The sequence below is a fragment of the Micromonospora sp. WMMA1998 genome (genome assembly GCF_027497375.1).
Taxonomy (GTDB): Bacteria; Actinomycetota; Actinomycetes; order Mycobacteriales; family Micromonosporaceae; genus Micromonospora; species Micromonospora sediminicola.
This window is the reverse complement of record NZ_CP114911.1, coordinates 1000083-1054844: the sequence shown is the minus strand read 5'-3', so window position 1 is coordinate 1054844 and position 54762 is coordinate 1000083. Positions and strand designations below refer to the sequence as shown.

Annotated in this window: 57 protein-coding genes, 1 tRNA gene and 1 pseudogene (2 of these 59 running past the window's edge); 38 read left to right on the top strand and 21 right to left on the bottom strand. The window is 74.0% G+C overall.

All coding sequences use genetic code 11. The annotated features are described in order from the left end of the window. The 6 genes from O7600_RS04365 to O7600_RS04340 all read left to right on the top strand — a co-directional run. On the top strand, positions 1-601 hold the 3' portion of the coding sequence (locus O7600_RS04365) for an ABC transporter permease (protein WP_281592408.1). Its footprint begins 431 nt before the window's first position; 601 of the gene's 1032 nt are visible here — the last part of the coding sequence; its start codon lies beyond the left edge, outside the window; its stop codon occupies positions 599-601. Positions 602-662: 61 nt separating this feature from the next. Continuing rightward, positions 663-2408, top strand: a complete 1746-nt coding sequence (locus O7600_RS04360; RefSeq protein ID WP_281592407.1) for an ABC transporter substrate-binding protein — start codon at positions 663-665, stop codon at positions 2406-2408. 61 nt (positions 2409-2469) lie between these two features. After that, on the top strand, positions 2470-3459 hold the full coding sequence (locus O7600_RS04355; RefSeq protein WP_281592406.1) for an ABC transporter permease: 990 nt from the start codon (positions 2470-2472) through the stop codon (positions 3457-3459). 14 nt (positions 3460-3473) lie between these two features. Then, the gene (locus O7600_RS04350; RefSeq protein WP_281592405.1) at positions 3474-4538 is read left to right on the top strand and encodes an ABC transporter ATP-binding protein; all 1065 of its coding nucleotides are present in this window, start codon (positions 3474-3476) and stop codon (positions 4536-4538) included. A gap of 74 nt (positions 4539-4612) precedes the next feature. Beyond that, positions 4613-5620 carry a dipeptide ABC transporter ATP-binding protein gene (locus tag O7600_RS04345; RefSeq protein ID WP_281594065.1) on the top strand — a complete coding sequence of 336 codons (1008 nt, stop codon included), beginning with the start codon at positions 4613-4615 and terminating at the stop codon, positions 5618-5620. Between the two features lie 154 nt (positions 5621-5774). After that, on the top strand, positions 5775-7067 hold the full coding sequence (locus tag O7600_RS04340) for a GAF domain-containing protein (RefSeq protein WP_281592404.1): 1293 nt from the start codon (positions 5775-5777) through the stop codon (positions 7065-7067). A 5-nt stretch (positions 7068-7072) separates the two neighbouring features. Here O7600_RS04340 and heR read toward each other — a convergent pair whose 3' ends face one another. After that, a complete protein-coding gene (gene heR / locus O7600_RS04335; protein WP_281592403.1) occupies positions 7073-7840 on the bottom strand; it encodes a heliorhodopsin HeR in 768 nt (255 codons plus the stop codon). Between the two features lie 118 nt (positions 7841-7958). Between heR and O7600_RS04330 the strand changes: the two genes are divergently transcribed. Further along, on the top strand, positions 7959-9377 hold the full coding sequence (locus O7600_RS04330; RefSeq protein WP_281592402.1) for an RtcB family protein: 1419 nt from the start codon (positions 7959-7961) through the stop codon (positions 9375-9377). Between the two features lie 6 nt (positions 9378-9383). On the opposite strand, the gene O7600_RS04325 is transcribed toward O7600_RS04330, so the two are convergent. Then, on the bottom strand, positions 9384-9812 hold the full coding sequence (locus tag O7600_RS04325) for an archease (protein ID WP_281592401.1): 429 nt from the start codon (positions 9810-9812) through the stop codon (positions 9384-9386). 69 nt (positions 9813-9881) lie between these two features. Here O7600_RS04325 and O7600_RS04320 point away from each other — a divergent pair, with 69 nt between their 5' ends. Beyond that, positions 9882-10241 (top strand): hypothetical protein, encoded by a 360-nt coding sequence (locus tag O7600_RS04320; RefSeq protein ID WP_281592400.1) that lies wholly within the window; start codon positions 9882-9884, stop codon positions 10239-10241. Between the two features lie 148 nt (positions 10242-10389). Here O7600_RS04320 and O7600_RS04315 read toward each other — a convergent pair whose 3' ends face one another. Beyond that, positions 10390-11364, bottom strand: a complete 975-nt coding sequence (locus O7600_RS04315) for a WYL domain-containing protein (RefSeq protein WP_281592399.1) — start codon at positions 11362-11364, stop codon at positions 10390-10392. A 44-nt stretch (positions 11365-11408) separates the two neighbouring features. Here O7600_RS04315 and O7600_RS04310 point away from each other — a divergent pair, with 44 nt between their 5' ends. Together O7600_RS04310 and O7600_RS04305 are read left to right on the top strand one after the other, a co-directional pair. Then, positions 11409-11885, top strand: coding sequence for a hypothetical protein (locus O7600_RS04310; RefSeq protein ID WP_281592398.1), 477 nt, complete (start codon positions 11409-11411; stop codon positions 11883-11885). Next, a complete protein-coding gene (locus O7600_RS04305) occupies positions 11885-12340 on the top strand; it encodes a hypothetical protein (protein ID WP_281592397.1) in 456 nt (151 codons plus the stop codon). Before O7600_RS04310 ends, O7600_RS04305 begins: the two co-directional genes overlap by 1 nt. On the opposite strand, the gene O7600_RS04300 is transcribed toward O7600_RS04305, so the two are convergent. Further along, positions 12315-12992, bottom strand: a complete 678-nt coding sequence (locus O7600_RS04300; protein WP_281592396.1) for a TetR/AcrR family transcriptional regulator — start codon at positions 12990-12992, stop codon at positions 12315-12317. The two genes, O7600_RS04305 and O7600_RS04300, sit on opposite strands and share 26 nt — an antisense overlap. 126 nt (positions 12993-13118) lie before the next feature. Between O7600_RS04300 and O7600_RS04295 the strand changes: the two genes are divergently transcribed. The 5 genes from O7600_RS04295 to O7600_RS04275 all read left to right on the top strand — a co-directional run bounded on the left by O7600_RS04295 (position 13119) and on the right by O7600_RS04275 (position 18427). Continuing rightward, complete coding sequence (locus O7600_RS04295) at positions 13119-14618, top strand: NAD(P)/FAD-dependent oxidoreductase (RefSeq protein ID WP_281592395.1); 1500 nt, start codon at positions 13119-13121, stop codon at positions 14616-14618. Beyond that, a complete protein-coding gene (locus tag O7600_RS04290) occupies positions 14611-15528 on the top strand; it encodes an SDR family oxidoreductase (protein WP_281592394.1) in 918 nt (305 codons plus the stop codon). Before O7600_RS04295 ends, O7600_RS04290 begins: the two co-directional genes overlap by 8 nt. Then, the gene (locus O7600_RS04285) at positions 15525-16379 is read left to right on the top strand and encodes an alpha/beta fold hydrolase (protein WP_281592393.1); all 855 of its coding nucleotides are present in this window, start codon (positions 15525-15527) and stop codon (positions 16377-16379) included. The genes O7600_RS04290 and O7600_RS04285 overlap by 4 nt, the downstream gene beginning before the upstream one ends. 105 nt (positions 16380-16484) lie before the next feature. Beyond that, positions 16485-17153: a GntR family transcriptional regulator gene (locus O7600_RS04280; RefSeq protein ID WP_281592392.1), complete on the top strand. Its 669-nt coding sequence runs from the start codon at positions 16485-16487 to the stop codon at positions 17151-17153. Beyond that, positions 17150-18427 (top strand): MFS transporter, encoded by a 1278-nt coding sequence (locus O7600_RS04275; protein ID WP_281592391.1) that lies wholly within the window; start codon positions 17150-17152, stop codon positions 18425-18427. The genes O7600_RS04280 and O7600_RS04275 overlap by 4 nt, the downstream gene beginning before the upstream one ends. Positions 18428-18431: 4 nt before the next feature. On the opposite strand, the gene O7600_RS04270 is transcribed toward O7600_RS04275, so the two are convergent. Further along, positions 18432-18845: a hypothetical protein gene (locus O7600_RS04270; protein ID WP_281592390.1), complete on the bottom strand. Its 414-nt coding sequence runs from the start codon at positions 18843-18845 to the stop codon at positions 18432-18434. Between the two features lie 132 nt (positions 18846-18977). On the opposite strand from O7600_RS04270, the gene O7600_RS04265 reads away from it, so the two are divergent. Together O7600_RS04265 and O7600_RS04260 are read left to right on the top strand one after the other, a co-directional pair. Next, entirely contained in the window at positions 18978-20066 is a 1089-nt protein-coding gene (locus O7600_RS04265) for an S-(hydroxymethyl)mycothiol dehydrogenase (RefSeq protein WP_281592389.1), read from the top strand. Beyond that, entirely contained in the window at positions 20063-20692 is a 630-nt protein-coding gene (locus O7600_RS04260) for an MBL fold metallo-hydrolase (RefSeq protein WP_281592388.1), read from the top strand. Before O7600_RS04265 ends, O7600_RS04260 begins: the two co-directional genes overlap by 4 nt. 10 nt (positions 20693-20702) lie before the next feature. Here the strand turns inward: O7600_RS04260 and tsaA are convergent, their stop codons facing one another. The 3 genes from tsaA to O7600_RS04245 are packed head-to-tail and all read right to left on the bottom strand — an operon-like array spanning position 20703 to position 22458. After that, positions 20703-21110 carry a tRNA (N6-threonylcarbamoyladenosine(37)-N6)-methyltransferase TrmO gene (gene tsaA / locus O7600_RS04255; RefSeq protein WP_281592387.1) on the bottom strand — a complete coding sequence of 136 codons (408 nt, stop codon included), beginning with the start codon at positions 21108-21110 and terminating at the stop codon, positions 20703-20705. Continuing rightward, on the bottom strand, positions 21107-21601 hold the full coding sequence (locus tag O7600_RS04250) for an MEDS domain-containing protein (protein ID WP_281592386.1): 495 nt from the start codon (positions 21599-21601) through the stop codon (positions 21107-21109). Before O7600_RS04250 ends, tsaA begins: the two co-directional genes overlap by 4 nt. Further along, a complete protein-coding gene (locus O7600_RS04245; RefSeq protein ID WP_281592385.1) occupies positions 21598-22458 on the bottom strand; it encodes an MEDS domain-containing protein in 861 nt (286 codons plus the stop codon). The genes O7600_RS04250 and O7600_RS04245 overlap by 4 nt, the downstream gene beginning before the upstream one ends. Before the next feature lie 288 nt (positions 22459-22746). Here O7600_RS04245 and rho point away from each other — a divergent pair. From rho to O7600_RS04225, 4 genes and pseudogenes are all read left to right on the top strand, one after another. Continuing rightward, positions 22747-23850: pseudogene (gene rho, locus O7600_RS04240) on the top strand (transcription termination factor Rho); the annotation flags it as partial. A gap of 110 nt (positions 23851-23960) precedes the next feature. Continuing rightward, a complete protein-coding gene (locus O7600_RS04235) occupies positions 23961-25046 on the top strand; it encodes a DUF3626 domain-containing protein (RefSeq protein WP_281592384.1) in 1086 nt (361 codons plus the stop codon). A gap of 213 nt (positions 25047-25259) precedes the next feature. Next, positions 25260-25985 carry a hypothetical protein gene (locus O7600_RS04230; RefSeq protein WP_281592383.1) on the top strand — a complete coding sequence of 242 codons (726 nt, stop codon included), beginning with the start codon at positions 25260-25262 and terminating at the stop codon, positions 25983-25985. A gap of 810 nt (positions 25986-26795) precedes the next feature. Further along, complete coding sequence (locus O7600_RS04225; protein ID WP_281591132.1) at positions 26796-27347, top strand: hypothetical protein; 552 nt, start codon at positions 26796-26798, stop codon at positions 27345-27347. Positions 27348-27411: 64 nt separating this feature from the next. On the opposite strand, the gene O7600_RS04220 is transcribed toward O7600_RS04225, so the two are convergent. The 3 genes from O7600_RS04220 to O7600_RS04210 all read right to left on the bottom strand — a co-directional run bounded on the left by O7600_RS04220 (position 27412) and on the right by O7600_RS04210 (position 30405). Beyond that, positions 27412-29037, bottom strand: coding sequence for an alkaline phosphatase D family protein (locus O7600_RS04220; RefSeq protein ID WP_281592382.1), 1626 nt, complete (start codon positions 29035-29037; stop codon positions 27412-27414). Between the two features lie 103 nt (positions 29038-29140). Then, positions 29141-30067, bottom strand: coding sequence for an alpha/beta fold hydrolase (locus tag O7600_RS04215; RefSeq protein ID WP_281592381.1), 927 nt, complete (start codon positions 30065-30067; stop codon positions 29141-29143). Continuing rightward, a complete protein-coding gene (locus tag O7600_RS04210; protein WP_281592380.1) occupies positions 30064-30405 on the bottom strand; it encodes a hypothetical protein in 342 nt (113 codons plus the stop codon). The genes O7600_RS04215 and O7600_RS04210 overlap by 4 nt, the downstream gene beginning before the upstream one ends. 72 nt (positions 30406-30477) lie before the next feature. On the opposite strand from O7600_RS04210, the gene O7600_RS04205 reads away from it, so the two are divergent. Beyond that, positions 30478-31119: a helix-turn-helix domain-containing protein gene (locus O7600_RS04205; protein ID WP_281592379.1), complete on the top strand. Its 642-nt coding sequence runs from the start codon at positions 30478-30480 to the stop codon at positions 31117-31119. On the opposite strand, the gene O7600_RS04200 is transcribed toward O7600_RS04205, so the two are convergent. Together O7600_RS04200 and O7600_RS04195 are read right to left on the bottom strand one after the other, a co-directional pair. Further along, complete coding sequence (locus tag O7600_RS04200; RefSeq protein WP_281592378.1) at positions 31018-32478, bottom strand: MFS transporter; 1461 nt, start codon at positions 32476-32478, stop codon at positions 31018-31020. The genes O7600_RS04205 and O7600_RS04200 overlap by 102 nt on opposite strands. A gap of 70 nt (positions 32479-32548) precedes the next feature. Beyond that, entirely contained in the window at positions 32549-32785 is a 237-nt protein-coding gene (locus tag O7600_RS04195; RefSeq protein ID WP_091574374.1) for a hypothetical protein, read from the bottom strand. Positions 32786-32911: 126 nt separating this feature from the next. On the opposite strand from O7600_RS04195, the gene O7600_RS04190 reads away from it, so the two are divergent. Beyond that, on the top strand, positions 32912-34048 hold the full coding sequence (locus O7600_RS04190; RefSeq protein ID WP_281592377.1) for a geranylgeranyl reductase family protein: 1137 nt from the start codon (positions 32912-32914) through the stop codon (positions 34046-34048). On the opposite strand, the gene O7600_RS04185 is transcribed toward O7600_RS04190, so the two are convergent. Beyond that, the gene (locus O7600_RS04185) at positions 34035-35069 is read right to left on the bottom strand and encodes an NAD(P)-dependent alcohol dehydrogenase (RefSeq protein WP_281592376.1); all 1035 of its coding nucleotides are present in this window, start codon (positions 35067-35069) and stop codon (positions 34035-34037) included. The two genes, O7600_RS04190 and O7600_RS04185, sit on opposite strands and share 14 nt — an antisense overlap. 95 nt (positions 35070-35164) lie before the next feature. On the opposite strand from O7600_RS04185, the gene O7600_RS04180 reads away from it, so the two are divergent. Next, a complete protein-coding gene (locus O7600_RS04180) occupies positions 35165-35350 on the top strand; it encodes a hypothetical protein (protein WP_091574376.1) in 186 nt (61 codons plus the stop codon). Positions 35351-35381: 31 nt separating this feature from the next. On the opposite strand, the gene O7600_RS04175 is transcribed toward O7600_RS04180, so the two are convergent. Continuing rightward, the gene (locus O7600_RS04175) at positions 35382-37172 is read right to left on the bottom strand and encodes a 5'-nucleotidase C-terminal domain-containing protein (RefSeq protein WP_281592375.1); all 1791 of its coding nucleotides are present in this window, start codon (positions 37170-37172) and stop codon (positions 35382-35384) included. Positions 37173-37321: 149 nt separating this feature from the next. Between O7600_RS04175 and O7600_RS04170 the strand changes: the two genes are divergently transcribed. After that, positions 37322-38224, top strand: coding sequence for an SDR family oxidoreductase (locus O7600_RS04170; protein ID WP_281592374.1), 903 nt, complete (start codon positions 37322-37324; stop codon positions 38222-38224). 33 nt (positions 38225-38257) lie between these two features. Here the strand turns inward: O7600_RS04170 and O7600_RS04165 are convergent, their stop codons facing one another. Together O7600_RS04165 and O7600_RS04160 are read right to left on the bottom strand one after the other, a co-directional pair. Continuing rightward, positions 38258-38908, bottom strand: a complete 651-nt coding sequence (locus O7600_RS04165) for a nucleotidyl transferase AbiEii/AbiGii toxin family protein (RefSeq protein ID WP_281592373.1) — start codon at positions 38906-38908, stop codon at positions 38258-38260. Beyond that, positions 38905-39231: a hypothetical protein gene (locus O7600_RS04160; protein ID WP_281592372.1), complete on the bottom strand. Its 327-nt coding sequence runs from the start codon at positions 39229-39231 to the stop codon at positions 38905-38907. The genes O7600_RS04165 and O7600_RS04160 overlap by 4 nt, the downstream gene beginning before the upstream one ends. Before the next feature lie 400 nt (positions 39232-39631). Here O7600_RS04160 and O7600_RS04155 point away from each other — a divergent pair, with 400 nt between their 5' ends. The 11 genes from O7600_RS04155 (at position 39632) to O7600_RS04105 (ending at position 51863) form a co-directional block, all read left to right on the top strand. Next, positions 39632-40213: a hypothetical protein gene (locus O7600_RS04155; RefSeq protein ID WP_281592371.1), complete on the top strand. Its 582-nt coding sequence runs from the start codon at positions 39632-39634 to the stop codon at positions 40211-40213. A gap of 294 nt (positions 40214-40507) precedes the next feature. Further along, positions 40508-43834, top strand: a complete 3327-nt coding sequence (gene fdh, locus O7600_RS04150) for a formate dehydrogenase (protein WP_281592370.1) — start codon at positions 40508-40510, stop codon at positions 43832-43834. Next, positions 43827-44870: a 4Fe-4S dicluster domain-containing protein gene (locus O7600_RS04145; RefSeq protein ID WP_281592369.1), complete on the top strand. Its 1044-nt coding sequence runs from the start codon at positions 43827-43829 to the stop codon at positions 44868-44870. The genes fdh and O7600_RS04145 overlap by 8 nt, the downstream gene beginning before the upstream one ends. Next, positions 44867-46081 carry an NrfD/PsrC family molybdoenzyme membrane anchor subunit gene (gene nrfD / locus O7600_RS04140; RefSeq protein ID WP_281592368.1) on the top strand — a complete coding sequence of 405 codons (1215 nt, stop codon included), beginning with the start codon at positions 44867-44869 and terminating at the stop codon, positions 46079-46081. The genes O7600_RS04145 and nrfD overlap by 4 nt, the downstream gene beginning before the upstream one ends. 45 nt (positions 46082-46126) lie before the next feature. Further along, positions 46127-46222, top strand: a tRNA-Sec gene (locus O7600_RS04135). A gap of 20 nt (positions 46223-46242) precedes the next feature. After that, positions 46243-47535 (top strand): L-seryl-tRNA(Sec) selenium transferase, encoded by a 1293-nt coding sequence (gene selA / locus O7600_RS04130; protein ID WP_281592367.1) that lies wholly within the window; start codon positions 46243-46245, stop codon positions 47533-47535. 4 nt (positions 47536-47539) lie between these two features. Next, positions 47540-49303: a selenocysteine-specific translation elongation factor gene (selB, locus tag O7600_RS04125; protein ID WP_281592366.1), complete on the top strand. Its 1764-nt coding sequence runs from the start codon at positions 47540-47542 to the stop codon at positions 49301-49303. A gap of 30 nt (positions 49304-49333) precedes the next feature. Beyond that, positions 49334-50092: a hypothetical protein gene (locus tag O7600_RS04120; RefSeq protein ID WP_281592365.1), complete on the top strand. Its 759-nt coding sequence runs from the start codon at positions 49334-49336 to the stop codon at positions 50090-50092. 45 nt (positions 50093-50137) lie between these two features. Next, positions 50138-50335, top strand: a complete 198-nt coding sequence (locus tag O7600_RS04115; protein WP_099160927.1) for a hypothetical protein — start codon at positions 50138-50140, stop codon at positions 50333-50335. Continuing rightward, entirely contained in the window at positions 50335-51612 is a 1278-nt protein-coding gene (locus O7600_RS04110; RefSeq protein WP_281592364.1) for a hemolysin family protein, read from the top strand. The genes O7600_RS04115 and O7600_RS04110 overlap by 1 nt, the downstream gene beginning before the upstream one ends. Before the next feature lie 65 nt (positions 51613-51677). Next, a complete protein-coding gene (locus O7600_RS04105; RefSeq protein WP_091574391.1) occupies positions 51678-51863 on the top strand; it encodes a hypothetical protein in 186 nt (61 codons plus the stop codon). Between the two features lie 9 nt (positions 51864-51872). On the opposite strand, the gene O7600_RS04100 is transcribed toward O7600_RS04105, so the two are convergent. Continuing rightward, positions 51873-52526, bottom strand: coding sequence for a hypothetical protein (locus tag O7600_RS04100; RefSeq protein WP_281592363.1), 654 nt, complete (start codon positions 52524-52526; stop codon positions 51873-51875). A 129-nt stretch (positions 52527-52655) separates the two neighbouring features. Here O7600_RS04100 and O7600_RS04095 point away from each other — a divergent pair, with 129 nt between their 5' ends. Then, the gene (locus tag O7600_RS04095) at positions 52656-52862 is read left to right on the top strand and encodes a hypothetical protein (RefSeq protein ID WP_174527879.1); all 207 of its coding nucleotides are present in this window, start codon (positions 52656-52658) and stop codon (positions 52860-52862) included. Here the strand turns inward: O7600_RS04095 and O7600_RS04090 are convergent. The 3 genes from O7600_RS04090 to O7600_RS04080 all read right to left on the bottom strand — a co-directional run bounded on the left by O7600_RS04090 (position 52859) and on the right by O7600_RS04080 (position 54498). Beyond that, positions 52859-53332: a hypothetical protein gene (locus tag O7600_RS04090; protein WP_281592362.1), complete on the bottom strand. Its 474-nt coding sequence runs from the start codon at positions 53330-53332 to the stop codon at positions 52859-52861. The two genes, O7600_RS04095 and O7600_RS04090, sit on opposite strands and share 4 nt — an antisense overlap. Then, entirely contained in the window at positions 53329-53538 is a 210-nt protein-coding gene (locus O7600_RS04085) for a phosphatidylethanolamine-binding protein (RefSeq protein ID WP_091574395.1), read from the bottom strand. The genes O7600_RS04090 and O7600_RS04085 overlap by 4 nt, the downstream gene beginning before the upstream one ends. Before the next feature lie 78 nt (positions 53539-53616). Beyond that, positions 53617-54498 (bottom strand): universal stress protein, encoded by an 882-nt coding sequence (locus tag O7600_RS04080; protein WP_281592361.1) that lies wholly within the window; start codon positions 54496-54498, stop codon positions 53617-53619. Between the two features lie 126 nt (positions 54499-54624). Between O7600_RS04080 and O7600_RS04075 the strand changes: the two genes are divergently transcribed. Then, on the top strand, positions 54625-54762 hold the 5' portion of the coding sequence (locus O7600_RS04075; RefSeq protein ID WP_281592360.1) for an SAM-dependent methyltransferase. It continues 609 nt past the right edge of the window; only the first 138 of its 747 coding nucleotides appear in the window; it begins with the start codon at positions 54625-54627; the stop codon falls past the right edge of the window.

Here is a 54762-nt window from a genome sequence, read left to right as displayed (position 1 = left end):
CATCGGGGTCGCGGTCGGCGTCCTGGCCGGGTGGGCCCGAGGCTGGCTGGACAGCGTCGTCAACTGGCTGATCGACCTCACCCTGGCGTTCCCGTTCCTCATCTTCGCGCTCGCCGTGATCCCGATCCTGCAGGACCGCTTCTACACCGACCGGGAGGCGCCGTCGCCGGCCTTCCGGGTGGCCCTGATCGTCGCCACCTTCGGGTTGTTCAGCTGGACGTACACCGCGCGCCTGGTCCGCGGGCAGGTGATCTCCCTGCGGGAGCGGGAGTTCGTCGACGCGGCCCGGGCCGCCGGCGCCGGCACCGGGCACATCCTGCTGCGTCAGCTGCTGCCGAACATCTGGGCGCCGATCCTGGTCACCGTCTCGCTGATGGTGCCGCAGTTCATCGCCATCGAGGCGGCGCTGGCGTTCGTCAACATCGGCGTCACCGAACCCACGCCCGACCTGGGCCGCATGATCTTCAACAGCATCGGCTACGTCGCGAGCGACCCCTGGTACACCCTGTTCCCCGGGTTGACGATCTTCTTGCTGGTCCTGGCGTTCAACCTGCTCGGTGACGCGCTGCGCGACTCGCTGGATCCCCGCTCCACCCGGTAGTCCCCACGGCCATTCACGTGCCCGGCCGGCGGGGGCCGCCGGGCGAGGAAGGGAGCACACCGTGCGCGCACGAACCCGGACACTGACCGGTGTCCTCGCCGCGGCGGCACTGGTCGCCGCCGGCTGCAGCCCCACCACCGACGACAGCGGCGGCGACGATCAGGAGACCAAGACCCAGAGCGGCTCGATCTCGTACGAGGCCGCCGACAACCAGGGCCCGGCGAAGGCGGTCGACGGGGCGAGCCGCGGCGGCACGCTGACCGTCATGCAGCCGACCGACTTCGAGCACCTCGACCCGGCCCGCAACTACGTCAACGTGCAGCAGGTGGCCGGCGGCATGCTCTACCGCTCCCTCAACGGCTACAAGGAGGACGGCAGCGGCAAGCTGCTGCTCGTCGGCGACCTGGCGACCAACCCCGGCAAGGACGTCAACGGTGACTGCAAGGTCTGGGAGTTCACCCTCCGCGACGGCGTGAAGTACGAGGACGGCTCGCCGGTGACCAGCAAGGACGTCGCCCACGGCATCGCCCGGTCGTTCGCGTCGAACCTCAACGAGGGCCCGCACTACATCCAGCAGTGGCTCTACCCGGGCGGGGTGTACAACGCCACCTACAAGGGGCCGTACGACGGGGGCAAGCCGGTGCCCGACGGCGTGGAGACGCCCGACGACCGGACGGTCCGGTTCACCTTCCCGCAGGCGCACTGCGACCTGCCGTACGCCGCCGCGCTGCCCACCAGCGCGCCGGTGCCGGCGGCCAAGGACACCCGGGCCGGCTACGACCTGCGGCCCTTCTCGTCCGGCCCGTACAAGGTGAAGTCCTACCAGCGCGACGTCGCCCTGGAGCTGGACCGCAACCCGAACTGGGATCCGGCGACCGACCCGATCCGCACCGCCTACCCGGACACGATCCGGATGACGTTCGGGCTGGAGCAGGCGCAGATCGCCGAGCGCCTGGTCGCCGACGGCGCCGCCGACCAGGCGGCGCTGAGCTGGTCCGACGTACCGCCGTCCGTGCTGCCGCGGACCACCGGGGCCGGCGTCGCCGACCGCGTGGTCAAGGGTCCGACGCAGTACAACTGGGTGCTGAACATCAACACGCAGCGGGTCACCGACCTGAGCGTACGCCGGGCGCTGAACTACGCCGTCGACAAGGACGCCCTGCTCAAGGTGCTCGGCGGTCAGGCCGCCGGCACGCCGGCCACCACGCTGATGTCGCCGACCACCGCCGGCTTCGCCAAGTACGACCTGTTCAACGCCCCGGTCACCGGGGACAAGGCCAAGGTCACCGAGCTGCTCGCCGGCAAGCGGCCCAAGCTGGTGCTGGCCCACTCCAACCTGGAGCTGCGGACCCAACAGGCCGAGGCGTTGCGCAAGAACCTCACCGACATGGGCTTCGACGTCGTGATGAAGCCGATCGACAACAGCAGCTACTACGACGAGGTCGGCCGCAAGGACAACCCGTACGACATCTACCTCAGCGGCTGGGGTTCCGACTGGCCGACCGGCTCGACGGTCATCCCGCCGGTGTACGACGGCCGCGAGATCGTGGCCGAGGGCAACCAGAACCTGTCGTACCTGAACCAGCCGTCGGTCAGCGCGGAGATCGACCGGGTCCGCAACCTGCCCGCCGCGGAGCAGGACGCCGGTTGGATGGCGCTCGACCGCAAGATCATGGAGGAGTACGCCCCGGTCGTGCCCTGCTACTACGACGCCACCTACGAGCTGCACGGCTCCAAGGTCGGCAACGCCTTCCTCAGCGACGCGTTCGGCATCATCTCGCTCAACGGCATCTACGTGAAGCAGTGACCGTCCCGGCGGGGGCGGCCACGCCGGCCGTCCCCGCCCCATCCCGGGGGAGGTGTTTCCCGTGCTCCGTTTCGTCGTCCGACGACTGCTCGTCGCCGTCCTGACCCTGGTCGTCATCAGCCTGGTCACCTTCGGTCTCTTCTTCGCGGTGCCGAGCAGCCCGGCGAAGGTGATGTGCGGCAAGAACTGCACGGCCGCGGACATCGCCCAGGTCGAGCAGCGGCTCGGCATCGACCGTCCGCTGCCGCGGCAGTACACGGACTTCGTCCGGGGCGTCTTCGTCGGTCGCACCTACGGCGAGGGCGACTTCCGCCAGGACTGCCCGGCGCCCTGCCTCGGTTTCTCGTTCCGCAACAACCAACCGGTCACCGAGATCGTCGCCCAACGCGCCCCGGTGACGTTCAGCATCGTCCTCGGCGGCGCCGTCCTCTGGCTGGCCCTGGGCGTCTCCCTGGGCATGGTGTCGGCGCTGCGCCGGGGTACGGCGTTCGACCGCGCCGCGATCGGCGTCACGCTCGCCGGGGCGTCCATGCAGGTCTACTTCTTCGGGCTGATCCTGCTCTACCTGCTGGTCTACTCCACCGGGCTGTTGCCGTTCCCCAGCTACACGCCGCTGACCGAGAGCCCGCTGCGGTGGGCGGCCGGCCTGCTGCTGCCCTGGATGACGCTGGGCTTCCTCAACTCGGCGCTCTACGCCCGCCTGTCCCGGGCGCAGATGCTGGAGACGCTGTCCGAGGACTTCGTGCGGACCGCCCGGGCCAAGGGGCTCTCCGCGAGGCAGGTGCACACCCGGCACGCGTTGCGCGCGGCGATCACCCCGATCGTCACCATCGCCGGCCTGGACATCGGCAGCAGTCTGGGCGGCACGTTCATCACCGAGACCATCTTCGGCCTCCAGGGTCTCGGCAAGGCCACCGTGGAGGCGGTGCAGTTCCTCAACCTGCCGGTGGTGATGGCGACCGTGCTGCTGGCGGCGGTGTTCATCGTGGTCGCCAACATCGTCGTCGACGTGCTGTACGCGGTCATCGACCCGCGCGTCCGGCTGAACTGACGGGAGGATTCGACATGGTGGAGCTTCCGGCGCCGCGACGCGGCGAGGGCCCCTATCTCCAGGTCCGGGATCTGCGGGTGCGGTTCGACACCGAGGACGGCGTGGTGCGGGCCGTGGACGGGGTGTCGTTCGCGGTGGAGCGGGGTCGCACGCTCGGGATCGTGGGGGAGTCCGGCTCGGGTAAGAGCGTGACGTCGTTGGCGATTCTGGGTCTGCACAACTCCAGGCGGGCCGCCATCTCCGGGGAGATCTCGGTGGGTGGGCGTCAGTTGGTGGGTCTGCCGGAGGAGGAGGTGCGGCGGCTGCGGGGTCGGGACATGGCGATGATCTTTCAGGATCCGTTGTCGGCGTTGCATCCGTACTACACGGTCGGTAAGCAGATCGCCGAGGCGTACCGGGTGCATCATCCGCGGGCCGGTAGGCGGGAGGCGCGTGCGCGGGCGGTGGACATGTTGGGCCGGGTGGGGATTCCGCAGCCGGGCCGGCGGTTCGAGCAGTATCCGCATGAGTTCTCCGGTGGGATGCGCCAGCGGGCGATGATCGCGATGGCGTTGGTCAACGATCCGGATCTGGTGATCGCGGACGAGCCGACGACGGCGTTGGACGTGACGGTGCAGGCGCAGATCCTGGACCTGCTCAATGATCTTCAGGCGGAGTTCCGGTCGGCGATCATCCTGATCACCCATGACCTGGGGGTGGTCGGTCAGGTGGCCGACGACGTGCTGGTCATGTATGGCGGTCGGGCGGTGGAGCACGGCAGTGTGGAGCAGGTGTTGCGGCGGCCGCAGCATCCGTACACGTGGGGGTTGTTGTCGAGCGTGCCGTCGTTGCACGGCGACGCCGACGCGGACCTGGTGCCGATCCCGGGTAACCCGCCGTCGTTGATCAATCTGCCGTCGGGCTGCGCGTTCCATCCCCGCTGCCGCTATGCCGACGTCAACGGCGACCGCTCCCGCACCGAGGTACCGGAGCTGGTTTCGGCCGGCGAGGCGGGGCACCTGGTGGCCTGTCATCTGCCGGTGGCCGCGCGGGAGCGGATCTACCGCGACGAGGTAGCCCAGGTGGGGGTGGCCCGATGAACGTTGTGCCGAACGGACAGGCGCCGGTGGCCGGCACGTCGGAGGCGGGCCGCGACCCGGGCGGCGCCGCCCGGATCGCGGCTGATCCGTTGCTGTCGGTGCGGGGGTTGACCAAGCATTTCCCGGTGCGGCAGGGCCTGCGGGGTAAGGCCGCGGTGCGGGCGGTCGACGGTCTGGACTTCGACGTGCGCCCCGGCGAGACCCTCGGTCTGGTGGGCGAGTCCGGGTGTGGCAAGACCACGACCGGGCGGATGCTGGTGCGGCTGCTGGAACCCACCGCCGGCACGATCACCTTCGCCGGCCGGGACATCACCCACGCCCGGCGAGGCGCGTTGCGGCCGCTGCGCCAGGATTTGCAGATCATCTTCCAGGACCCGTACGCGTCGTTGAACCCCCGCCACACCGTCGGGCGGATCGTGGCCATGCCGCTGCAGGTCAACAACATCACCCCACCCGGCGGCGTCAAGAAACGCGTGCAGGAACTGCTGGAACTGGTCGGACTCAACCCCGAGCACTACAACCGCTACCCGCACGAGTTCTCCGGCGGACAACGCCAACGCATCGGCATCGCCCGCGCCCTGGCCCTCAAACCCAAACTCATCGTCGCCGACGAACCCGTCTCCGCCCTCGACGTGTCCATCCAGGCCCAGGTCATCAACCTCCTGCGCGACCTGCAACGCGACCTCGACCTGGCGTTCGTGTTCATCGCCCACGACCTCGCCGTGGTCCGGCACTTCTGCCACCGCGTCGCCGTCATGTACCTCGGCACCATCGTCGAGATCGGCGACCGCGACACCATCTACACCCGCCCGCAACACCCCTACACCCGCGCCCTGCTCTCGGCCATCCCCGACGTCACCACCCTCGGCCCCGCCGGCCGCATCCGCCTCACCGGCGACGTCCCCACCCCCCTGGACCCACCATCGGGCTGCCGCTTCCGCACCCGCTGCTGGAAAGCCACCGACCGCTGCGCCACCGAAACACCCACCCTGACCACCCGCGACGGCGGCACCCAACTCACCGCCTGCCACCACCCGGAGAGCGGAACACCGCTCGCCGCGGTGGAGGCCGGACGCACCTGACCCGGGCCGGGAGGCGACCGCGGTCGGGCGAGGGCTCGCGGCGGGGCGCGGACCGGCGGTCGGGTGGCCTCCCCGCTCTCCCCGTACCCTGGCGACCGTCACCACAGTCGACCGTCCCCGGTTGGACCCGGCCGTACCGAGAGGGAACCACAGCATGACGGCGGTACCAGGCCAGCGACCCGCTCCAGCGACTCGGCCGAACGCGGGTCATGCCGCGCAGGACGATCTGCGGCAGCTGTTCGGGCGGTCCATCGCCGTCTTCGCCGCGCTCGCCGGACCCACGCACGTGGTGGAGGCAGCGAATCCGGCGTTCTTCGCCACCATCGGTGAGGAACGGGCGCGCACCGGGGTGGCGATCGCCGAGTTGATGCCCGAGTTGGCAGAACAGGGCTTCCTTGCCCTGTTGGACGAGGTCTACCGCACGGGGGAGCCCTACACCGGTCGGGACGCGCGGGTCGTGCTCGGCGCCGGCCCGCACGCCCGGGAGGCGTTCTTCGACTTCACCTACGAACCGCGTCACGACGCTGGCGGCGCCGTGACCGGGATCCGGGTGATCGGCGTGGAGACCACCCAGGTCAAGCACGCCCAGCGGCTGATGGCCGAGCACCGTGCCCTGCTGGAGCAGATCGCCCGCCAGGCGCCCCTGCCCGAGGTGCTCGACGGAATGGCCCGCTGCATCGAGAACCTGGCCCCGCAGGAGGTGCTCGTCTCCGTTCTGCTCGCCGACCCCGACGGCCGACACCTGCGCCACGGCGCCGCACCGAGCCTGCCCGACTTCTACAACCAGGCCATCGACGGAATCGCCACCGGCGAGGGCGTGGGCTCCTGCGGCACGGCCGCCCACCGGCGGGAACCGGTCATCGTCACCGACATCGCCGCCGATCCGTTCTGGGACGACTTCCGCGGGCTCGCCGAGCGGGCCGGCCTGGCCGCCTGCTGGTCGACGCCGATCCTGGCGCGCGACGGCAGCCTGCTGGGCACCTTCGCCATCTACCACCGCACGCCGCGGATCCCGAAGGACACGGATCTCGCCCTGATCCAGGTCTTCACCGGCACCGCGGCCCTGGCCATCGAACGCCACCACATCGAACAGGCGAAGGTGGCCGCCGAGGCCCGCGCCAGAGCCGCCCACGACCGGCTGGCCGAGGCGGTGCGCGCGGAGCGGGAGCTGCGCGGCGAGGCCGAGCGGCGCGCCGCCACCGCCGCGGAACTCGCGGCCCGGATGCGTGCCGCCGCCGCCGCGCAGGCCGCCCGGCCACGTCCCGAGCGTTGCCAGCTCGGCGGGGACGCGGGATGCACCGCCGCGGCCGAGATCAAGGTCGCCGATTCGTGGGGCGACTCGGCGTGGGGCTGCCCGATCCACGTCGAGGAGGCGATTCTGCACGTGCGGTCGGTGTTCATCGCCAGCGAGGAACTCGGCGGCCTCGCCGGCTACCTCAACCGTTGACGACCTCAGGTGCGCAGAACGTTGGCGTAGATGAGCCAGGCCAGCGCGGACTTGGCCGCCAGGCTGAGCACGATGTACGAGACCTCGCCGTAGCGGTAGTCCCGCCACCGGCCCCGCCGGGCGTACTGCAGCGCCATGTTGACCGCGAAGCTCGCGAAGAGGAGGAACTGCACGATGATGATCGCCCACACGAAGCCGGGAATCTCCGGCGGCTGGGCGACGTAGACGGCGATCGCGAGCCAGGGTGCCGCGCCGACCAGCGAGCCGAACCAGAACGCGCTCCAGTCGGCCCGGCCCGGGGTCTGCTGCCGCTCCATCAGGAGACCGAAAAGGATCATCGCGGTGTTCGCGGCGAAGATCCCGATCACCGCCGCGAGATCGCGGATCCCGACGAACAGACCGATCAGCACGATCATGATCGACGCGCTGACCGAGTACTCGATCCATCGCGCGTAGTTGGCCCGCCGATCCAGGTTGCGCTCGTACCAGCGGTGCACGCCCGGGGCGGCGGTCACGACGTGGTCGACCGCGGCGAGCAGCAGGAACACCGCCACCGCCGGTCCGACGGCGATCCGGAGGGCCACGTCCGGGACGGTGGCGTCCCGCAGGGTCACCGGGTCCGCCGTCAGGTACGACGCGGTCACCGGCAGGGACAGGTCGTTGCTGGCCGCCCACATCCAGACGCCCTCGGAGGCGAGCAGTGCGCCGACCAGCACGTTGACGGCACGCAACCCCCGGTAGCGGTTCCCGCCCACCTCGGCGTGATGCCCCATGGGCGTCACCATAGGCAGCCCGGGTGGCCACCCACCGGCATTCCGCTCGGGGTGGTCACCCGGAAGAGGTGACGCGCATCCGCGTGTAGCGGTCCGGGAGCCGGGTAGCCGGCCGACCATGGACCTGGTCGAGGAGTCGCCGTACCGGTTCCGGATCGACCGGCGCGAGGAGATGCGGGTCCCCGGCGTGGTGTACGCCTCGCCCGCGCTGCTGCCCGACGCCGGGTCGGACAAGTCCCTGGAGCAGGTCGCGAACGTGGCCACCCTGCCCGGCATCGTCGGCGCCTCGTACGCCATGCCGGACGTGCACTGGGGCTACGGTTTCCCGATCGGCGGGGTGGCGGCCACCGACGTGGCGGCCGGTGGCGTGGTCTCACCGGGCGGCGTCGGCTTCGACATCTCCTGCGGCGTGCGGCTGCTGACCGCGGACCTGGACCGGGCGGCCCTGCGACCCCGGCTGGCCGCGCTCATGGACGGACTCGGGGAGTCCACCCCGCGCGGCATGGGCCGCGGCGCGGTGTGGCACCTGAATGACCGGGCCGAGCTGGACGCGGTGCTGCGCGGCGGCTCCCGGTACGCGGTCGAGCGCGGCTTCGGCGTGCCCCGGGACCTGGCCCGCTGCGAGGATCGCGGCGCGGTCGACGACGCCGACCCCGCGCAGGTCAGCGCGCGGGCGATCGCGCGCGGCGCCGGCCAGGTGGGCAGCCTCGGCTCGGGCAACCACTTCCTGGAGGTGCAGGCCGTCGAGGAGGTCTACGACGAGCCGGTCGCCGCCGCGTTCGGGCTGCGCGCCGGACAGGTCTGCGTGATGATCCACTGTGGGTCGCGCGGGCTGGGCCACCAGATCTGCACCGACCACGTGCGCGCCATGGAAGGCGTGATGCCGGGGTACGGCATCGAGGTGCCGGACCGGCAGCTGGCCTGCGCGCCGGTCACCTCGCCCGAGGGACACGCGTACCTGGGGGCGATGGCGGCGGCGGCCAACTACGCGCGGGCCAACCGGCAGCTGCTGGCCCACGCCGCCCGCCAGGTCTTCGCCCGGGTCGCCGGCTGCGACCTCGACCTGGTGTACGACGTGTCGCACAACCTCGCCAAGATCGAGGAGCACCGGGTGGACGGGACGCCGCGCCGGCTCTGCGTGCACCGCAAGGGCGCCACCCGGGCCCTGCCGCCCGGCCATCCCGACCTGCCCGAGGATCTGCGTGCGGTGGGCCAGCCGGTGCTCATCCCGGGCTCGATGGGCACCGCCTCGTACGTCCTCACCGGCGTGCCGGACGCGCCGGCCTGGGCCTCGACCTGCCACGGTGCGGGACGCGTCCGCAGCCGCACCCAGGCCAGCCGGGCCGTACGCGGGCACGACCCACGGCGCGAGCTGGAGGCACGGGACGTCGCGGTGCGCGGGGCGTCCCGGCGCGGCCTGGCCGAGGAGATGCCGGAGGCGTACAAGGACGTGGCCGCCGTGGTGGCCGTGGCCGAGGGAGCCGGCCTGTGCGCGAAGGTGGCCCGGCTGGTCCCGCTCGGCGTGGTCAAGGGCTGAACGCGTTCACACGTCCAGCGTCACCGCGCACTCCCAGTCGCCCGACGCCGCCCCGAACCGCAGCTCGTGCAGCGACACCGCCTTCGGCACGGCGCCGACCAGCTCGGCCGCCTCCGTGTCGGTGGTACGCCACCGCACCACGAGGCCGCCGTCGCCGGCCGGGTGGACCTCCGTGCCGAGCGGCAGCACGCCCTCGGTCTCCATCCGGAAGATCACCTCGTCGAGGACGCCGACCAGCAGGTCACCGTCGCGGGCCGGCGGCATCCGGAACTCCGAGGACCCGGTCGGCGTGGCCGAGGCGGTGTCCGCGAACGTGTCGACGAGCGCCGTCACCGCCTCGGCCACGCAGTCCTCCCGACTCGGCGCCCACGCCTCGATCCGGACGTCGGCGGTGTGCGGCACGCAGCGGTGTCCCCGGGCGGGTCGGTGCGCCATGTCCCGATCATCGCGCCGCCGGGCGGAGGCGGCCGGGGTTTCGTCGTACCGGGCGGTTAGGGTGCGCCCGTGATCGCCGACGACTCCGATGCCGTGACCGTGGTCTTCCTGCGCATGATGCGCGCCGAGCTGCGGGCCGAGCGGGTGGGGGAGGATTCCCTCGGCCGCACCGTCGAACTGGCGCGGCGGTGGTGGGGCACCGCCGACGCGCGACTGGCCGACGCGCTGCGCGAGCTGCACGCCGAGCCGGTCGACGTCACCGACCCGCCCGCGTCGGCCGCCGCCGGCCCGCTCACCCCTCCCGATCCGCGTGGCGCCGCGCTGTCCCGGTTCGCCGCCAACGCCCGTCGGCTGCGCGCCGGCGAGATCAGCCCGGCCGAGTTCGACGAGATCATGGGCGCCGACCACCCGGACCGGCCGGCGACCTGACCCGCCGCTACCCACCGCCCCCTCGGAGATCGACCGCGCCCTGGCCACCCTGGCCCCCGACCCTCGCCCGTCGATCAAGGAGTTCGCGTCGAGTTCCGGCGCCCGAGCAGACGCGAACTCCTTGATCAACGAGGGCCGGGAGGGCGGGTCAGGGGGAGGGGTAGAGGGCGGTCAGGGCGGCTGCGGTCTCGGTCAGCCGGCGGCGCAGCGGCTCGGGGGAGAGGACCTCCACCTCGGCGCCGAGGCGGAGCAGGTCGCCGTGCGCGTGGGTCAGCGACTCGATGGGAATCACCGCCCGCACCCAGCCCGCCTCGTCGGGCGGGCCGGCGCTCGCCTCGGCGGCGGCGACCACCACGTCGCTGCCGACCTCACGCAGCCGCGCGAACCCGCGGGGCGAGAGCCGCACGGCGGCCTCGTCCCGGTGCAGGCCGGCCCGGAACGCGACCACGTGCGCCCGCCACCAGGCCGGCAGGTCGAACTCGGGCCGGTCGAACGGTTCGTCGAGCGGGGTGAGGTCGAGGATCTGGTTGACCCGGTAGGTCGCCGGCTCGGCACGGTCCGGCCGGGCGGCGACCACGTACCAGCGGCCGCCTTTGAGCACCAGGCCGTACGGTTCGAGCACCCGCGTCGCCTCGCCCCGCCAGCCGCGGTAGCGCACCCGGATCCGGTGCTCCCGCCACACCGCCTCGGCGGCCTCGGCCAGGTGCGGCGAGGGGTCACCGTCGGAGTACCAGCCCGGCGTGTCCAGGTGGAACCGCTGCTCCAGCCGCGCGGCCCGGTCGGCCAGCGGGGTCGGGAGCGCGGCACGCACCTTGAGCTGCACGGCGGCCACGACCGACTGGTAGCCCAACTCGGCGGCCGGACCGGGGAGCCCGGCGAAGAGCAGCCGGTCGGCCTCCTCGGCGGTCAGGCCGGTCAGCCGGGTTCGCCAGCCCTCCACCAGCCGGTAACCGCCGTCGTGCCCGGCCTCGCCGTACAACGGGATGCCGGCGGCGTGCAGCGCCTCGACGTCCCGGTAGATCGTGCGGACCGACACCTCCAGACGGGCGGCCAGGTCGGCGGCGGTGAGCCGGCCGTGCGCCTGCAGGAGCAGCAGGATGGACAGGAGTCGACTGGCCCGCATTCCGCTGACAGTAGCTGTCAGGGGAGTGGTCCTAGCGTGCGGCCATGGCTTTCCACGACAAGGAGCTGACCGTGCCGGGAACCGTCGAGGTCGCCGGCCGGCACGTCAAGCGCTACCACATCGACCAGCCGGACCGCCGGCTCGAGGCGCGGGTGGTCGACGCCGCCTACGCGTACCTGCCGACCCTGCTGCCCGCGCCGGACCCCACCACCCCGCCGGCGAGCTGGGTGGTGCTGCACCGGGGCGCGGACACCGGGGCGTACCTGCTGGCCTACACCTGGTTCTTCGACAACGTCGTCCAGTGCCGCATCGCGATCGCCGGGCAGCCCGCGCTGGACTGCCCGGACGACGACCCGGCGCACTTCGTCGACCTGGACCGGCCCGGCGTGGGCTGCGTCTGGGAGCTGGGCGTGCTGGAGCACGAGCGGACCGCCTGGATCCGGCACGTGCTCGCACCGACGACCCCGGATCTGGCCGGCTACCTGGCCGATGCTCGCGCCGAGGGGCCGGTGGGGCGCTGATGGGCGACTTCGACTTCTTCGTCGGCAGGTGGGACGTGACCAACCGGCGGTTGCGGGAGCGCCACGTCGGCGGCGACGACTGGGACGAGTTCTCCGGCATCAGCGAGGCGCGCTCGTTCTTCGACGGCGCCGGCAGCTTCGACGAGATCCGCTTCCCGACCCGGGGCTTCTCCGGCTCCACGGTGCGGCTGCTCGACCCGACGACCGGGCTGTGGTCGATCTGGTGGATGAACAGCCGGCGCGGGGTGCTGGAGCAGCCGCCGGTGGTGGGCCGGTTCACCGACGGCGTCGGCACGTTCTACGCCGACGACAGCGACGAGGGGCGGCCGGTGCGCTGCCGGTTCCTCTGGTCGGCGATCACGCCGACGTCCTGCCGCTGGGAGCAGGCGTTCTCCATCGACGGCGAGCGCACCTGGGAGACCAACTGGATCATGGAGTTTCGGCGGGCGGCCTGACCGGTGGCGTGGTGGTCCGGTAGATCGCGGTCAGCCAGACGTCGAGCAGCACGTCGACCACGTCCCGCTCGGCCACGGCCGGGCCGTCGCCGGCGAAGGTCGCGTACCAGACCCGTTCGTTCATCGAGTTGAGCGCGATGGCGAGGTCCCGGGCGGGCAGCCCGTCCGGGGCCGCGCCGCGCGCGCGTTCCACCTCGATCGCGGCCTGCACCGCGCGCACCCAGCGTTCCAGCACCTCGGCCCAGAGCCGCCGTACCTCGGCGTTGGTGCCGCGCACCTGGGCGCAGGCCAGCACCACGTCCCGGTGGCCGCCGAAGGCGGCGTGGAACCGGGCGATCAGCTCCCGCCAGCGGGCGCGCGGGTCGTCGGCGAGGCGGTCGAGCACGTCGCCGGCGGCGGCGTTCGCCTCCTCGGTCACCCGGTCGAGCAGGGTGAGTAGCACCGCGTCCTTGGACGGGAAGTAGAAGTAGAACGTGGGGCGGGAGATGCCGGCGCCTCGGGCCAGGTCGTCGATGGAGATGTCGCCGAACGGGCGCTCGCGCAGCAGCCGCTCGGCGGTGGCCAGGATCGCCGTCTCCCGGTCGTCACCGGTGGAGCGGCCGGCCCGCCGCCCGCGCGGTACGGCCCCGGTCGGCGTGCGCGCACTGGTCATGTCGGCCGATGCTACACCCGCTCGACACCCTGTCGAATCGACTCGACAGGGTGTTGACTGGCCTCGACGGCGGTGGATAGTGTCCGGTCCACCGCCGGGAGAACCGCGGGGAGAACGGGAGAAACCATGGCCTCCGACCACGTCGACGTCCTCATCGTCGGTGCCGGCCTGTCCGGCATCGGGGCCGCCGTCCACCTGGGACGCGAGTGTCCCGGCAAGACCTACGCGGTGCTGGAGGCCCGGGACGCCATCGGCGGCACGTGGGACCTGTTCCGCTACCCGGGCATCCGCTCCGACTCCGACATGTACACCCTCGGCTACGCGTTCAAGCCGTGGACCGACCCGAAGGCCATCGCCGACGGCGACTCGATCCGGGCGTACGTGCGGCAGACCGCCCGTGAGTACGACGTGGAGCGGCACATCCGCTTCCGCCACCGGGTGGTACGCGCCGAGTGGGACAGCGCCACCGCCCGCTGGACCGTGCGCGCGCACCGCGACGACACCGGCGAGGACGTGACGCTCACCTGCGCGTTCCTGTTCACCAACTCCGGCTACTACCGCTACGACGAGGGCTACACGCCCCGCTTCCCCGGCGTCGAGCGGTACGCCGGCACGCTCGTGCACCCGCAGCACTGGCCCGACGACCTGGACTACGCCGGCAGGCGGGTGGTCGTGATCGGCAGCGGCGCCACCGCCGTCACCCTGGTCCCGGCCATGGCCGAGCGGGCCGCACACGTCACCATGCTCCAGCGCTCACCCACGTATGTGATCTCGCTGCCGTCGCGCGACCCGTTCGCCGACGCCGCGCGGCGCTGGCTGCCCCCGAAGGCCGCGTACGCGGTGGCGCGGTGGAAGAACGTCACGCTCGGGGTGGCCAACTTCCAGCTCAGCCGGCGCGCCCCCGGTCTGGTGAAGCGGTTCCTGCGGCGGGCCGCCAAGGGTCGCCTCCCGGTCGGCTACGACGTCGACCGGCACTTCTCGCCCCGCTACGACCCCTGGGACCAGCGGCTCTGCGTGGTGCCCGACGGGGACCTGTTCACCGCGCTGCGCGAGGGCCGGGCCGCGGTGGTGACCGACACCATCGAGACGTTCACCGAACACGGCATCCGGCTCGCCTCCGGCGCGGAGCTGCCGGCCGACGTCGTGGTCACCGCCACCGGCCTCAACCTGCTGGCGCTGGGGGGCATGACGCTGGTGGTCGACGGCGCCGAGGTCGACCTGGCCCGGACGATCGCCTACAAGGGCATGATGCTCTCCGGGGTGCCCAACTTCGCCATGACGATCGGCTACACCAACGCCTCCTGGACGTTGAAGGCCGACCTGGTCGCCACCTACGTCTGCCGGCTGCTGCGGCACCTCGACGACACCGGGCAGCAGATCGTCACCCCGCTCGCCCCGGACACCGACGACCTGGAGCCGATCATCGACCTGAAGTCCGGGTACGTGCTGCGCGCCGTCGACCAGCTGCCCAAGCAGGGCCCGCAGGCGCCGTGGCGGCTGCACCAGAACTACCCCCGGGACGTACGGCTGATGCGGAACGGTCCGCTGACCGACGGCGTACGGTTCGCCCGGGCCGCCGCGCCGGCCGCCGCGGCGGTGGCGACCTCGGGAGGAACCGATGCGTGACCTGGAGTTCGCCGGCGGCACTGCGGTGCTGACCGGCGCCGCGAGCGGCATCGGCGCGGCGCTGGCCCACGGGCTGGCCCGGCGCGGCGCGGACCTGGTCCTGCTCGACCGGGACGCCGACGGCCTGGCCGCGGTCGTCGCGGCGATCCGGGCCGCCCACCCCGACCGGCGGGTCCAGACCCATCTGGTCGACCTCGCCGACGCCGACGCCACGGACCGGGTGGCCGCGGAGATCCACCGCGCGCATCCCCGGATCCGATTGTTGGTCAACAACGCCGGCGTCGCGCTCGGCGGCCGGTTCGACCAGGTGACGCTGGAGGAGTTCCTCTGGGTCATCGAGATCAACTTCCGGGCGGTGGTGCGGATGACCCACGCGCTGCTGCCCGCGCTCAAGGCCGAACCGGGCTCCCACCTGGTCAACGTCTCCAGCCTGTTCGGCCTGATCGCCCCGGCCGGACAGGCCGCGTACGCGGCGAGCAAGTTCGCCGTGCGCGGCTTCACCGAGGCGGTGCGGCACGAGCTGGTCGACGACGGGATCGGCGTGACCTCGGTGCATCCGGGTGGCATCCGGACCCGGATCGCCGCCAGCGCCCGGGTCGGCAGCGGCGTCTCCCTGGACGAGTACGAGGTCGGCCGCCGGCAGTTCGAGAAGCTGCTCACCATCGACCCGGCGACCGCCGCCGAGGTGATCCTGCGCGGCGCGCGGCGGCGTCGGGGCCGGGTGCTGATCGGCTGGTCGGCGAAGCTGCCCGACCTGCTCGCCCGGATCGCGCCCGCCGGGTACGGCAGGGTGCTGGCCCTGGGCATGCGCCCGCGTCCGGCCAGGGTGCCGGCGCCGCGCCCGCCCGCCACCGATCCGGTCGGGCCGGCGCCCGACCGGGCCGCCCCGGAGCCGGGACGGCCCGCGTGACCGTCGCCCTGCCGCCGGCCGACGAACGCGCCGTCGACGGGCGGCGGGTGCGCTGCCGGATCACCGGCGACGGCCCGCCGGTGCTGCTGCTGCACGGCATCGGCCGCACGCTCGACGACTTCACCGCGCTGCACACGGCGCTGGCCCGGGACCACCGGGTGCTCGCCGTCGACCTGCCCGGGCACGGCGGCTCCGCCCCGCTGGACGGGACGCACACGCTGCCGGCGCTCGCGGCGGCCGTGGCCGGGTTCCTGGACGCGGTCGGCGTCACCGGTCCGGTCCACCTGGTCGGCAACTCCCTCGGCGGGGCGGTGGCCATGCGCCTGGCCGTGGACGCGCCGCACCGGGCGGCCAGCCTGGCGCTGCTCAACAGCGCCGGCTTCGGCCAGGAGGTGACCGTCGCGCTGCGGCTGCTCGCGGTACGCCCGCTGGCCCGGCTGCTGCTGCGCCCGCACCCGGCGATCGCCCGTCGCACCGAGCGGGCCATTTTCGTCGACCCGGCGTACGTCACCGAGGAGCGGATCGCCGCCGCGCTCGCGGTGGCCCGGCAGCCGCACGCCGCCCGGGTGATGCGGGAGCTGGTCCGCGACCTGGGCACCTGGCGCGGGGTACGCCCGCAGTGGCGCGCCGAGCTGCTCGACGCGGTCGCCGCTCTGGACCTGCCCACCCTGCTCGTCTGGGGCGACCGTGACCTGATCCTGCCCGCCGCGCACCTCGGGTACGCGCGCAGCCGGCTGCCCCGGGCGCGCAGCCACCTGTTCCGCGACACCGGGCACATGCCGCAGATCGAGCGCACCGCCGAGGTGGAGGGTCTGCTGCGGCAGCTCTGGGCGGGCGAGCCCGCGGCCTGACCCCCTGGCGCGTGGCCCCGCGCCACGATCCCTGGCACGTGGCTCGCGCCACGATCCCGGGTGCCGGCGGCAACTGCCGGCCGGGTGCTGGCGCATCATAGATACATGACGCATCCCAGCCCGGTCGCCGGCGCGCGCCCCGCCGTCCCGTCCGCCGCCGAGCGGGCCTACCGGCACCTCAAGCAGGCGATCCTGGAGCAGGTCTACCCGGGTGGCCAGCTCGTCAGCGAGGGCGAGATCGCCGAGGCCACCGGGGTCTCCCGCACCCCCGTGCGGGAGGCGCTGCTGCGGCTGGAGTCCGAGGGCCTGGTCCGGCTCTACCCGAAGCGGGGCGCGTTGATCCGGCCGGTGTCCGCCCGGGAGATCGCCGACGTCATCGAGGCCCGCCGCCTCGTCGAGCTGCACGCCGCCGAACGGGTCTGGCCGCGCCGCGCCGCGCTCCGCGCCGACCTGGCGGGCCGGCTCGACGAGATGCGCCGGGCGCACGCCGCCGGCGACCTCACCGCGCTGATGGCCGCCGACCGGGCCTTCCACGCCGCCGTCGTGGAGGCCGCCGGCAACGAGATCCTGGCCGAGCTCTACCACCGGCTGCGCGACCGGCAGTTGCGGATGGGCGAGGCCAGCTTCCGGCTCTCGCCCGGCTGGGCCGAGGTCGCCCTGGCCGAGCACGCCGGTCAGCTCGCCGCGCTCGACGGCGACGACCCGCAGGCGTGGCGCGACGCCGTCGCCGGCCACATCGACAGCGCCGCGACCATGCTCGGGGCGTTGCGGTGAGCGTCGCCCGCCGTCCGGCCGCCCTGGTCTACGCGGTGGCGGTGACCGCGTACGTGGCCGCCGTGTTCCACCGCAGCTCACTCGGCGTCACCGGGGTCGACGCGGCGGACCGCTTCCACGTCAACGCCGCCGCGCTGGCCACCTTCTCCGTCGCCCAGCTCGCCGTGTACGCGGCCATGCAGGTCCCGGTCGGGGTGCTGCTGGACCGCTACGGCTCGCGTCGGCTGCTGCTGGCCGGCGCCGCGCTCATGGTGGCCGGGCAGATCGTGTTCGCGGTGGCCACCGACGTACGCCTCGCGGTCGCGGCCCGGGTGCTGGTCGGCCTCGGCGACGCGATGACGTTCATCAGCGTGCTGCGGATCGTGGCGTTCTGGTTCCCCGGCCGACGCAATCCGCTGCTGGTGCAGCTCACCGGCACGATCGGCCAGCTCGGCGCGGTGCTCGGGGCCGTTCCCCTGGTGGCGTTGCTGCACCACGCCGGCTGGACCCCGGCGTTCCTCACCGCGGCGGCGCTCGGCGCCACCGTGCTGCTGCTCGTCCTCGTCGCGGTCCGCGACACCCCGCACGCCGAGCACACCACCGCGCTCGCGCCCGACCTGGCCACCGTACGCCGGCAGCTCGCCGACGCCTGGGCGCAGCCCGGCACCCGCCTGGGCCTGTGGACGCACTTCGTCACCCAGTTCTCCGGCGCGGTGTTCGCGCTGCTGTGGGGCTACCCGTTCCTCGTGCAGGGGCAGGGCTTCTCGCCCACCGCGGCGGCCGGGCTGCTCACCCTGATGACGCTGGTGACCCTGGCGTGCGGCCCGGTGGTGGCGCACCTGTGCGCCCGGCACCCGTTCCACCGCTCGGTGGTGGTCTTCACCATCACCGCCGCCACCGCCGCCGTCTGGGCGGTGGTGCTGGCCTGGCCCGGCCGCGCGCCGCACGGGCTGCTGGTGGCGCTGGTGGTGGTCCTCGCGGTCAACGGCCCCGGCTCGGTGATCGGGTTCGACTACGCCCGGACGTTCAACCCGGTGCACCGCATCGGCAGCGCCACCGGGATCGTCAACGTCGGCGGGTTCGTCGCGTCGATCGTGCTGATCCTCGCCGTCGGCGTGGTGCTCGACCTGGCCACCCCGGCCGGCGCCGGCACCCCGCCGCTGTCGGCGTTCCGCTGGGCGTTCGCCGTGCAGTACCTGCTCTGGGCGCTCGGCGCGGTGCAGGTGCTGCGCTACCGCAACGCCGCCCGCCGCCGGCTGGCCGCCGAACGCGCCGCGGTGCCCGTGCCGGCCTGAGGGATCAGCGCCGCCGGCGGGTGAGCGAGTCCAGCACCAGCGTCAGGCCCGCGCCGACCAGCCACACGTCCTTGGCCAGCCCGATGCCCGCCTGGCTCGGCCGCAGGCTGGTGCCCTCCCGCATCCCGGGCGTCTTGAGGTAGAGCTGCACCAGCCCCGCGCCGAACGCGGTCAGCCCGGCGCCGGCCAGCAGCGACGGCACGAACGGCGCGAGCAGCGCCGCGCCCAGCGCCATCTCGGCGCGGGACAGCAGCATGGCGAACCGGTCCGGAGGAATCTGGCGCAGCTGCGGCAGCGCGCCGACCGCCATGCCGTGCATCCCCGCCGCGGCCTCGCCCTCCAGGGTGCGCTTGGAGAGTCCGGAGTTCAGGATGTACGCGCCGATGGCGATCCGCAGCGGAGCGTGCGTCAGCCTCATGATCACTCCTTGTCCGAGATGCCGGGCCCTGCGGGTACCCGATGACGAGCGGGGCATTCCGCCGGTCGGCGCCGGGCCGCCGGCGATGATCGGCGGTAGGTTCGGCACAGGACCTGAACGAAGGAGACGACCGTGAGCCAGGAAGTCCGGGGAGTCGTGTCGCGACGCAAGGGCGCGCCCGTGGAGGTCACCACGATCGTGGTGCCCGACCCGGGGCCGGGCGAGGCGGTGGTCCGCGTCCAGTCCTGCGGCGTGTGCCACACCGACCTGCACTACCGCGAGGGCGGCATCAACGACGACTACCCGTTCCTGCTCGGCCACGAGGCCGCCGGCGTCGTCGAGCAGGTGGGCGACGGCGTCACCGACGTGGCCCCCGGCGACTTCGTGGTGCTCAACTGGCGGGCGGTCTGCGGGCAGTGCCGGGCCTGCCGGCGCGGCCGCCCCTGGTACTGCTTCGCCACCCACAACGCGGCGCAGAAGATGACCCTGACCGACGGCACCGAGCTGTCGCCCGCGCTCGGCATCGGCGCGTTCGCCGAGAAGACCCTCGTGCACGCCGGCCAGTGCACCAAGGTCGACCCGTCGGCCCGGCCCGCCGCCGTCGGCCTGCTCGGCTGCGGCGTGATGGCCGGCCTCGGCGCGGCCATGAACACCGGCGGGGTGACCCGGGGCGACTCCGTCGCGGTGATCGGCTGCGGCGGCGTCGGCGACGCCGCGGTGGCCGGCGCGGCCCTGGCCGGCGCGACCACGATCGTCGCGGTGGACACCGACTCCCGCAAGCTCGACTGGGCGCGCCGGTTCGGCGCCACCCACACCGTCAACGCCTCCGAGGACGACCCGGTCGAGGCGATCCGCGCCGCCACCGGCGGTTTCGGCGCCGACGTGGTGATCGACGCGGTCGGCCGCCCGGAGACCTGGAAGCAGGCCTTCTACGCGCGCGACCTCGCCGGCACGGTCGTGCTGGTCGGCGTGCCCACCCCGGAGATGACCGTCGACCTGCCGCTGCTCGACGTGTTCGGGCGCGGCGGCGCGCTCAAGTCCAGCTGGTACGGCGACTGCCTGCCCAGCCGCGACTTCCCGATGCTCACCGAGCTGTACCGGCAGGGCCGGCTGGACCTGGACGCGTTCGTCACCGAGGAGATCGCCCTCGACCAGGTCGAGGAGGCGTTCACCCGGATGCACCACGGCGACGTGCTGCGCTCGGTGGTGATCTTCCCGTGACCGCCCGCGTCGACCACGCCGTCACGTCCGGCACGTTCTCCCTGGACGGGCAGACCTTCGACGTGGACAACAACGTCTGGGTGATCGGCGACGACACCGAGTGCGTCGTCGTCGACGCGCCGCACGACGTGGCCGCCATCCGCGCGGTGGTCGGCGACCGCCGCGTGCTGGCGATCCTGGCCACCCACGCCCACGACGACCACGTCCGGGTCGCTCCCGAGCTGGCCCGGGCCACCGGCGCGCCGGTCCTGCTGCACCCGGCCGACCGGGTGCTGTGGGACCAGGTCCACCCGGACACGCCACCGGACGGCGACCTCACCGACGGGCAGACCGTCACCGTCGGCGGGGCCACGCTGCGGGTCCTGCACACGCCCGGCCACAGCCCCGGCGCGTGCAGCCTGTACGCCCCGGAGCTGGGCGCGGTCTTCACCGGCGACACGCTGTTCGCCGGCGGTCCCGGCGCCACCGGCCGTTCCTTCAGCGACTTCGGCGCCATCGTCGAGTCGATCCGCACCCGGCTGCTCACCCTGCCGCCGGAGACGGTGGTGCACACCGGGCACGGCGACGACACCAGCGTCGGCGCCGAGGCGCCGCACCTTCAGGAGTGGATCGCCCGGGGCCACTGAGCCGGGCGGCTCACCGTTCCCCGTCGAGCACCGGCTTGAGGTCGACGACGGGCGTGCCGTCCAGCGCCTCCAACGCGTCCACCCGCACCCGGGCGCCGGTCACCTCCAGCACGCGTGCCCGGTGCACACCGACCGGGTTGGGGCGGTGCGGCGAGCGGGTGGCGAACACCCCGGCCTCCGCGCGGGTGACGTCACCGCGCGGGTGCACCGTGAGGACGTCCCGTCGGGCCCGGTCCAGCCAGGTCAGCACGAGCACCTCCACGCCCGGGCGCAGGCCCGCCAGCGCCGGGAGGTACGCATCGTCGAACACCAGCCAGGCCTGCGGCGCACCCTCGTCGCCCTGACAGGGCGCGGTGGTCGGATCGGTCAACGGCGACTCGACCCGACCGACCGGGAGCAGGTGTGCGGGCGTCGTCACGAGGTGTCCCCTCTCCGTACGTGCAGCCGGACGGTGGTGCCGGCGACCTCGGCGAGCACCCCCGGGTCGAGCCGGCCCGCGTCGTACGGGCACAGGACGGTCATCGCCCGGTCCGCCAGGGCCCCGTTGATCGCGGCCTCGTGCTGGGCGCAGGCCGGGTACTCCTCGGCCGAGCGCCCGGCCCAGATCGGCTCGCCGATGACCCGCACCCGCCGGCCGGGATGCCGGTCGGCGAACGCCTGGAGCACCCAGGGGATGATCCGTCCCGGGTTGCGCCCGGCCTCGCCCATGTCGGCCCAGCCGACCGTGTCCGCGGCCGGCCCGAGCGCGGCGCGCAGCAACGCCAGCCGGGGCGCCGGCGCGGCGACCAGCACCGGCTCGCCGGCCGCCAGTCCCTCCTGGACGAACGGCACCGCGACCGCCAGCAGGCTCGGGGCGTCGGTGTAGAACGACAGCTCGTGCCGCAGCCCCACAGCGGTCGGCGCGCTCATGCCGGGGCCCCGGAGCTCACGCCGCCCAGCACGTGCAGCAACCGGTGCAGCGCCGGCCGGCAGCCGACCAGCCGGATGCCGGTGTGGCTGGCCCGGTCGGCCCGGGCCAGCTCGGTGGCGGCGCCGGCGTCGGCGAAGCTCAGATCGGTCAGGTCCAGCACCGGCGGCCCGGCCGGCGCGCGTTCCCCGGCGGTCAGGTCGGCGAGCAGCGCGATGAACGCGTCGCGGTTGCTGCGGTCCACCTGCCCCACCAACCTCAGGCCGGGCGGATCGCCGGTCCGGTACGCGCGCAGCAGCGGGGACCAGGTGCGCGGCGGACGCGGCCCGGCCGTGCCCGGGTGGGCCGCCGCGAGGATCCGCAACTGCTCGGCGGGGAACCGGCGCCGGTCGTACAGGCACAGGCCGGCGACCCGGCCGTCCGGGAAGAGGGGATTGAGCGCCTGTTCGTAGCGGCGCAGTTCGTCGAGGCTCACCGCGGTGCCCAGCACCCACGTCATGTCGCCGCTGAGGCGTACCCCCGGATAGCCCTCCCGCCGGGCCCGGGTGACCTCGTCGCGCACGGCCTCGGCCATCGCGGCCGGGGTCGGCCGGCCGCCGGCCAGGAAGGCCTCCACGGCGGGCAGGATGCGCAGCTGACCCGCTGCCACCGCGGCCTCGGTCGGCACGCCGACGGCGTCGACGCGGGCGCGGACCGCCTGCGGCGTGGACGTCTCGGTGAAGCAGACCACCTTGTGGCCGCGGCGCAGCCCGGTGGCGGCGAAACGGCCGACGGTGTCGAGCGCGTCACCGTCGTCGTCGTGGATCCAGCAGACGTGGTCCCCCAGATCGACCTGGTCGACCACGGTCGTAGCAGTCACGGTACGAGCCTTCCCGGTGAACGCGTGCCTCACTGTAACGCCGCGCCGGGGCGCCGATCCGCTTGCCCGCCGCGCCGCCGAGGGGTTAGCCTGCCCCTGGACCCGGAAGCCGGCGCACAGCGCCGCCCGACGTCCGATCTTCCCCAGGTGGCCGGTCCTGTCCGGCTATCCGCCCGTGGTCGCACCCCCGGCTTTCCGCCCGGAGGGTTCCCGCGGGCACTCCTTCCCCTGCCGTCCCCACCGGCCGGCACGGTCCCGAAAGGCAACCCCATGACCTCCGTATCACGTCCCGTCAGCGGTGTCGTCGACATCGTCGACGGTCACGCGTGGCTCCGGGTGGACGGCTACCCGCCGTCCGCCGCCGACGTCCACCTCGCCGCCGGTCAGCTGCGCCGGCACGGCCTGCGCCGCGGTGACCTGGTCACCGGCACGGTCCTCGCCGCCCCGCGTCCGGGCCGGCCGGTGCCGTTGGAGCGGCTCGACGGCATCAACGGCGTGCCGCCGGAGCAGGCCCGCCGGCGGCGCGACTTCTACCAGCTCACGCCGGTGTACCCACGGGAGCGGCTGCGGCTGGAGACCGAGCCGCACATCCTGACCACCCGGGTGATCGACCTGGTGATGCCGATCGGCAAGGGTCAGCGGGCGCTGATCGTGTCGCCGCCGAAGGCCGGTAAGACGATGGTGCTGCAGGCGATCGCGAACGCGATCACCCGCAACAACCCGGAGTGCCACCTGATGGTGGTGCTGGTCGACGAGCGGCCGGAAGAGGTCACCGACATGTCTCGGTCGGTGAAGGGCGAGGTCGTCGCGGCCACGTTCGACCGTCCGCCGCAGGACCACACCACGGTGGCGGAGCTGGCGATCGAGCGGGCGAAGCGTCTGGTCGAGCTGGGGCACGACGTGGTCGTGCTGCTCGACTCGCTGACCCGCCTCGGCCGTGCCTACAACCTCACCGTCCGCTCGGCCGGGCGTACGCTCTCCGGCGGTGTCGACGTGGCCGCGCTGACCCCGCCCAAGCAGCTGCTCGCCGCGGCCCGCGCGGTCGAGGAGGGCGGTTCGCTGACCATCCTGGCCTCGGCTCTGGTGGAGACCGGCTCGGCCGCCGACACCCTCATCTTCGAGGAGTTCAAGAGCACCGGCAACGCCGAGCTGAAGCTGGACCGCTCGCTCGCCGACCGGCGGACCTTCCCGGCCGTCGACCTGCGGGCCTCCGGCACCCGGCGGGACGACCTGCTCTGCACCGACGTCGAGCGGCACCGCCTGCGGGCACTGCGATCGGCGCTGTCCACCCTGGACCGTCAGGCCGGCCTGGATCAACTGCTGCGCCAACTCACTGCCACCGGCGGCAACGCGCACCTGCTGGCCCGCCTCGGCGCCGCCGCCCACGGTTAGGATCGTCGGCCACGGCGGAGCAGGGGTACACCGCCCCGCCGTCTTCCCGGACCTGGGCGCCGGAGAAACCCCCTCGCCGCCCGGACGCCGGGCCCGCGATACTCGACGCCGTGCCGGCGACCGTCCTGACCGAAGCCCAGTCCGCCGCGTTGCGACACGTGCGTGACGTCGCCATGCGCGACCGCCCGGCGGCGCTCGCCGTCATCGCGGAGCATCTCGCCGGTTCGGGCACGTCCTACCGGTACGAGGAGGTCCTCGCGGCGGTGACCGCGCACGGCCGGCTGACGCTCAACTTCCACCCGGACCGGCTGCTGCGCGACGGCCGCACCGTGGCCGAGGCGCTCGACGAGGAGGGCGTCTACCGCAGCCAGTTCGAGACCGGCATCGGCAACGGCGGGCTGACCGCCTTCCCCGGCGGCGACCGGGACGTGTGGGAGGCCGCGCTGTTCGGCGGCGCGTACCAGCGTCCCGGCGTGCTCCCCGCCGAGCGTCCCAGGTACGGCGGCCTGAACCTGCTCGACCATCCGGACGGCGCCTGTCCCCGGTTCGGCTCCTGCCACCTGCGGCTGCGTCCGGAGGCGTTGGCCCGCGCCACGTTCTGTTTCGGCGACAGTCACCTCGGGCCGACCGAGGTCGGCACCGCCGTCGTCTTCGAGCCGGTCCTCGCCGCGCTGCTGAGCGCGACCGAGGGGACCGGCGTCAGCCTGGGGGTGGCCGGAATGGACACCGGCACCCTGCTGCGGGCACTCCTGCGCCGGCGGGAACGGGCATCCGAGCAGGCCGGTCGCGCGTTGGACGACTACATCGAGGCGCAGGTGCACGGCGAGCTGAGTCTCGCCCGCGACGTCGAGGCCGTGGTGTGTGACCCGTCCTTCCGCGGCACCCGCGAGGGGCGGCTGCTGGCCGCGATCGCCGCCCGGCACGGCTTCGCGCTGCGCTGGCACCCCGGCTTCGAACTGGCCGTGGACGACGTCGACGCCGAGTTCCGCGGCCCGGACATCCCGCCGTTGGCCGCCCGCGTGCACGCCGAGTTCGCCCGGCCGGGGGAGCCGCTGCACGCGGCGCTCGTCGGTCGCGCCGCCGCGTCCCTGGTACGCGAGCCGCGGCGCTGGGCCGACCGCGGGCCGGCCGAGGTGACCCACCAGCACCTCAAGCAGCTCTGGCACGTGCTGGTCCGGTTCGGCCGTCCGGCCTGATCGTCCCGTTCCGGCACCGGCCGGGCCCGGCTGTCCGATACCCCGGGTGACCTGGACCGCAGCTCTCGCCGCGCCTGGCATATCCGGAATGACCGACACGTCGAGCGGGTTGTGTTCCCCGTACCGCCGGCATCGCAAACCCCGTACCCGCCGGTAGTCCGCCAAGGGGCGCTCACCCCGGAGCGCGTCGTAACGATCGAAAGGGCAACCATCGTGAAGCAGCACTTCACCCGATGGCTCCCCGCCATCGCGAAGACCGCCGTCGCCAAGACCACCGACCTCGCCCAGAACCGCCGCGCCGTGCTGACCGTCGCGGGCGTGGCCGCCCTGGGCGGGCTGGCCTTCGGTCCCACCGCCGTCGCCGCCCCGGTGACCAGCGGACCGCACGCCGGCGCCAAGGCCGCCATCGACCTGGCCACCGGCAAGAAGACCGCCACCGAGACGGTGAAGTCCGGCCTGACCACCGGCAGCGACAAGGTGCCGAGCAAGGCCGACCGGCCGGCGCGGGACCGGCTCATGCCGCACGGCGTCGAGGGCGCGCAGTCGCGTATCCCGCTCGACGACGCCCAGCTCGACAACGCCAAGGCCATCGTCAAGGCGGCCAAGGAGTCCGGCGTGGGGGAGCGGGGCGCCGTGATCGGCGTCGCCACCTCCCTGCAGGAGTCCAAGCTCTACAACCTCGGTCACCTCGGCGCGTACAACGACCACGACTCGGAGGGTCTGTTCCAGCAGCGCCCGTCGTCCGGTTGGGGCACGTCCGAGCAGATCACCGACCCCGAGTACGCCAGCAAGGCGTTCTTCGGCGCGCTGAAGAACGTCGGCGGCTGGCAGGACCTGCCGCTGACCACCGCGGCACAGACGGTCCAGGTGTCCGCCTACCCGTACGCGTACGCGCAGTGGGAGGAGCAGGCCGCGGACATCGTCCAGCAGGTGTGGTGACCCGTAACGCGTGAACGGCCGGCCCCGGCTTCCGGGGCCGGCCGTTCCACGTCTCCGCCCGTCGCGTTCGGGGCCACGCCGTGGTTCGGCGAGACGATGTCGCGGCTGGTCACCGCCGACCCTCCGGCCGGAAACGGGCGGGGCCGCCTGTCGTCCCGCTGCCGCTGTTCGGCGGCGGGTGCCGGTCGGTGTTCCCTTCCTGAGGGACGGGGACCTGGGTGTCCATGCGCGGTTGAGGGACCCATGGCGTTCCACTCGTCGGCTGGTGGGCCGGTCGGTGGAACGTCATGGGTGTCTCCGAGGCCGGGAGACACCCATAGCGTTCCACCGACGAGATCAACGGGCGGTGGGTGGAACGTCATGGGTGTCTCCGGTCCGGCACGCACCCGTGGCGTTCCGCCGACGGGCGTCAACGGGCGACGGGTGGATCGGGGTGGGCGTCTCCTGTGCCGGGATCACCCATGGTTGCCCGGCTGCCCGGGTGGGGTGGGTGTCCGGTTCGGCGGTGGTGGGCGGCACCCCGGGTGTGGAATCGCCGCCGGCTCGGCCGCGTTGTAGACGGGTGAACGACCGAGCAGGCGACCCCCCGAGCCGCCCCGCCCCCGGCGGGGAGTGACGGCAGGCCGCCGGTCGTTACACATCATCCCGGCGCCGCGTGCGGGCCCCCGCCCCGCGAGCCTGCCGGACAACCCCGGCCCCCGTGAGCTGGCCCCCGGCCCCGCGAGCGTGCCGGATCCCCCTCAAGACATTGTTGAGCGCCTGACGGTGCCCACACCCCCCGGTGTGTTGACCCCCGAATGGAGCCCCCTGATGAACACGATCCTGCGTAAGAGCATCCTGGGTATCGCTGGTCTGGCCTTCACCGGTGGCGTGTTCGCCGGTCCGGTCGCCGCCCACGCCGACACCCCCGCCCACGCCGCCGGTAAGCCCGTCGCGGTCGCCTCCGTGCAGGGTGAGCAGTCGAGCATCACGCTGAACGACGAGCAGACCGCCAACGCGAAGGCGATCATCGCCGCGACGAAGAAGGCCGGTCTGCCGGAGCGGGCCGCGGTCATCTCGATCGCCACCGCCCTGCAGGAGTCGAAGCTGGAGAACCTCGGGCACCTCGGCGACCGCAATGACCACGACTCGCTGGGCCTGTTCCAGCAGCGCCCGTCGAGCGGTTGGGGTACGCCGGAGCAGATCACCGACCCCGAGTACTCCACCCTGGCCTTCTTGAAGGGTCTGAAGCAGGTCGACGGCTGGGACAAGATGCCCCTGACCGACGCCGCCCAGACCGTGCAGGTCTCCGCCTACCCGGACGCCTACGCGCAGTGGGAGAAGCAGGCCACCGACATCGTGGCCGAGCACTGGACCAAGTAAGACCTACGCGAAAGGCCGGCACTCCGAACAGGGGTGCCGGCGTTTCGCGCGTACCGGAAAGGGGTCAGGCCGGTGCGGCCTCGGCCCGCAGCCGGGACGACCCGGTCCCCACCGACCAGCCGGCCACCCACCGGCTGCCGCTGGTGCTGCTGGTGCGGTCGGCCAGGTGGTACCAGTCCATCCGGCAGCGCTGCGGGGTCACCTCGAAGACCCCGTACCCGTGTCCGTCGAGTTCGGTCCACCGCACGTGGGGGTTGGTGGAGCGGATCAGGCCGGCGCCGAGCTGGCTCAGCACGTTGCCCGCCGGCAGCTTCAGGAAGTCGTTGACGTTGTCGCTGGTCACCGACGGCACCACGAACTCGGCCGCGGCCGGGTTGGCCGACCCGGTGGCGCGGGTGGTGACCTCGTTGGCCCACGAGGTGTGGATGTCGCCGGTCAGGAACACCACGTCCCGCGTGCCGGTGGTCCGGATGTGGTCCACCAGCTCGTTGCGGTCGGCGTTGTACCCGTCCCACTGGTCGGCGTTGAGCACCGCGCCGTTCTCCGGGATGCCGAGCAGCTTGCCGAGCGGGCCGAGCAGCCACGCCGGCAGCGCGCCCACGTCCACCCGGGCGATCATCACCGGGTTGCCGACCAGCTTCCAGCGGGCCGTGGACCCGGACAGGCCGGTCTTTAGCCAGGCCATCTGGGCGTCGCCGGTGATCGTGCGGGCCGGGTCGTCGACGGCCGTGCCGGTGGCCTGCGCCGACCGGTACGAGCGCAGGTCCAGCATGGACAGCTCGGCCAGCTGGCCGAAGCGGAACCGCCGGTAGATCGCCCCGTCGACGCCGACGCGCACCGGCATCCACTCCAGGTACGCCTGCCGGGCGGCGGCGAGCCGGTCGGCGAACGGTCCCTCGGTGCCGGGCGTGTGGTTCTCCGCGCCACCGGACCATTCGTCGTTGGCCACCTCGTGGTCGTCCCAGGTGATGATCCACGGCACCGCCGCGTGCAGCGCCTGCAGGTGCGGGTCGGTCTTGTAGAGCGCGTGCCGGATCCGGTAGTCGGCCAGCGTGAGCACCTCGTGCGGCGGCTGGGTGGGCCGCACCACCCGGCCGGCGGCGGCGAACTCGCCGGTCCCGTACTCGTAGAGGTAGTCGCCGAGGTGGACGACCAGGTTCAGGTCGTCCCGGTCGGCCAGCCGCCGGTACGCCGCGAAGTAGCCGGCCTCCCAGTTCGCGCAGGACACCACGCCCAGCCGCAGCCGGTCCACCGGCGCGTCGACCGGCGGGGCGGTGGTGGTGCGACCCGCCGGGGACCAGGCGTCGGCGTACCCGAAGCGGTACCAGTAGGTGGTCGCTGGGGCGAGACCCGAGACGGCGACCTTCACGGTGTGGTCGCGGGCGGCCCCGGTGGGGAACGTGCCGGCGGCCACCGGCGCGGCGAAGTCCGGGTCGGCGGCGACCTGCCAGGTCACCTCCACGTCCGGGCCGGCGCCGGAGCCGGGCAGCGCGTCGGGGGTGGGGGTGACCCGGGTCCAGAGCAGGATCCCGTCCGGCAGCGGGTCGCCGGAGGCGACGCCGTGGCGGAACGCGGCGGTGGCCGCGCCGGCGGGGGAGGTGCCGGCCAGGGTGGCGCCGGCGAGCACGGCGGTGCCGGCGGAGGCTCCGGCCAGGCGAAGGAGGGTACGACGGTCGAGGGTGTGCGTCATGACCCTTGTATCTACCGTTGTCGACGTCCGCCGCGCTGCCCCCGGGCGTGGATTTCGTCGGTTCTTCCCCGTCGGTTCGTCTGGCGGTCGTCCGCGGGGTCGGTCAGGCGACGTCGGCGGCTCGCGCGGTGAGCCACGGGAGCACCGCGTCGAGCACGGACCGGTCGACCGGTTCCCGGACCTCGCGGCGGTACGCCCGCAGCGACGGCGGGCCGGGTTGGCGGCGCAGCACGTGCGTGACGTCGGGGAGCAGCCGGGTCAGCACCGGCCCGCCCGCGGCGGCGGCGATGACGGCCAGGTCCGCCGGGTCGGTCTGCAGGTCCTTGTCGCCGGTGACCGCGAGGACGGGGACGTGCACCCGAGCCAGGTCCGGCCGAGGGTCGTACCGCAGGAACTCCCGCATCCACCGGGCGTTGAGCCGCTGCCCGCCGATCCGGGCCACATCCGCGGTGGTGGCGAGGATCTTCTCGTGGTTGCGGGCGACCTTGGCCACCAGGTCGGTGCGGGTGAGCCGGAGCAGCAGGCGCACCGGCGCGGGCAGCGTGGGCAGCAGCCGGGCCGCCTGCCGGCGCAGCACCTCGGCGCCGGTGCGGCCGGTGCCGGCGAGCAGGACCACCCCGGCCAGCGGGACGCCTCGGGCGGCCAGCGCCACGGCGGTGAGGGCGCCCTCGCTGTGCCCGACCAGGAACAGTTTCCGGGGGTCGACGGCCGGGTCGGCGGCGAGCGCGGCGAGCGCGGCCGCCGCGTCCTCGACGTTGTCGTGGAACCCGGCACGCAGGAACTCGCCGGTGCTGTCGCCGACGCCCCGGCGGTCGTACCGGAGGGTGGCCGTTCCGGCGGCGGTCAGGGCCGCCGCCAGGTCGCGTTGGATCCCCAAGGGGAGACGCCGGTGGTCGCCGTCGCGGTTCAGGGGGCCGGAACCGGGCAGCAGCAACGCCCCCGGACACGGGCCGGCTCCGTCGGGCCGGGTGAGCGTGCCGACCAGCCGGTGGCCGTGTGAGGTGAACTCCATGGTCCGGCCGGTGCTCATCCGCGCACCGCCTCGGCGAGCGTCGCGGCGTCGTCGGCGCCGACGAGCAGGGCGTCGTACCGCTGGTCGGCGAGGGTGATCCGGACGGCGGGCTGGCCGGCGCGGACGCTGACGAACTCCCGACCGGCGGCGCCGCGCCAGGTGCCGACCTTGCGCAGCCCGGGTACGCCGAGTCCGGGCGCCCGGAGGCCGCGAGTTGCCTGCAGACCGTCGGGCACGACGGTGACGGCCCGGACGGCGGAACGGGGGAACGACAGGTCGCCGCGCAGGGCCCACACCTTCTCGGCGGCGGTGAGGCGGACGTGGATCCGGTCGGCGGTCAGGTGGACGGTGGCCATCGGGGCTCCTCCTCATTTGTTCTCACTGCTGATAACATTACCGCTGATGAGAAGAACAGGGAGGTGTCTGTGGTGCTCGACACCACGGAGCTGCTGCTCCACCCGATCCGGCTGCGTGTCGTCCAGGCGTTCCTCGGCGGCCGGACACTGACCACCACCGACCTGCGGGCGGAGCTGAGCGACGTGCCGCCGGCGACGCTCTACCGGCAGGTCGCCACGCTGGTCGACCACGACGTGCTGCACGTGGTGGGGGAGCGGCGGGCGCGCGGCGCTGTCGAACGGAGCTACCGGCTGAACGAGGTGGCGGCGTCGGTGGACGCGGAGACCGCGCGTGCCCTGAGCCCGCAACGGCACCGCCAGGCATTCCTCACGTTCGTCTCCGGTCTGCTCGCCGACTTCGACCGCTATCTCGACGGCGGCGGCGGTGACCTGGGCCGCGACCAGGCCGGCTACCGGCAGAACGCCTTCCACGCCAGCGACGCCGAGACGGCCGAGTTCGTCGCCCGGTTCCGCGGCCTGTTCGCCGAGTACGCGGCGCTGCCCGCCGGCCCCGGGCGCAGCCGGCGGCTGCTCACCACGGTCCTGCTGCCCGGCCCCGAGGACGCCGACCGGTCAGGATCGCGACGGGGCGCCGGAGCTCCGGTGACCGAAGACGATGTCCACCACCGCGGCGACCAGCGCCAGCACGATGATCCCGGCGGCCAGCAGCAGTGAGTGCCGGAACGCCACCGACCAGTCGCCCCGGTTGGCGGCCAGGGTCGAGAAGAACAACGCGCCGACCGCCGCGATCCCGGCGGCCGAGCCGATCCGCTGCCCGGTCTGGAGCATGCCGGCGCCGCTACCGGCCATCGGCACCGGCACCTCGGAGAGCGTGAGCGTCTGGTTCGGCGCGATCACCAGGCCGCTGCCGAGGCCGGCGACGAGCAGCGGCAGCGCGGTCCGCAGCGGCACGTCGTCGTGCGGCCCACCGGCCAGCACCAGGTCCGTCGCGACCAGCCCGAGCACCACGGCCGCCAGCCCGACGGCGACCAGCGGGCGGCCGTAGCGGGTGACCACCCGTCCGCCCAGCGCCGACGCGACCGCCGAGCCGAGCGCGAACGGGGTGATCGCCAGGCCGGCGACCAGCGCGCTGTAACCCAGGCCCATCTGCAGGTAGAGCGTGAAGATGAAGAAGATAGCGGTGAAGCCGGCGAAGTAGATCAGGCCGATCAGCGCGCCCAGCGTGTACGAGCGCAGCGTGAACAGCCGCAGGTCGAACAGCGGCTGGGTGTGCCGGGCGTAGCGGCGTTCCCAGAGCGCGAACGCGGCCAGCAGCAGCAGGCCGACGGGGATCAGCAACCACTTGGCCGAGCCCTGCCACTGCTCCCGCTGCACCAGCGGCAGCAGGATCACGGTGACGCCGACGCCGAGCAGCAGCACGCCGACCGGGTCGAGCCGGTGCCGGTCGGGCTGGCCGGTCGGCCGGGCCGGCACGAGACGCCACCCGAGCACCATGGCCACGATGCCGACCGGGATGTTCACGAAGAACACCCAACGCCAGCCGTGCTCGGCGCCGCCGAGCTGGATGAGCAGCCCGCCGAGCAGTGGCCCGACCGCGGTGGAGATGCCGATGGTGGCGCCGAGCAGCCCGAACGCGCGACCCCGGTCGGCGCCCCGGAACAGCTGCTGGATCATGCCGCTGACCTGGGGGTTGACCACGCCGGCGGCGGCGCCCTGCACCAGCCGGGCGATGATCAGCCACGTCGGTGAGGTGGCCAGGCCGGCCAGCGCGCTGGTCAGCGTGAACAGTCCCACCCCGACCACGAAGGCGGTACGCCGGCCACGCGCGTCGCCGAACCGCCCGGCGGGCACCAGCACCAGGCCGAACGTCAGCGCGTACCCGGAGAGCACCCACTGCAGGTCGCTCGGGGTGGCGCCGAGCGCCCGGTCGATGGACGGCACGGCGACGTTGACGATGCTGACGTCCAGCAGCGTCATGAACGCCGCGACCAGACCGACGCCGAGCGCGCGCCAGCGGCGCCGGTCGTCGTACCCGGTGTCCTGCACCGGCGTCGACGACCGGTCCCCGCTCATCGCGCCCCCCACCGACCGTCGATCACGCTCCCCGATCGCTACCCGGCCCCCGGTGGGGCAAACGACGCGATCAGGCCGTCTGACGTGCGCACCACCGCGGTCCGAAGTCCAGGCCGGACATCGGCGAGTCCTCCCGGTGCAGCAGCCCCCGCTCGGTGAGCGCGTGCAGCGGTTCCCGCAGCTCCTCCTCGGTCATACCGGTCTCCTCGGCGATCAGGTCCGGGTAGGGGACGTGTCCCCGCACCTCCAGCGCGGAGACCGCCTGGTACACCCGTTCCTCGACCGCGGACAACTGGACCTGAGGCATCGCGTCCCTCCTCGGCGTGGACCGTCCGATCGGCGGACGGCCGGCGACCGGCGGTTACCCGGGCCGACGACGTTGATGCCCACCCGATCGAGGGTCCTGCCGGGTGGTCCCGGCTAGGCTGCACCCGTGATCATCTGGGACCTCGTCGTGGTCGGTGGCGGGCCCGCCGGACTCTCCGCCGCCGTCGCGGCGGCCCGGGCCGGTGTGCACACGCTGGTGGTCGAGCGGGCCACCCATCCCCGGTACAAGACCTGCGGCGGCGGCCTGATCGGCACCTCGCTGGCCGAGGTCGACGGGCGGATCGAGGCGCCCGCGCACGACCGGGTCGACCGGGTCACGTTCACTCGGGACGGGCGACGGGCGTTCACCCGCCGGCACCCCGCGCCGTTGGTCACCATGATCCGCCGGGAGGAGTTCGACCATCGGTTGCGCGCCGCCGCGGTCACGGCCGGCGCCCAGGTCCGCGAGGGCGTCGCGGTTCGCGCGGTGGAGCAGGACCCCGACGGGGTACGCCTGCGGCTGGCCGACGGCGAGGTGGTGCACGCCCGTACGGTGGTCGGCGCGGACGGCTCCTCCGGGGTGACCGCCCGACACGTCGGGGCGCGGTTCCGCCAGGTCGACCTCGGGCTGGAGTTGGAGCTGCCGGCGTCCGCCGCCGATCAGCAGCGGTGGCGGGGTCGGCTGCTGATCGACTGGGGGCCGGTGCCCGGCTCGTACGCCTGGGTCTTCCCCAAGGGCGACCGGCTCACCGTCGGCGTCATCTCCGCCCGGGGTGAGGGCGAGCGGACCCGGGCCTACCTGCGCGACTTCGTCGACCGGGTGGGACTGTCCGGGGTGAGCCCGGAGCACGACTCGGGCCACCTCACCCGTTGCCGCGCCGAGGACTCACCGCTGCGTCACGGGCGGGTGCTGGTCGCCGGCGACGCGGCCGGCCTGCTGGAACCGTGGAGCCGGGAGGGGATCAGCTACGCGCTGCGCTCCGGTCGGCTGGCCGGCGAGGCGGTCGCCGCCGGCGACCTCGACGCGTACGGGCGGGAGGTCCACCGGCGGCTGGTGCCGGAGATGCGCGCCGGCCACCGGCTGCTGGAGGTCTTCGAGCGCCGCCCCGACGTGTTCCACGCGATGCTGGCCAGCCCGCCCGGCTGGCGGATGTTCGCCCGCTTCTGCCAGGGGCGGGCCAGTTTCGCCGAGGTGCTCGACCGGCGGCCGGTGCGGGCCGCGCTGGCCGTGCTCGACCGGCTGCCCCCGCTCAGGGGACGATGACCGCCCGGCCGTGGATGTCGCCCCGGCGCAACGCCTCGTACGCCTCGGGCGCCTCGGCCAGCGGGAACGTCTGCACGTCGGCGTGCAGCCGGCCGTCGCGCGCCAGCGCGACCACCTCCTGGAGTTCCGCGCGGGTGCCCCAGAACGGGACCACCACGCCGGTCTCCAGCGGCACCGTGGGCGGTTCGTCGGCGACCGGCCGGACCGGCAGCGTGCCACCGGCCAGGCCCACCAGCAGCAGCTGACCGCCGGTCGCGACGACCTGCCGGGCGGTGTCCAGCGTGGGCTGCGCGCCGACGAAGTCGAGCACCACGTCCGCGCCGTCCGGCGGCGGGCCGACCAGGTCGCGGATCTTGTCGACCGAGTCCGGGCCGGCCTGCACCACGTGATGGGCGCCGAGGCGGCTGGCCAGGTCCAGCGCCGCGACGTTGGTGTCCACCGCGACGATCCGCACCGCAGTGGTGGCGAGCAGGATCTGCACCGCCATGTGGCCCAGCCCACCGATGCCGATCACCACGCAGGTGGTGCCGGGCCGAAGCCGGGGCCGGGCCAGCTCCACCGCGTGGTACGGGGTCAGCCCGGCGTCGGTCAGCGGGGCCGCCTGGGTCAGGTCCATGTCGCCCACGTGCAGCAGCCGGGACGCGGGCACCACCACGTACTCGGCCAGCCCGCCGTCGCGGCTGAGCCCGATGCCGCCGACCGGCGTGACCCGGCAGCGGTTCTCCTCGCCGCGCAGGCAGGCCCGGCAGCGCCCGCAGCCGATGATGCCGTAGACCGCGGCCCGGTCCCCGGACGACCAGCCGTCCACGCCGGGCCCGGCCGCCTCGACCGTGCCGGCGATCTCGTGGCCCAGCGTCATCGGGGTGGTGAACATCCCCGCCGCCGCGTCGAGGATGTGCAGGTCGGAGTGGCAGGCGCCGACCGCGCCGACGCGCAGCAGCACCTCACCGGGCCCGGCCTCGGGCGTGGGCACCTCGGCCAGTTCCAGCACCCCGGGAGCGGTCATCCGTACCGCGCGCATGTCGCCTCCACCTCGTCGCCGACGGCTGTCGCGGCGGCATACCCGTGCCGGAGAGGTTGATACCGGTCCCGGTCGGGCGGGCGCACAATGCGGGCATGAGCGAGCGGGGTGAGTCGTTCACCGACGAGGAGTACGCGTTCCTGCGGCACGTCCGCTTCGGCGAACTGCCGAACCGGGTCCGCCCCGAGGAGCGGGCGGAGTCCACCGAGACGGACACCCGCCCGGACCGGCCGGACCCGGCGGGCGGCGAGTCCGAGTGGCACCTGCGCGCCGGCGGCTGACGGGGCGGACCCCGCCAGCCGCCGGGGTGGATCAGAAGACCGGAACGCCCTCGCGGACCAGCTTCCAGTTGGGCACGAAGAAGTCGGCCGGGTCGATGACGCCCTTGGCCTGCGCCCAGTCGATGAGCAGCTGGCGGATCTCCTGCTGCGCGTTGTAGACCTGCGTCTTCACGATGCCGGGGAAGTTGCCGCCGCCGCTGCGCCGGTAGTTGTTCACCGCCACCACGAACTGCGCGTCCGCCGCCACCGGGGTGTCGGTGCCGGCCAGCACCAGGCGGGTGATCCGCTGGCCGACGGGCTTGGAGATGTCGATGTCGTAGTCGACGCCGGAGAACACGTCGTAGTTGTAGTCCGGCACCGCCGGGTCGCTGATGGTCTCCGGGTCGACCGGCGCGCCCACCGGCACCGTGACGAAGTACTTCGCCGAGTACTCCAGGTACGCCTTCACCTCGGCGCCGGTCAGCACGACCGCCTCCAGGGTGTTGTCGTAGACGTAGAGGCCGGCCACGTCGCGGATCCGCACGTCGCCCTGCGGGAAGACCGCGGTGCGGCTGAACGGCGCGGCGATCGACAGCACCGGCAGGCCCGCGTACGCCCCGCCGGCCAGCGCCGCGGTGACCACCTCGGTCTGCACGTGGTTGATGAAGTCGAGGATCGGGGTGTCGTTGTAGCGCGACTCGGCGGCGGACAGCTCCACGCTCGACTGCGCGACCACCCGGTTGACGTACTCGACGGTCTTGGCGTGCTGGCCGCGCACGGCCGCGAGCACTGCCGGGTCCTCGACCACGGTGTTGGTGTTCAGCGTCCTGGCCGACGAGTCGACGACCTTCCAGCAGCCCTTCTCCCGGGTCAGCGTGAAGTCCATCCGGGTCAGGCGCTGGCCCCACTTCGACGGCTCGGAGGTGAGCACCGCCCTGCCGGTCTTCAGGTTGGTGACGAACTTCTCCGGCACCTCGTTGTGCGCGTGGCCGAACAGGATCGCGTCGATGCCGGGGACCTGCTCGGCGATCAGCGCGGTCGGGTTCTCGTTCGGCAGCTCCGGGCCGTAGCTGGAGGTGCCGCTGTCGCCGCCGTGCGCGGAGATGATGACCACGTCGGCGCCACGCCGGCGCATCTCCGGCACCCACTTGGCGGCGGTGGCGACCATGTCGGCGAAGACCAGGCGGCCCTCGACGTTGGCCTTGTCCCAGATGGCCACGCCGGGGTTGGTCAGGCCGAGGATGCCGACCCGCAGCTTCGGCGCGCCGTGGCCGCCGAGCCTGACCTCCTTGATCACGTACGGGAGGAACGCCGGCCTGCCGGTCTTCGCGTTGATCGCGTTGGCGGCGAGCGCCGGGAAGCCGAGCTGCTCGATCCAGGTGGCCAGCAGCGGCAGGCCGTAGTTGAACTCGTGGTTGCCCAGCGTGACCGCGTCGTACTTCAGCACGTTCATCGCGTTGGCCATCGGGTGCGTCTCACCGGTGCTGGTGATCGGCTCCTGCTTGGCGTAGTAGGTGGCCAGCGGGGTGCCCTGGATCGTGTCACCGGCGTCCAGGACCAGCGTGGCCCTGCCCTTGCGCTCGGCGCGGATCTGGTTGACCAGGGTGGCCAGCTTCGCGACGCCGACGTCGTTGTGCTTGCTGTCGTCGAACTCGGCGTCTTTGTAGTAGTCCCAGTTGTAGACGTTGCCGTGGGTGTCCGAGGTGCCGAGGACGGTCAGGTCCCAGGTCTTCGGCTGCTTCGGCTTCGCCTCGGCGGGCGCGCCGGCGAGCAGCGGGGCGGTCGCGGCGGCGGCCGCCACGGCCAGCACCTGTCGGCGCGAGGCGCCGGAGGAGGAGGTCATGAGGTGCCTTTCCATGGGGGTACGCGCCTCGTGGGCGCCGTTGCGCACCATAACCACCACCTGTCACGCACGCCACACCGGCCCGAGATGTTCCGCCATCCGTCACCGGTTGCTGTTTTCCGCCGGTCCGCCGGGGTAGGGCCGCAGTCATGACCGAGGACCAGTTCACCCCGCGGCACCCCACCGAGCAGTACGGCCAGCGCGAGGGCCAGCCGGCGCAACAGCAGTCCACCCCCGGGTCGACGCAGGCGATGGGCCCGAAGCCTGATCATGGCGAGGAGTCGTACCGGGGCAGTGACCGGCTCAGCGGCAAGCGGGCGGTGATCACCGGCGGCGACTCCGGCATCGGTCGCGCGGTGGCGATCGCCTTCGCCCGGGAGGGCGCCGACGTCCTGGTCTCCTACCTCGGCGAGGAGGAGGAGGCGGACGCCCGCGAGACGGTCGCCCTGATCGAGCAGGCCGGGCGCAGGGGTGTCGCGGTCCGCACCGACCTGCGCGAGGAGGCCAACTGCCGGGAGCTGGTCGACCGGGCGCTGCGCGACCTCGGCGGCATCGACATCCTGGTCAACAACGCGGCCTACCAGATGTCGCAGGACAACGGCCTGCTCGACATCAGCACCGAGCAGTTCGACCGGGTCTTCAAGACCAACGTGTACGCCATGTTCTGGCTGTGCAAGCTCGCCGTGCCGCACATGAAAGAGGGCTCGACGATCATCAACACCTCGTCGATCCAGGCCTTCGACCCGTCGCCGGAGCTGCTCGACTACGCCACCACCAAGGCGGCCATCGCCAACTTCAGCAAGGCGCTCGCGCTGAACCTGGCCGAGCGGGGCATCCGGGTGAACGCCGTCGCGCCCGGCCCGATCTGGACGCCGCTGATCCCGGCCACCATGCCGGCGGAGAAGGTGAAGCAGTTCGGCACCGACGTGCCGCTGGGACGTCCCGGCCAGCCGGCCGAGCTGGCCCCGGCGTACGTCTTCTTCGCCTCGCAGGAGTCCAGCTACGTCACCGGCGAGATCCTCGGCGTCACCGGCGGCAAGCCGACGAAGTGACGGTGCCGCCCACCGGCCGTCCGGCCCCGCCGCTCAACGGGGCCAGACGGCCATCCGGCGGCGCACCTCGGCGATCCGTGCGGCGTCCAGGCCGTAGCGGGTGAACCGCCGGTCGGCCAGGCCGTCCAGGTAGCGGCCGGCGGCGCGCACGTCCTCGTCGTCCAGCGCCGGGTCCACCTGCCGGGCCAGGTCCAGCAGGTCGGCCACGTCGTAGCGGTCCAGCGCGGCGGCGACGTCGATGAAGTCGCGTACCTCGCGGCGGTTGACCAGCGCGGCGGTCTTGTTGGCGATCAGGTCCCGCACGTCCATCACCGGGCCGAGGTCCATCACCACCGGGCTGCGGTGCCGGTCCAGGCGGGCCAGGCTGAGCCGGATCTCCCGGCCGTCCCGGCTCACCACGAAGTCGCGCAGGTCCCGGTCGAAGCCGTCGAACACCTCGCCCAGGCCACCGGGGTCGGCGTCCTGGACCTGGTATCCGGCCCGCTCCAGCGCGGCGCGTACGCCGTCCGCCGCCGCCGCGGGGGCGCCCTCCACGTCGGCGAACAGGTCGACGTCCTCGGTGGGGCGGGTGACCAGGCCGTGGGCCGCCCACGCCACCCCGCCGCCGAGCACGAACCGGTGCCGGCCGGCGGCGGCGAGCGCGACCCGGGCCACCTTCCGGTAGAAGTCGTGCGGATGTGTCACGCGGCGCGCAGGCTCCCGTGCCGGCCCTCCCAGGCCAGGCGGACGCCTCGGGGCAGGTTGAGCAGCGGCCACACCCGGCGCAGCGTCCCCGCGTGGATCAGCTCCCGCAGGTCCGCCACGCGGGTGGTCTCGCGCAGCACGTTCTCGTACATCCAGAGCAGCTCGTCCGGGTCGGCGAGGTCGAAGGCGCGTTCGGCGCTCCACATCAGGCGCACCGGCAGCTCGACGATGCCGGTGGTGGGACCGGCCAGCTCATCCAGGGTGCGTGCCACCACGGCGGGTCGCCCGGGCCGGGCGAGGTACGCGCTGGTGGTGGCCGACATGGCATCAGGGTAACTCCTCCCGCGCCCTCCGCCCCCGCCTGCGGTGTAAGGAAGGGCCCCTGCTTAACGCCTCCGGTAGTAAAAGGGCCCCCGCTTAACACGCGCCGCCCCGTGCGCGGCGTGCGCGGTTTGGGGGTGTTTGGGGTGATGGGGGTCACCCGGAAGGCGGAATCGGTGTGGGGGCGGGGGCGTTGTACAGGGGGTACGGCCGAGCAGGCGCGCACCGCGCCACGCCGGAATGACGGCGGGCAGCCGGTCGTTATTTCTGGTCCCGGTGTGCACGAGCAGGCCCCCCGAGCCCCGTGCGCCGCGCCGGAATTCCCCTCCAAGACTTCTCCGAGCGCCTGACGGCTGCTCGCGTGCCCACCCCCGGGCGCGTCGACCCCCGAACGGAGCCCCCATGAACACCATGCTGCGTAAGAGCATCCTCGGTATCGCCGGTCTGACCGTCGCCGGTGGCCTCGCCGCCGGCCCGCTGAACCACTCCGACGGCACCCCCGCGCCGCGGGAGAGCGCCGTGGCCGTGCAGACCCGCCTCGACACCGCCACGCTGATCCCGCACGGCGTGCAGGGCGCCCAGTCCCACATCGACCTCGACGACGAGCAGACCGCCAACGCCAAGGCGATCATCGCCGCCACGAAGAAGACCGGCATGGACGAGCGCGCCGCGGTCATCTCGATCGCCACCAGCCTGCAGGAGTCGAAGCTGGAGAACCTCGGGCACCTCGGCGACCGCAACGACCACGACTCCCAGGGCCTGTTCCAGCAGCGCCCCTCCTCCGGCTGGGGCACCGTGGAGCAGATCACCGACCCCGAGTACTCGACCACCGCGTTCCTCAAGGCCCTCAAGCAGGTCGACGGCTGGCAGGACATGCCCCTCACCGTCGCCGCGCAGACCGTCCAGGTCTCGGCCTACCCCGACCACTACGCCCAGTGGGAGCAGCAGGCCGCCGACATCGTCGCCCAGCACTGGAACAGCTGAGACCGGCGGTGACCGGGGTCACGACGGCCAGCGGAAGAACCGTGGCCCCGGTACCGTTGTGCAGAGCGTCGGTGTGTCCAGTGTCCCCGGGCCTCACCTAAATTGCCTTCGCGGAATACCGTTCGGCTGGAGCCGCGTCGTGCCACTCGCCGAGAGGCGACCTGCACACCGACGCCCAGCGCCGCCCCGACCAACAGGTCGGGGCGGCGCTGTTTCGTGCTCGACTCGCGGGCGTCGGCCGCCTGCCCTAATGTGCAGGAGGTGAGCCGTTCTCGACGGGGAGGGGGTGCCCGGGTGGGTCTGAAGACGTTCATCCAGGGGTGGCCGGTCTACCGGCAACTCACCGGCACCGACCCGCTCGGTCGCGGGGCCGCCGCCCAGTCGGCCCGCTCCGCCGACCTGACCGCCCGCACCGAGACCGCCGACGGCATGGCCCGCTCGGTCTGCCCCTACTGCGCGGTCGGCTGCGGCCAGCGGGTATTTCACAAAGCCGGGCAGGTCACCCAGATCGAGGGCGACCCGGACAGCCCGATCTCCCGCGGCCGGCTCTGCCCGAAGGGCGCGGCCAGCAAGAGCCTGGTGACCAGCCCGCTGCGCCAGACCACGGTCCGCTACCGCCGCCCGTACGCGACCGACTGGGAGGACCTGGACCTCGACGTCGCACTCGACATGATCGCCGACCGGATCCTCGCCGCCCGGGCCGAGACCTGGGAGGACGTGGACGACAAGGGCCGACCGCTCAACCGGACGCTCGGCATCTCCAGCCTCGGCGGCGCGACGCTGGACAACGAGGAGAACTACCTCATCAAGAAGCTGTTCACGGCGATGGGGGCGCTCCAGATCGAGAACCAGGCCCGCATTTGACACTCCGCCACCGTCCCCGGTCTGGGGACCAGCTTCGGTCGCGGCGGCGCGACGGACTTCCAGCAGGACCTCGCCAACGCTGACGTCATCGTCATCCAGGGCTCCAACATGGCCGAGGCCCACCCGGTGGGCTTCCAGTGGGTGATGGAGGCGAAGCAGCGCGGCGCGAAGGTCTTCCACGTCGACCCGCGGTTCACCCGCACCAGCGCGCTCGCCGACACGTACCTGCCGATCCGGGCCGGGACGGACATCGCGCTGCTCGGCGGCGTGGTGCGCTACATCCTGGACAACGAGCTGGACTTCCGGGAGTACGTGCTGGCCTACACCAACGCGGCCACCATCGTCAGTGAGCAGTTCGCCGACACCGAGGACCTGGACGGCCTGTTCTCCGGCTACAACCCGGAGACCGGCTCGTACGACCACGCCAGCTGGCAGTACGAGGGTCAGGAGGGCAACGCCAAGGTCCGGGGCACCGGTAAGGAGCGCGACTCGGCCTCCGGGCTGGAGCACGAGTCGCACGGCGAGCCGGTGCCGGCGCAGACCCAGCGGGACGAGACGTTGCGGCATCCGCGCTGCGTCTACCAGATCCTCAAGCGGCACTTCGCCCGCTACACCCCGGAGATGGTGGCCCGCGTCTGCGGCATCCCGGAGGAGAAGTTCCTGGAGCTGGCCCGCGCCTGGACGGAGAACTCCGGCCGGGAGCGCACCGGCGCGCTGGTCTACTCCGTCGGGTGGACGCAGCACAGCGTCGGGGTGCAGTACATCCGCACCGGGTCGATCATCCAGACGCTGCTGGGCAACATGGGCCGGCCGGGCGGGGGCATCCTGGCGCTGCGCGGGCACGCCAGCATCCAGGGCTCCACCGACATCCCGACGCTGTTCAACCTGCTGCCCGGCTACCTGCCGATGCCGCACCACGCCGATCACCCGACGTTCGACAAGTGGGTGGACAGCATCCGTCACCCCGGGCAGAAGGGCTTCTGGGGCAACTCGCGCGCGTTCGCGGCGAGCCTGCTCAAGGCCTACTGGGGTGACGCGGCGACGCCGGAGAACGACTTCTGCTACGGCTACCTGCCGCGGATGACCGGCGACCACGGGACGTACCAGCAGGTCCTCAACATGATCGACGGCGGGATCAAGGGCTACTTCCTGCTCGGTCAGAACCCGGCCGTCGGCTCGGCACACGGCCGCGCCCAGCGCCTCGGCATGGCCAACCTCGACTGGCTGGTCGTGCGCGACCTGTTCCTGATCGAGAGCGCCACGTTCTGGAAGAACAGCCCGGAGATCGCCACCGGGGAGATCGTGCCGCAGGAGTGCCGCACCGAGGTGTTCTTCCTGCCGGCGGCCTCGCACGTGGAGAAGGAGGGCACGTTCACCCAGACGCAGCGAATGCTGCAGTGGCGGGAGAAGGCGGTCGAGCCGCCGGGCGACGCCCGCTCCGAGCTGTGGTTCTTCTACCACCTGGGCCGCAAGCTGCGGGAGAAGTTGGCCGACTCCAACCAGCCCCGTGACCGGGCGCTGCTCGACCTGACCTGGGACTACCCGACGCACGGCCCGCACGCCGAGCCCAGCGCCGAGGCGGTGCTCAAGGAGATCAACGGGTACGAGGTGGCCACCGGCCGTCCGCTGAACGCGTTCGGCGAGGCCAGGGCCGACGGCTCCACCGCGATCGGTTGCTGGATCTACTCCGGCGTCTACGCCGACGGGGTCAACCAGGCGGCCCGCCGCAAGTCCCGGCACGAGCAGGACTGGGTGGCCGCCGAGTGGGGCTGGGCCTGGCCGGCGAACCGGCGCACGCTCTACAACCGCGCCTCCGCCGACCCGGAGGGCCGGCCGTGGAGCGAACGCAAGAAGTACGTCTGGTGGGACCCGGACGCCGGCGAGTGGACCGGCTACGACGTGCCGGACTTCGAGAAGACGAAGCCGCCGTCGTACCGCCCACCGGCCGACGCCTCCGGGCCGGAGGCGCTCGCCGGCGACGACCCGTTCGTCATGCAGGGCGACGGCAAGGCCTGGCTGTACGCGCCGAGCGGCGTGCTCGACGGGCCGCTGCCGACGCACTACGAGCCGGCCGAGTCGCCGATGCGCAACCCGCTCTACGGGCAGCAGGCGAACCCGACCCGGAAGATCTACGAGCACCCGGTGAACCGGATCAACCCGAGCCCGCCGGAGCCGCACAGCGGCGTCTTCCCGTACGTGTTCACGGTCAGCCGGCTCACCGAGCACCACACCGCCGGCGGGATGAGCCGGACCGTGCCGCGCCTGGCCGAGCTGCAACCGGAGATGTTCGTGGAGGTGTCCCCGGAGCTGGCCGCCGAGGTCGGCCTGGCGCACCTGGGCTGGGCGCACCTGGTCAGCGGGCGGGCGGTGATCGAGGCGCGGGTGCTGGTCACCGACCGGCTCACCCCGCTGCGGGTGGACGGCCGGATCATCCACCAGGTCTGGTTGCCCTACCACTTCGGCAGCGAGGGCCTGGTGACCGGCGACTCGGCGAACGACCTGTTCGGCATCACCCTGGACCCGAACGTGCTCATCCAGGAGAGCAAGATCGGCACCTGTGACGTCCGGCCGGGCCGGCGTCCCACCGGGCCGGCGCTGCTCGACCTGGTCGGCGACTACCAGCGGCGGGCCGGCATGACCCCGGACCGGAAGGTGCCGATCGTGACCACCGACGTGCTGGGTGGGGAGAACGCGGCCGGCAGCACCGACGAGCAGACCCCCGAGGCCGCGGCGCGCGACGGAGAAGACGATGCCTGACGCCAACAGCCTCTACGGCCCGCTCGACCCGGCCCCCGACGCGGGCTGGACGCAGGCGCCGCCCCGGATGGGGTTCTTCACCGACACCAGCGTCTGCATCGGCTGCAAGGCGTGCGAGGTCGCCTGCAAGGAGTGGAACGGCGTTCCCGACTCGGGCTTCGACCTGCTCGGCATGTCGTACGACAACACCGGCGCGCTGACCGCGAACTCCTGGCGGCACGTGGCGTTCATCGAGCAGCCCCGGCCGGCCGGGCATCGCACCGCGCCGTTCGCCGGCGATCCGACCGGTCCGGCGACCAGTCCGGCGTCGGCGTCGGTGGGCGCCGGCACCGCGCCCGACACCGGCACCAACCCGGGCCTGCCGCCGGGGCGTCCGGAGGCGGCGGCGCGGATGGCGGCCGGCCCGGAGTTCCTGGGCATGCCCGGCGCGCAGCCACCCGGGCGGGGCAGCGGCGTGGAGAGCCGGACCGACTTCCGCTGGCTGATGATGTCCGACGTGTGCAAGCACTGCACGCACGCGGCCTGCCTGGACGTGTGCCCGACCGGGTCCCTGTTCCGCACCGAGTTCGGCACCGTGGTGGTGCAGGAGGACATCTGCAACGGCTGCGGCTACTGCATCTCCGCCTGCCCGTACGGCGTCATCGACCAGCGCAAGGACGACGGCCGGGCGTGGAAGTGCACGCTCTGCTACGACCGTCTCGGCGCCGGGATGACCCCGGCCTGCGCGCAGGCGTGCCCCACCGAGTCGATCCAGTACGGCCCGCTGGACGAGCTGCGCGAGCGGGCCGCCGACCGGGTTGCCGCGCTGCACGAGCGGGGGGTCCCCGAGGCCCGCCTCTACGGGCACGACCCGACCGACGGGGTGGGCGGCGACGGCGCGTTCTTCCTGCTGCTCGACGAGCCCGAGGTGTACGGGCTGCCGCCGGACCCGGTGGTCACCACCCGGGACCTGCCGAAGATGTGGAAGCGGGCCGGCCTGGCCGCGCTGGCCATGGCGGCGGCCACCGTCGCCGCGTTCGTCGGAGGATCGTCGTGAGCCCGGACCGCCCGGTCGGTGACCTGTTCCGCCGCTTCCGGGAGCGGCTGGCCGCCGAGCGGAGCGCCGTGGCGGACCGGACCGGCGCGGGGGAGCCCGGCGGCCTGCGCGGGGTGGGCCGTGCCGACAGCGCCAGCCGGGCCACCGGCGCCGGGCCGGGAGCGGCCCGCACCGACGCCGGGGCCCGCGAGGCGGGGCTGACCCCGCACCCGCCCCGCGACGTCGCGCCGGCCACGAGCCGCCGTGGCGGCGGCAGGGGTGGCCGGGGCGGCGAGCAGCTCACCGTGCCGCCGGCCGAGTTCACCTCCTACTACGGCCGGCCGATCCTGAAGCCGCCGGTGTGGCGGTGGGACATCGCCGCGTACCTGTTCACCGGCGGGCTCGCCGCCGGTTCCTCGCTGCTGGCCGCCGGCGGGCAGCTCACCGGGCGTCCGGCGTTGCGCCGCGCGGGCCGGGTCACCTCGCTCGCCGCGGTGAGCGCCAGCGCCTACTTCCTCGTCAACGACCTGGGCCGGCCCAGCCGGTTCCACCACATGCTGCGGGTGGCGAAGCTGACCTCGCCGATGTCGGTGGGCACCTGGATCCTCAGCGCGTTCGGCCCGGCCGCCGGGCTGGCCGCGGTCGCCGAGGCCGCACCCCGGCTGCCGCGCCACGGCGTGCCCGGGCTGGGCCGCCGGCTGCTGCCCCCGGTCGGCAACGCCGCCGGGCTGGTCGCCGCCGTCACCGCGCCGGCGCTGGCCACGTACACCGGGGTGCTGCTGGCGGACACGGCGGTGCCGTCGTGGCACGAGGCGTACCCGGAACTGCCGGCCATCTTCGCCGGCAGCGCGCTGGCCAGCGGCGCCGGCGTGGGGCTGCTGGCCGCGCCCTGCGCGCAGGCCGGCCCGGCGCGGCGCCTCGCGGTGGCCGGCGCGGCGCTGGAGCTGTGGGGCTCGCACCGGGTGGAGAACCGGCTCGGCCTGCTCAGCGAGCCCTACACCGAGGGCACGCCGGGCGTGTTGCTGCGGGCCGGCCGGTCGCTGACCGCGGCCGGGGTGGTCGGCGCGCTGGTCGGCCGCCGCAGCCGGCTGCTGTCCGCGATCTCCGGCGGCGCGCTGCTCGCCGCGTCCGTCTGCACCCGCTTCGGCATCTTCCACGGCGGAGTGGCCTCGGCCCGGGACCCGAAGTACACGGTCGTGCCGCAACGCGAGCGCGCCGACCGGCGGGCCTGACGCCTCGCCGGGCAGCCGGTCCGCCCCTGTGGTTGACTGCTGCGTGGAGGCGTTCAGGCGGCTGGTGCCCCTCCCGGTCTTCAAAACCGGTGTGGTCCGGGACCCGGGCCAGGCGGGTTCGATTCCCGTCCGTCTCCGCCACACCGTCCGGGGGAGCGCCGATGCGTGAGGTCGACCCGCGGCGGCGGGTGCCGCGCACCGACGCGCTGCTCGCCGACCCGGCGCTGGCGGCCGCCGCCGGCACGGTCGGCCGGGATCGGGTCAAGGCCGCGATCGTGGCGGCCCAGCACCGCGCCCGCAGGGGCGAGATCACCCCCGAGGCGGTACGCGACGCGGCGCTGGCCGCACTGCCGGCCCGCACGCCGCGCGCGGTGCTCAACGCCACCGGCGTCGTGCTGCACACCAACCTGGGCCGCGCCCCCCTCGCGCCGGCCGCCGTGCGGGCGCTGGTCGCCGCCGCCGGGCACACCGACGTGGAACTCGACCTCGGCACCGGCCGCCGGGCCCGACGCGGCCGGGAGGCGCTGGCCGCGCTCGCCGCCGCGGTGCCCGACGCGCCCGCCGTGCACGTGGTCAACAACGGCGCCGCCGCGCTGGTGCTGGCCGCCACCGCGCTCGCCGCCGGCCGGGAGATCGTGGTCAGCCGTGGCGAACTGGTCGAGATCGGCGATGGCTTCCGCCTGCCCGACCTGCTGGCCAGCACCGGCGCCCGGCTGCGCGAGGTGGGCACCACCAACCGCACCACCCGCGCCGACTACGCCGCCGCGATCGGCCCGGACACCGGCTTCGTGCTCAAGGTGCACCCGTCGAACTTCGTGGTCACCGGCTTCACCTCGGCGGTGCCGGTGGCCGACCTGGCCACGCTCGGCGTGCCGGTGGTCGCGGACATCGGCTCGGGGCTGCTCGCCCCGGACCCGCTGCTGCCCGACGAGCCGGACGCCGCCACCACGCTGCGCGCGGGCGCCCACCTGGTTACCGCCAGCGGCGACAAGCTGCTCGGCGGGCCGCAGGCCGGCCTGCTGCTCGGCGCGACCGACCTGGTCGAGCGGCTGCGCCGGCATCCCCTCGCGCGGGCGCTGCGGGTGGACAAGCTCACCCTCGCCGCGCTCGCCGCCACACTGCACGCGCCGACCACCCCGACCCGGGAGGCGCTGCACGCCGACCCCGGCCGGCTGCGCGCGCGGGTGGAGCGGTTGCGCGACCGGCTCGGCGAGGACGGCTGCAAGGCCGAGGTGACGCCGGTCGCCGCGGTCGTCGGCGGGGGCGGCGCGCCCGGCGTCGACCTGGACTCGTGGGCGCTGACCCTGCCCGAGCGGTACGCGGCGCCGCTGCGCGCCGGCGACCCGGCGGTCCTCGGCCGGGTGCTGCACGGGCGCCTCCTGCTCGACCTGCGCGCCGTGCCGGAGGCCGACGACGACCGCGTCCGCGCGGCGATCCTGTCCGTGGAGGGCTGAGCGGGTGTGGGTCGTGGCCACCGCCGGGCACGTCGACCACGGCAAGTCCACACTGGTCCGGGCGTTGACCGGGATGGAACCGGACCGGTGGGCGGAGGAACGCCGCCGGGGCATGACCATCGACCTCGGCTTCGCCTGGACCACGCTGCCCTCCGGCGGCACCCTGGCGTTCGTCGACGTGCCCGGGCACGAGCGGTTCGTGCCGAACATGCTGGCCGGTGTCGGCCCGGTCCCGGCCGCGATGATCGTCGTGGGCGCCGACGAGGGGTGGATGCCGCAGTCGGCCGAACACCTGGCCGCGCTCGACGCGCTCGGGGTGGCGTACGGGCTGTTGGTGGTGACCCGCGCCGACCTGGCCGACCCGGGTCCGGCGCTGGCCCGCGCCCGCGCGGAGATCGCCGCGACGTCGCTGGGCGAGGTGGAGGCGGTGGCGGTGTCCGCCGTGACCGGCGGCGGCCTGCCCGAGCTGCGGGCCGCGCTGGACCGCCTGGTCGCCCGGCTGCCCGACCCGGCCCGCGACGCCCCGGTCCGGCTCTGGGTGGACCGGTCGTTCACGGTGCGCGGCAGCGGCACGGTGGTCACCGGCACCCTCGGCGGCGGCCGGGTGCGGGTCGGCGACGGACTCGAGCTGGCCGGCACCGGCGAGCCGGTGCGGGTACGCGGCCTGCACTCGCTGGGCGCCGCCCGGCCGCACGTCGACGCGGTGGCCCGGGTGGCGGTCAACCTGCGCGGCCTGCCCCGCGAGCGGGTGGGTCGCGGCGACGCCCTGCTCAGCCCCGGCCGGTTCGGCCGCACCGACCTGCTCGACGTGCGCCTGGTCGGGGATCCGGCCGCCGACCTGCCGGCGACGCTCACCCTGCACGTGGGCTCGGCGGCGGTGCCCGCCCGGATTCGGCCGCTCGGTCCGGACACCGTGCGGCTGCGCCTGGCCCGGCCGCTGCCCCTGCTGATCGGCGACCGCGCCCTGCTGCGCGACCCGGGCCGGCACCATGTGGCCGGCGGGGTGACCGTGCTGGACGTGGACCCGCCGCCGCTGCGCCGCCGGGGCGCGGCGGTCGCCCGGGCGGCCGCGCTGGCCGGGCTGGACGGTCGGCCCGACCCGGCCGGGGAGCTGCGCCGACGGCGGCTGGTCCGGGCCGGGCAGCTGACCCGGATGGGCCTGCCGCCGAACGGTGTCCCGGTGGCCGGGGACTGGCTGGCCGACCCCGACCACTGGCGCGACCTCGGCCGGCGGCTCGCCGAGGAGGTCACCCGGCACGCCGGGGAGCACCCGCTGGCGGCGGGCGTACCGGTCGACGTGCTGCGCCACCGCCTCGGCCTGCCCGACCGGACGCTGGTGACGGCGCTGCTGCGCCCACCGCTGCGGCTGCGGGACGGCCTGGTCACCGCCGCACCCGCCGACACGCTGCCGGAACCGGTCGCCCGGGCCGTGGCCCGGGTCCGCGCCGAGTACGGCGACCGCCCGTTCCAGGCGCCCGAGGCGCACCGGTTGGCCGACCTCGGCCTGGGTCCCCGGGAGATCGGCGCGGCCGTGCGGGCGGGCGCGTTGCTCCGGCTCGCCGAGAACGTCGTGCTGCTGCCCGGCGCCCCGGACGACGCGGTGCGGGTCCTCGCCGGGCTGCCGCAGCCGTTCACGCTCAGTGCCGCCCGGCAGGCGCTGGACACCACCCGTCGGGTGGCGGTGCCGCTGCTGGAGCTGCTGGACCGGCGCGGGGCGACCCGTCGGCTGCCCGACGACGTGCGTCAGGTGGTCCGCCCGCCGGGTTGACGGGTGGCGTCCGGGTGACAGGGTGACGGCATGATCGACGCCCCTCGTCCCCGCCCGGTCGACAGTGCCCGGCTGCGTCGCCGCGCGTTGCCGCCGGCCGTGCTGGGTTGCTGGCTGGTCTGGGCGGCGCTGGCCTGGTGGACCGCGCCGCGCTCGGTCGACGCGGTCGACCTGGAGCGCGACCTGGCGGCCGGCCGGGTGGTGACGCTCGCCCGAGCCGACAGTTGGGACGACAGCGGGCCCTGGGGCCGCCGACCCGAGCCCCGGTACGCGCAGAGCGGGTCGACGGTCGTCTGGGCCCGACCCGACGGGCAGTTCCGGTACGCGTACGTGCCCGCGCCGGTCCCGCGGGGCGGACCCGTCGAGGACGGCGCCGACACCGACCCGGTGACCGAACCCGGCCCGGGTCAGGAGGCCGACCCGCTCGCCGACCCCCGGGCGCGCGCCGCCGTCACCCGGGGTGGGGACAGCCTGGCCGACACCCTGGCGGACACGGCGGGGCTGCTGGCGTTGACCATCGGCGTCGGCTGGCTGCTCATGCTGGTCGCCGGTCCGCCGCCGGTGGCCGGTACGCGCTGGTACTGGTTCTGGATCGGGCTGCTGCCGTACGCGCTCGGCGTGCTGGCCTGGACCTGGCGCGAACGGTGGCGGGCGAAGGCGCCGCTGACCGGCACGCGTGGCTCCGGCTGGCGCGGGTTCGGCGGGCTGGTCGTCGGCGGGATCGTGGTGTCGCTGGCGGTGGCGGTGCTCGGCCTCCTGCTCGGCGGGTACGTCGTGCCGGGCGGCTGAGCCAACCCGCACCGGCGGCCCGTCCCGGTCACCTACCGTGACGCCATGGACCCTTCCGCGGTCTGGCGGGACAAGAACCACCGGTGGCGGATCGAGGCGTACCGGGCGCCGGACCTGCGGTTCGCCGTCTTCGCCACGAACGGCACCACCGAGTCGGCGCCGCTGTGGCTGTTCGGGATGGCCGCGCTGGCCCGCTGGCTGATGACCCACGCCATCTCCCTCGACGACCTGGAGACGGACTGATGGCCGGGCAGGTCGCGCTGGTGCTGGTCCTGGTGCTGGTCAACGCCGCCCTGTCCGGCAGCGAGATGGCGCTGGTGACGCTGCGCGAGGGGCAGCTGCGCCGGCTGGGCCGCGCGGGGCGCTCCGGGGCCCGGTTGAGCCGGCTGGTCCGGGAGCCGAACCGCTACCTGGCCACCATCCAGCTCGGCATCACGCTGGCCGGGTTCCTCGCCTCGGCCGCCGCGGCGGTGTCGCTGGCCGAGCCGCTCGTCGGTCCGCTGGGCTTCCTGGGCCGGGCCGCCCGCCCGGTCGCGGTGCTGCTGGTGACCGTGCTGCTGACGTTCCTCACGCTGGTGGTGGGGGAGTTGGCGCCGAAGCGGCTGGCCATGCAGTCGGCGGAGCGGTGGGCGCTGCTCAGCGCCGGGCCGCTGGACCTGCTGGCCCGGTTGTCCCGGCCGGCGGTGTGGCTGCTCGGCCGCGCCACCGACCTGCTGGTCCGGGTCGCCGGCGGGGATCCGCGCGCGAGCCGGCAGGAGGTGACCGAGGAGGAGCTGCGGGAGCTGCTGGTCAGCCAGCGCGGACTCTCCGCGCAGCAGCGGGAGATCCTCGCCGGCGCGTTCGACATCGCCGGTCGTACGTTGCGGGAGGTGCTGGTCGCCCGCCGGGACGTGATGACGCTGCCGGCCGACCTGCCGGCCGGCGAGGCGATGCGCCGGCTGGCCGCCGCCGGCCGGTCCCGGGCGCCGGTCACCGGCCCGGGCGGGCTCGACGACGTGCGGGGCGTGGTGCACATCCGCGACCTGGTGGACGCGGGGGCGACCGCCGTCGACGGGTGCGTCCGCCCGCCGGTGCTGCTGCCCGGCACGCTGCCGGTGGCCGACGCGATGCGGCAGCTGCGCCAGCGCCACGAGCAGATGGCCCTGGTGATCGACGAGTACGGCGGCGTCGACGGTCTGGTCACCATGGAGGACCTGCTCGAGGAGGTGGTCGGCGAGCTGTACGACGAGACCGACCGGGACGTCCGTCGGGCCGTGCGGGAGCCCGACGGCGCGCTGGTGCTGCCGGGCGACTTCCCGCTGCACGACCTGCCCGACACCGGGGTGCGGCTGACCTTCCCGCTGACCCGCGAGTACACCACCGTGGCCGGGTTGGTGCTGGCCGGCCTGGGCCGGTTGCCCGAGGGCCCGGGGGAGCGGGTCCGCCTGCCCGGCCTCACCGTCGAGGTGGTCGAGGTGGCCGGCCGGGCGATCCACCGGGTCCGGCTGCGCGGTTCCGCCGTCGGCTGCCCGCCCGACTGACCCGGACGGGGGACACCCGCCCGAACCGTGCCCACGCGGCGGCCGCCGGCCGTACCGTCCGGGACGTGAAGGACCGAGGACTGCGGACGTTCGTCACCGTGCTCGCCGGGCTGGCGGTGATCTACTTCGGGGCCACCGGCCACCGGGAGAGCGGCGGGGAGGGCAGCGGCGTCTCCGGCGGCGTGGTGCTGCTCGCCCTGCTCGCGTCGTTGCTGGCCTGGAACCTCACCAAGCCCGGCCCGGCCAAGTAGCCCGCCGGCTCAGCGGGCCGCGGCGGTGCGGCTCACCTCGCCCGCCGACTCCTCGCCGAGCGCCACCCGCACCAGCGCCGACGCCAGGCGGCCGAAGTCGGCCTCGCCGACCAGCCCGACCAGGCTGCCCGGGTTCGCCGGCAGGCCCAGTCGCCGCGCCCCGGCCAGCGTGCGCCGGTCGGCGTACGGGCGCACGTCGGGCCAGACCGCCTGCGCCTCGCGCAGGAAGATGTCCGCCCCGGTCGGGCCGATGCCGGGGAACTCGACGAGCAGGCGGCGCAGCGCGGCCCGGTCCGCCCCGGCCTCCCGGTGCAGCCGGCGCAGGTCACCGTGCCACCGGTCCAGGCAGAGCCGGGCGCCGGTGCCGAGCATGGTGGCGGTCCGCTCGTCGTAGCGCCGGTAGTGGCCCCGGCCCAGCGCGTCGACCCGGTCCTGCCAGGTCGCCGCCTCCATGGCCTGCGGGGTGCGCCAGCCGGCGGTGAACAGCTCCCGGGCCGCCGCCACCGCCACGCTCGCCCGGATCCGGGTGCTCAACAGCGTGGTGAGCACCAGCAGCTGGTAGAGCGGGCCGGGCCGGTCGGCGAGCGTGATTCCGGCCTCCTCCGCGTACGTGCGGGACTGCCGGTCCAGCAGGGCCCGCGCCACGTTCCGATCGTCCGCCATTGGACCTGGTTACCCGCAGCGACGCGGCCCAGACCCGCGGGCGGCGCCGGAATGCGCCGGGCGGCGGCGGGTACCCGGATGAGGTGCGCGGTCGACGGCCGTGCGCTGCCCACCGGGAAGGAGAGACCCGTGGTCAAGCCGCAGCAGGAGGAACTGCGCCGGAACGACCTCGGCGCCACCAGCCAGGACAGCCGCAAGGGCGCCGTCGGGGCGGCCGGACACCCGCGCCACAAGGGCACGTCCAACGCGGACGTGGGCCGGCCGGTCCCCAAGGGACAGGTGTCGCCGTACGGCCCGGCCGGTGAGCCGGTGGCCGACGACGAGAGCGACCGCTAACCGCGCGACGACGACGGCCGCAGCCTCCGCCAGGTGGCTGCGGCCGTCAGTCCGTACGCCAGGTGGGGCACCAGGTCGGAGGCCCAGTCGATTCGCCGCCAGGTGCGCGGGTCGGTCACCCCGAGCACCGTCATCGAGCCGTCGGAGGTGGCCATCACGCCGCCGCCGAGCAGCACCACGGCCAGGGGCAGGGGCACCCGACGCCGGGCCGCGAACGCGCCGAACACCGCGCCGGCGGCGATGCCGGTCGCGTAGCCGAGGACCGACCCCAGGCCGGCCCGACGGTTCGCCGCCTCCTCGGCCGGCCCGAGGTCGACGTGCGCCACGTCGGCCAGCTTCCCGGCGGTGGTCTCCGGGGTGGTGCTGGCCGGGCGGGCCCGCGTCGCCATGTCCAGATAGCTGACCAGGTTCAGCACGGCACTGCCGACGGCGCCCGCGATGGCGCCGTCGACCAGGGGTGCCGCCCTCACTTCGGGTCGCCCGGCTCGCGTTCGCCCTTGGGCCCGTAGGTGCGTTCGCCCCGCACGACGCCGCGCTGACCCCGGTCGTCCTGCAGGATCCGGTTGGCCACCTGGTTCGCCTCCTTGTCGGCGGCCCGTCCGGACTGTTCGACGAGGTCGCGAAGCCGTGCCCGCTGCTTGTCGTACGCGTTGCTGCCCGGCCGTGGTCCTGGCATGGTCGCCTCCTGCGGTCGCTGTGGCTGTCGGCACCGTCTACCCGCCCGGGGCCGGGCCAACCGTTGCGCCCGCGGCGCTCAGTCGGGCGCGCGGACCACCGCGACCGGGCAGGCGGCGTGGTGCAGCATGGCCTGGCTGACCGACCCCAGCAGCAGCCCGCTCAGCTCGCCCCGACCCTGCCGGCCCAGCACGAGCAGTTGGGCGTCGCGGGAGGCGGTGGTGAGCGCCGCGACCGGGCGGGCGTGCACCGCCTCCCGGGTCACCGGCACGTCCGGCCAGCGCTCCTCGACGCCGGCGAGCGACTCGGCCAGCACCCGGTCCTCCTCGCCGCGCAGCTGACCCTCGTCGTACACCAGCGGCTGCATGTCCCCGGGGCCCTGGGACCTCGGATGGGTGTACGCGTGCACCGCGTGCAGCCGCGCGCCCCGCGACGAGGCGGTCTCCGCGGCGAACTCGACGGCGGGTCGGGACAGCGCCGAGCCGTCCACCCCGACCACCACCGGACCCGTGTCGCGTGCCGTCCCGCGCGCGATCAGCACCGGGCAGTCGGCGTACGAGGCGACCTGCACGGCGACCGAGCCGACCACCAGGGCGGCGAAACCGCCGAGTCCGCGGTCGCCGAGCACCACCATGGCCGCGGTGGGGGACTCGCCGAGCAGCACGGCGGCGGCCTCGCCGTCGATGATCTCGCCGGTGATCCGCAGCCCCGGGCACTCCGCCTCGGCCTCCCGCACCGCGTCGGCGACCAGCTGCTCGGCCTGGTTGCGCAGGCCGGCGCCGGGTGGGCTCTGCGCGGGCGCCGACACCGGCACGCGCAGCAGCGGCCAGATGAATCCGTGCACCACCCGCAGCGGACGGTTGCGGCGGGCCGCCTCGCGGGCCGCCAGGCGCACCGCCCGGGAGGCCGGTTCCGAGCCGTCCACCCCGACCACCACGGCCGCGCCGTTCGCGGAGTTCACAGCGGTACCTCCTCGTCGCCGGCCGTCCCGGCCAGTATCGCGGCCGGCGGGACCCGCCGGAGCGATACCGCCGGAGCCGACCGGTCGGTACGCTGGCCAGCACGCCCAGGGGAGGGAGCCTCGTCGATGGCCCAGCCGGAGCGACCGAGCACCGCCCGCATGATCGACCACTGGCTGGGCGGCCGGCACCACCGTCCGGTGGACGTGGCCGCCGCCGCGGCCTTCGAGGAGGCGTACGGTCCCTGTGCGGCGATCTTCCGGTCG

Excerpts from the sequence above, each read along its gene's own strand:
- O7600_RS04110 (WP_281592364.1), top strand. The coding sequence starts at position 50,335 with ATGGCCGGGCAGGTCGCGCTGGTGCTGGTCCTGGTGCTGGTCAACGCC.
- O7600_RS04225 (WP_281591132.1), top strand. The coding sequence starts at position 26,796 with ATGAACACGATCCTGCGTAAGAGCATCCTGGGTATCGCTGGTCTGGCC.
- O7600_RS04340 (WP_281592404.1), top strand. The coding sequence starts at position 5,775 with ATGACGGCGGTACCAGGCCAGCGACCCGCTCCAGCGACTCGGCCGAAC.
- O7600_RS04250 (WP_281592386.1), bottom strand. The coding sequence starts at position 21,601 with ATGAGCGCGCCGACCGCTGTGGGGCTGCGGCACGAGCTGTCGTTCTAC.
- O7600_RS04280 (WP_281592392.1), top strand. The coding sequence starts at position 16,485 with ATGACGCATCCCAGCCCGGTCGCCGGCGCGCGCCCCGCCGTCCCGTCC.
- O7600_RS04185 (WP_281592376.1), bottom strand. The coding sequence starts at position 35,069 with ATGCGCGCGGTACGGATGACCGCTCCCGGGGTGCTGGAACTGGCCGAG.
- O7600_RS04115 (WP_099160927.1), top strand. The coding sequence starts at position 50,138 with ATGGACCCTTCCGCGGTCTGGCGGGACAAGAACCACCGGTGGCGGATC.
- O7600_RS04295 (WP_281592395.1), top strand. The coding sequence starts at position 13,119 with ATGGCCTCCGACCACGTCGACGTCCTCATCGTCGGTGCCGGCCTGTCC.
- O7600_RS04220 (WP_281592382.1), bottom strand. The coding sequence starts at position 29,037 with ATGACGCACACCCTCGACCGTCGTACCCTCCTTCGCCTGGCCGGAGCC.
- O7600_RS04350 (WP_281592405.1), top strand. The coding sequence starts at position 3,474 with ATGGTGGAGCTTCCGGCGCCGCGACGCGGCGAGGGCCCCTATCTCCAG.
- O7600_RS04200 (WP_281592378.1), bottom strand. The coding sequence starts at position 32,478 with ATGAGCGGGGACCGGTCGTCGACGCCGGTGCAGGACACCGGGTACGAC.
- O7600_RS04175 (WP_281592375.1), bottom strand. The coding sequence starts at position 37,172 with ATGACCTCCTCCTCCGGCGCCTCGCGCCGACAGGTGCTGGCCGTGGCG.
- O7600_RS04160 (WP_281592372.1), bottom strand. The coding sequence starts at position 39,231 with ATGTCGGCCACCACCAGCGCGTACCTCGCCCGGCCCGGGCGACCCGCC.
- O7600_RS04145 (WP_281592369.1), top strand. The coding sequence starts at position 43,827 with ATGCCTGACGCCAACAGCCTCTACGGCCCGCTCGACCCGGCCCCCGAC.
- heR (WP_281592403.1), bottom strand. The coding sequence starts at position 7,840 with ATGGGGCATCACGCCGAGGTGGGCGGGAACCGCTACCGGGGGTTGCGT.
- O7600_RS04330 (WP_281592402.1), top strand. The coding sequence starts at position 7,959 with ATGGACCTGGTCGAGGAGTCGCCGTACCGGTTCCGGATCGACCGGCGC.
- O7600_RS04170 (WP_281592374.1), top strand. The coding sequence starts at position 37,322 with ATGACCGAGGACCAGTTCACCCCGCGGCACCCCACCGAGCAGTACGGC.
- O7600_RS04180 (WP_091574376.1), top strand. The coding sequence starts at position 35,165 with ATGAGCGAGCGGGGTGAGTCGTTCACCGACGAGGAGTACGCGTTCCTG.
- O7600_RS04310 (WP_281592398.1), top strand. The coding sequence starts at position 11,409 with ATGGCTTTCCACGACAAGGAGCTGACCGTGCCGGGAACCGTCGAGGTC.
- O7600_RS04300 (WP_281592396.1), bottom strand. The coding sequence starts at position 12,992 with ATGACCAGTGCGCGCACGCCGACCGGGGCCGTACCGCGCGGGCGGCGG.
- O7600_RS04315 (WP_281592399.1), bottom strand. The coding sequence starts at position 11,364 with ATGCGGGCCAGTCGACTCCTGTCCATCCTGCTGCTCCTGCAGGCGCAC.
- O7600_RS04325 (WP_281592401.1), bottom strand. The coding sequence starts at position 9,812 with ATGGCGCACCGACCCGCCCGGGGACACCGCTGCGTGCCGCACACCGCC.
- O7600_RS04305 (WP_281592397.1), top strand. The coding sequence starts at position 11,885 with ATGGGCGACTTCGACTTCTTCGTCGGCAGGTGGGACGTGACCAACCGG.
- O7600_RS04120 (WP_281592365.1), top strand. The coding sequence starts at position 49,334 with ATGATCGACGCCCCTCGTCCCCGCCCGGTCGACAGTGCCCGGCTGCGT.
- selA (WP_281592367.1), top strand. The coding sequence starts at position 46,243 with ATGCGTGAGGTCGACCCGCGGCGGCGGGTGCCGCGCACCGACGCGCTG.
- O7600_RS04270 (WP_281592390.1), bottom strand. The coding sequence starts at position 18,845 with ATGAGGCTGACGCACGCTCCGCTGCGGATCGCCATCGGCGCGTACATC.
- O7600_RS04100 (WP_281592363.1), bottom strand. The coding sequence starts at position 52,526 with ATGGCGGACGATCGGAACGTGGCGCGGGCCCTGCTGGACCGGCAGTCC.
- O7600_RS04290 (WP_281592394.1), top strand. The coding sequence starts at position 14,611 with ATGCGTGACCTGGAGTTCGCCGGCGGCACTGCGGTGCTGACCGGCGCC.
- O7600_RS04215 (WP_281592381.1), bottom strand. The coding sequence starts at position 30,067 with ATGAGCACCGGCCGGACCATGGAGTTCACCTCACACGGCCACCGGCTG.
- O7600_RS04085 (WP_091574395.1), bottom strand. The coding sequence starts at position 53,538 with ATGCCAGGACCACGGCCGGGCAGCAACGCGTACGACAAGCAGCGGGCA.
- O7600_RS04195 (WP_091574374.1), bottom strand. The coding sequence starts at position 32,785 with ATGCCTCAGGTCCAGTTGTCCGCGGTCGAGGAACGGGTGTACCAGGCG.
- O7600_RS04155 (WP_281592371.1), top strand. The coding sequence starts at position 39,632 with ATGAACACCATGCTGCGTAAGAGCATCCTCGGTATCGCCGGTCTGACC.
- O7600_RS04210 (WP_281592380.1), bottom strand. The coding sequence starts at position 30,405 with ATGGCCACCGTCCACCTGACCGCCGACCGGATCCACGTCCGCCTCACC.